This is a genomic window from Sorangium sp. So ce1014 (assembly GCF_051521505.1).
Classification (GTDB): domain Bacteria; phylum Myxococcota_A; class Polyangia; order Polyangiales; family Polyangiaceae; genus Sorangium.
The window spans coordinates 5575856-5633526 of record NZ_CP150356.1 but is presented as its reverse complement, the minus strand read 5'-3'; the positions used below and the strand labels follow the sequence as shown (position 1 = coordinate 5633526).

Annotated in this window: 36 protein-coding genes (2 of these 36 running past the window's edge); 24 read left to right on the top strand and 12 right to left on the bottom strand. The window is 70.1% G+C overall.

Annotated features, from left to right (window positions below; all coding sequences use genetic code 11):
• The 4 genes in view from WME75_RS21485 to WME75_RS21470 are tightly spaced (at most 12 nt apart) and all read right to left on the bottom strand, a layout consistent with a single transcriptional unit that may run on beyond the window.
• Positions 1-3129: the 5' portion of a pentapeptide repeat-containing protein gene (locus WME75_RS21485; protein ID WP_437493863.1), read on the bottom strand. Its footprint begins 1476 nt before the window's first position; the window shows 3129 of its 4605 coding nt (coding positions 1-3129); the start codon lies at positions 3127-3129; its stop codon lies beyond the left edge, outside the window.
• A 12-nt stretch (positions 3130-3141) separates the two neighbouring features.
• Positions 3142-4095, bottom strand: a complete 954-nt coding sequence (locus tag WME75_RS21480) for a formylglycine-generating enzyme family protein (RefSeq protein WP_437493860.1) — start codon at positions 4093-4095, stop codon at positions 3142-3144.
• Positions 4096-4101: 6 nt separating this feature from the next.
• Positions 4102-4650 (bottom strand): hypothetical protein, encoded by a 549-nt coding sequence (locus WME75_RS21475; RefSeq protein WP_437493857.1) that lies wholly within the window; start codon positions 4648-4650, stop codon positions 4102-4104.
• Entirely contained in the window at positions 4647-6815 is a 2169-nt protein-coding gene (locus WME75_RS21470) for a hypothetical protein (protein WP_437493855.1), read from the bottom strand. Before WME75_RS21470 ends, WME75_RS21475 begins: the two co-directional genes overlap by 4 nt.
• Before the next feature lie 791 nt (positions 6816-7606).
• On the opposite strand from WME75_RS21470, the gene WME75_RS21465 reads away from it, so the two are divergent.
• On the top strand, positions 7607-7813 hold the full coding sequence (locus tag WME75_RS21465; RefSeq protein ID WP_437493853.1) for a hypothetical protein: 207 nt from the start codon (positions 7607-7609) through the stop codon (positions 7811-7813).
• A 181-nt stretch (positions 7814-7994) separates the two neighbouring features.
• Positions 7995-8861: an alpha/beta fold hydrolase gene (locus WME75_RS21460; protein WP_437493850.1), complete on the top strand. Its 867-nt coding sequence runs from the start codon at positions 7995-7997 to the stop codon at positions 8859-8861.
• Positions 8862-8885: 24 nt separating this feature from the next.
• Here WME75_RS21460 and WME75_RS21455 read toward each other — a convergent pair whose 3' ends face one another.
• Positions 8886-9755, bottom strand: coding sequence for a fibrinogen-like YCDxxxxGGGW domain-containing protein (locus WME75_RS21455; RefSeq protein ID WP_437493848.1), 870 nt, complete (start codon positions 9753-9755; stop codon positions 8886-8888).
• 592 nt (positions 9756-10347) lie between these two features.
• Between WME75_RS21455 and WME75_RS21450 the strand changes: the two genes are divergently transcribed.
• The 9 genes from WME75_RS21450 (at position 10348) to WME75_RS21410 (ending at position 26713) form a co-directional block, all read left to right on the top strand.
• Positions 10348-11628 carry a CmpA/NrtA family ABC transporter substrate-binding protein gene (locus tag WME75_RS21450; protein WP_437493845.1) on the top strand — a complete coding sequence of 427 codons (1281 nt, stop codon included), beginning with the start codon at positions 10348-10350 and terminating at the stop codon, positions 11626-11628.
• Positions 11629-11683: 55 nt separating this feature from the next.
• Positions 11684-12481 (top strand): nitrate ABC transporter permease, encoded by a 798-nt coding sequence (ntrB, locus tag WME75_RS21445; protein ID WP_437493843.1) that lies wholly within the window; start codon positions 11684-11686, stop codon positions 12479-12481.
• Between the two features lie 5 nt (positions 12482-12486).
• Complete coding sequence (locus WME75_RS21440; protein ID WP_437493840.1) at positions 12487-13317, top strand: ABC transporter ATP-binding protein; 831 nt, start codon at positions 12487-12489, stop codon at positions 13315-13317.
• Complete coding sequence (locus WME75_RS21435) at positions 13314-14195, top strand: ABC transporter ATP-binding protein (RefSeq protein ID WP_437493837.1); 882 nt, start codon at positions 13314-13316, stop codon at positions 14193-14195. Before WME75_RS21440 ends, WME75_RS21435 begins: the two co-directional genes overlap by 4 nt.
• Positions 14196-14631: 436 nt before the next feature.
• Positions 14632-19692 (top strand): AAA family ATPase, encoded by a 5061-nt coding sequence (locus tag WME75_RS21430; protein ID WP_437493834.1) that lies wholly within the window; start codon positions 14632-14634, stop codon positions 19690-19692.
• Between the two features lie 176 nt (positions 19693-19868).
• Positions 19869-20909, top strand: coding sequence for a sugar-binding protein (locus WME75_RS21425; RefSeq protein WP_437493831.1), 1041 nt, complete (start codon positions 19869-19871; stop codon positions 20907-20909).
• A 52-nt stretch (positions 20910-20961) separates the two neighbouring features.
• Positions 20962-22485 carry a sugar ABC transporter ATP-binding protein gene (locus WME75_RS21420; protein ID WP_437493828.1) on the top strand — a complete coding sequence of 508 codons (1524 nt, stop codon included), beginning with the start codon at positions 20962-20964 and terminating at the stop codon, positions 22483-22485.
• A gap of 37 nt (positions 22486-22522) precedes the next feature.
• On the top strand, positions 22523-23677 hold the full coding sequence (locus WME75_RS21415; protein WP_437493825.1) for an ABC transporter permease: 1155 nt from the start codon (positions 22523-22525) through the stop codon (positions 23675-23677).
• A 369-nt stretch (positions 23678-24046) separates the two neighbouring features.
• The gene (locus tag WME75_RS21410; protein WP_437493822.1) at positions 24047-26713 is read left to right on the top strand and encodes a glycoside hydrolase family 15 protein; all 2667 of its coding nucleotides are present in this window, start codon (positions 24047-24049) and stop codon (positions 26711-26713) included.
• A gap of 94 nt (positions 26714-26807) precedes the next feature.
• Here the strand turns inward: WME75_RS21410 and WME75_RS21405 are convergent, their stop codons facing one another.
• From WME75_RS21405 to WME75_RS21390, 4 genes are all read right to left on the bottom strand, one after another.
• Positions 26808-27893, bottom strand: a complete 1086-nt coding sequence (locus tag WME75_RS21405; RefSeq protein WP_437493819.1) for an NAD(P)H-dependent flavin oxidoreductase — start codon at positions 27891-27893, stop codon at positions 26808-26810.
• 52 nt (positions 27894-27945) lie between these two features.
• Complete coding sequence (locus tag WME75_RS21400; protein ID WP_437493816.1) at positions 27946-29103, bottom strand: ATP-binding protein; 1158 nt, start codon at positions 29101-29103, stop codon at positions 27946-27948.
• Positions 29100-30374, bottom strand: coding sequence for a sensor histidine kinase (locus WME75_RS21395; protein WP_437493813.1), 1275 nt, complete (start codon positions 30372-30374; stop codon positions 29100-29102). Before WME75_RS21395 ends, WME75_RS21400 begins: the two co-directional genes overlap by 4 nt.
• 65 nt (positions 30375-30439) lie before the next feature.
• Positions 30440-31177, bottom strand: coding sequence for a cobalamin B12-binding domain-containing protein (locus WME75_RS21390; RefSeq protein ID WP_437493810.1), 738 nt, complete (start codon positions 31175-31177; stop codon positions 30440-30442).
• Between the two features lie 207 nt (positions 31178-31384).
• Between WME75_RS21390 and pucL the strand changes: the two genes are divergently transcribed.
• From pucL to WME75_RS21330, 12 genes are all read left to right on the top strand, one after another.
• Positions 31385-32230 carry a factor-independent urate hydroxylase gene (gene pucL, locus WME75_RS21385; RefSeq protein WP_437493808.1) on the top strand — a complete coding sequence of 282 codons (846 nt, stop codon included), beginning with the start codon at positions 31385-31387 and terminating at the stop codon, positions 32228-32230.
• Positions 32231-32620: 390 nt separating this feature from the next.
• A complete protein-coding gene (locus WME75_RS21380) occupies positions 32621-34330 on the top strand; it encodes a DUF1592 domain-containing protein (protein WP_437493805.1) in 1710 nt (569 codons plus the stop codon).
• 1 nt (position 34331) lies between these two features.
• Positions 34332-35705 carry a DUF1552 domain-containing protein gene (locus WME75_RS21375; RefSeq protein ID WP_437493802.1) on the top strand — a complete coding sequence of 458 codons (1374 nt, stop codon included), beginning with the start codon at positions 34332-34334 and terminating at the stop codon, positions 35703-35705.
• Between the two features lie 393 nt (positions 35706-36098).
• On the top strand, positions 36099-37256 hold the full coding sequence (locus WME75_RS21370) for a GNAT family N-acetyltransferase (RefSeq protein ID WP_437493799.1): 1158 nt from the start codon (positions 36099-36101) through the stop codon (positions 37254-37256).
• A gap of 778 nt (positions 37257-38034) precedes the next feature.
• Positions 38035-38178, top strand: a complete 144-nt coding sequence (locus WME75_RS21365; protein ID WP_437493796.1) for a hypothetical protein — start codon at positions 38035-38037, stop codon at positions 38176-38178.
• Between the two features lie 288 nt (positions 38179-38466).
• Positions 38467-39384, top strand: a complete 918-nt coding sequence (locus WME75_RS21360; protein ID WP_437493793.1) for an iron-containing redox enzyme family protein — start codon at positions 38467-38469, stop codon at positions 39382-39384.
• Between the two features lie 16 nt (positions 39385-39400).
• Positions 39401-40393, top strand: a complete 993-nt coding sequence (locus WME75_RS21355; RefSeq protein ID WP_437493790.1) for an iron-containing redox enzyme family protein — start codon at positions 39401-39403, stop codon at positions 40391-40393.
• A 118-nt stretch (positions 40394-40511) separates the two neighbouring features.
• A complete protein-coding gene (locus WME75_RS21350) occupies positions 40512-42044 on the top strand; it encodes a hypothetical protein (protein WP_437493787.1) in 1533 nt (510 codons plus the stop codon).
• 173 nt (positions 42045-42217) lie between these two features.
• Positions 42218-43396 carry an HlyD family secretion protein gene (locus tag WME75_RS21345; protein ID WP_437493784.1) on the top strand — a complete coding sequence of 393 codons (1179 nt, stop codon included), beginning with the start codon at positions 42218-42220 and terminating at the stop codon, positions 43394-43396.
• A 6-nt stretch (positions 43397-43402) separates the two neighbouring features.
• On the top strand, positions 43403-46087 hold the full coding sequence (locus WME75_RS21340; protein ID WP_437493781.1) for an ATP-binding cassette domain-containing protein: 2685 nt from the start codon (positions 43403-43405) through the stop codon (positions 46085-46087).
• Entirely contained in the window at positions 46084-48213 is a 2130-nt protein-coding gene (locus WME75_RS21335) for an ATP-binding cassette domain-containing protein (RefSeq protein WP_437493778.1), read from the top strand. The genes WME75_RS21340 and WME75_RS21335 overlap by 4 nt, the downstream gene beginning before the upstream one ends.
• Before the next feature lie 309 nt (positions 48214-48522).
• The gene (locus WME75_RS21330; RefSeq protein ID WP_437493776.1) at positions 48523-50190 is read left to right on the top strand and encodes an RICIN domain-containing protein; all 1668 of its coding nucleotides are present in this window, start codon (positions 48523-48525) and stop codon (positions 50188-50190) included.
• A gap of 26 nt (positions 50191-50216) precedes the next feature.
• On the opposite strand, the gene WME75_RS21325 is transcribed toward WME75_RS21330, so the two are convergent.
• The 3 genes from WME75_RS21325 to WME75_RS21315 all read right to left on the bottom strand — a co-directional run bounded on the left by WME75_RS21325 (position 50217) and on the right by WME75_RS21315 (position 54540).
• A complete protein-coding gene (locus WME75_RS21325; protein WP_437493774.1) occupies positions 50217-50855 on the bottom strand; it encodes a hypothetical protein in 639 nt (212 codons plus the stop codon).
• 6 nt (positions 50856-50861) lie between these two features.
• Entirely contained in the window at positions 50862-52265 is a 1404-nt protein-coding gene (locus tag WME75_RS21320; RefSeq protein ID WP_437493771.1) for a selenium-binding protein SBP56-related protein, read from the bottom strand.
• A gap of 286 nt (positions 52266-52551) precedes the next feature.
• Positions 52552-54540, bottom strand: a complete 1989-nt coding sequence (locus tag WME75_RS21315; protein WP_437493768.1) for a hypothetical protein — start codon at positions 54538-54540, stop codon at positions 52552-52554.
• Positions 54541-54997: 457 nt separating this feature from the next.
• Between WME75_RS21315 and WME75_RS21310 the strand changes: the two genes are divergently transcribed.
• Positions 54998-57671 carry the 5' portion of a patatin-like phospholipase family protein gene (locus tag WME75_RS21310; RefSeq protein WP_437493765.1) on the top strand. The gene runs 752 nt beyond the window's last position, so only the first 2674 of its 3426 coding nucleotides appear in the window; its start codon is at positions 54998-55000; its stop codon lies beyond the right edge, outside the window.

Here is a 57671-nt window from a genome sequence, read left to right as displayed (position 1 = left end):
CGACTGGACGTCCCAGAGTCGCACCGTGTGATCGGTGGCGCTGGAGGCCATTATCCGGCCGTCCGGGTTGAGTGCCACGCCAGTGATCCAAGAATCATGGCCACGCAGCTCCTGGAGCAGTACGCCCGAGCGGACGTCCCAGAGCCGCAAGATACGGTCCATGGAGGCGGATGCCAGAAACATGCCATTGGGGCCGAACGCCACGCTCCGCACCGTTCCCTCGTGATGCCGGAGAACATGTAATACCCGTCCTGAGCTCACGTCCCAGAGCCGAACTGTCTGATCTCTAGCCCCGGAGGCGAGGGTCGTGCCGTCCGGGCTGAACGCGACGGCGCGAAGCTCATCGTCGTGACCTAGTAAGGCCCTTATCTGCTTACCCGACCCCGCCTCCCAGAGTCGCAACGATCTGTCCACGTGGCCGGATGCTATCAGGCCACCATCGGGGCTGAATGCTACCGCCATGCACTGTGCAGAAGGACTCTCGGTGCAAGCCTCGATGCTGGATGGGATGGGCGGCGCCAGCATGGCAAGCTCGCGTTGACCTATCGCGTCCCCGTCCACGGTCGCTCCTACCAGGCGGGTGAGCCAAAGCTTCGCTCCAGCGAGCCGCGCGCGCCGGAGGTCCGCGCCGAGCAGCTGTGCTCTCGTGAGATCCGCATGCTCGAAGCTGGCTCCAACAGCGCTGGCACGTGAGAGGTCCGCGCCGATCAGCCGAGCACCCTGCAGCGAGGCGCCGTCGAGGCGGGCTTCCACCAGCCTTGCTTGACTGAGATCGGCTCCCGTCAAATCTGCTTGCATGAGATTGCGGCCTGACAAGTCCTGCCCGCGCAGATCCTGCCCGGCCAAATTGACTGCGCGGTGCGCCTCCACGCCCAGGCGTTGCAGCACGAGCAGCGCGTTCTTGATGGCGGCCTCCCCTCCGCCGCTGGACTCCAGCGTCGCGCGCGCCCATGCAATGGCCCTGTCCCGCGTGGCCAGCGCCGTGAAAAATTCCACCATGAGCGGCGACATCTCGGCCATACCGAGCAGCGCTGAGACCCCGCTCGGCTCCGCCTCGCGTGCAGCCTCCCATGCCACCAGCCACTCGAGCACGGATTGATGGAGGAAGGAGAAATTGTCCGCCTCGTCCCGCCGGAGCAGCGTACCCGAGCCCACCTGGTGAGTGATCACGCCGCTCTCGAGCGCCTGTGCGTTTCCCGACTTGTCGGAAGCCGCCAGAGCCTTGATGGGCTCATGAATGCTCTCCGGTAGCTCGCTCAGCCGGATCGTGCGTTCCGCTCGCCGCCACAGCATCACGGCGAGATCCGCCGCTGCCCTCCACCGCTGCGGCAGGGATAGCCCGGGCGGCGCGCCCCTGTCGTGCGCTCGATCGAACTCGTACCCGAGCCAGCGGTCCAGCAAGAGCCGGTAGAGCCCTGCCGCGGTAATCTGTCCAGTCCGGTTCCGGGCTTCAATGAGCTTCGACTCGTCGATCTCCGCGATGAAGCTGAGCATCCGTGGGATCTCCGAGAGACCCATCAAGTCACGCACCTCCTCGAGCAGCCGCAGCCGCCCGCTGGCGACCTCGTCGCTCTCGAATCTCTGGACGAGGAAGCGACGGATCTGCGCTTGGTTGAAGCGCTCGAGTCGCGCTAGCCGGAATCCCTTGCTCAGCGCCTTCTCACCCAGCGCAGTCCTGATCTGGCGATCGGAGAGGAAGTGCTGACTCCGGCTGGTGATGACAACCTTCGCGTTATCGGTCGCCGCCTCGAGCAGCGTGTCGAGGTGCTCCGAGGCTCGATCGTAGCTGACCCGGAGCGCCAGCTCGTCGAAGCCATCAAAGAGCAGCGCGATCCGCCCGGCGCCCAGCATGTACCTGAAGGCGCGCAGATCGAGCCGGTCCATGCCCGCGAGGGTCAGGTGCTGTGCCATCAGCGCGTCGAGCGCGCGCGCCTTCTCGAGCGCGCGTAGCTCGACAAGCATCGGCTTGAGAGGCCCGCCCCGTTCGGTCAATCGACGCGCCAGCTCATGCAACAGAAAAGTCTTGCCGGCGCCGAACTCGCCGAGCACGAGCACGAGGCGGCCGTGGTCCGAGTCCAACCACTCCTCAAGGGCAGCGAGCGCGTCCTCCTGCTCGCGCTCCTCGAGGCCGATATTGTAGCGGAGCCGCTGCGGTACGAACAGCCTCGGGGGGTAGATGGGATCGACGGCTAGCCGGGCGCTCTGACGCTGGAGGTAGCTGCTGAGGTCGATCAGCTCCTCGTAGTCATGGAGGCTGACGAGGCGGACGCCCCCGGCACGGGCCCGTCGCACCAACGCAGGCGGCGCCTGCTCGCCGTCGTAGACCAGCAGGGAGTAAATCCCTGAGCCCGGAGGACCGTAGCGGGCGTGCACCTGACTCCGGAAGGCCTCGACGATGCTCTCGGTGACCTCGTAGGGGATAGCCCCCAGCGCGAAGGTCGCTCTCTGGCCGAGGCGCGTGACCGAGCAAACCTCGATGTACTGATGAAACGGCGGAGGTGCAGGTTCGGGCACGAGGTGTGCCTCGTGACCCTGCTGCGCCTCACGGAGTTGCAGGACTCGCGCCACGCGTTCGACGAGGGGATTCCAGGGCTCGGCACCCGAATCGCGCTGCGCGTCGTCGCGGTCGGGCGCGGTCTCGGCGGATCGCGAGGAGGCTCCGGCCGCGGTCGTGCGCAGCGCGGCGTGTTGCAGCGTCTCTGCCACCTCGCGGACGCCGCGGGCGACGTCGGTCCACGCCAGATGCCGGTTCAACGAGGTGCTCAACCACTGCCCGTTCTCGGGAAGCGGTCTCAGCTGACCGAACGGCGAATCGCGCCACTCGCAAGGGTGCAACAACACCGGGAGCACCTCTGTGTCGCCGGCCTCGCGCCGCTCCATGGCCCGCTCGCCCGCGTGCCAGCAGCTGTCGTCGCCCAGATAGTCGATGCTCACCAGCAGCAGGATCAGACGAGCCGATTCGAGCTCCTCGGAGAGCCTGGCCTCCACATGCTCGCCGGCGCGGAGGCGTTGCCGGTGGGAGACACGGATCAACCCCTTGCGCTCGAGTGGCGCGAGATGCTTGTCGAGCTCGGCGAGGAGATCCAGGTCTGCGCGGGCGTCCGAGCAGGAGACAAAGACCGGAATCACGTCTGTCGCCACCTACTTGGCCGCCGGCGCCGCCGGCTCGACGACGCAGCGGATGCCGAGGAACCCGCAGCGGTAGGTCACCTCGAACCCTCCCGGCCGCGCCGTCCTGACGAGCGGCGGGATGCCGTCACGCCAGCTGCCGCCGCGGGCGACGCGCATCTTGCCGCCACCGTCGTTGGCGCTCGTCGTCCACTCGAAGACATTGCCGGCCAGGTCCTGGATGCCCTGCGGGCTTTCGCCGGCGGGGAAGCTCCCCACGTCGCACGCGGTCTTGCGCACGGTGCCGCCGCCGGACCAGCAGAGCTGATCCTTCGGGGCCTCGCCGCCCCACGGGTACGGCCGCGCCTCCTCGCCGCCGCGGGCCGCCCACTCCCACTCGCCGTCGCGCGGCAGCCGCTTGCCCTGCGCCGCGCAGTAGGCCTCGGCCTGCGGGAAGTCGACGCAGACCATCGGCTGCTTCTCCTTGCCGGGCACGCCGTAGGTCGACGCCTCCTTGGCGCAATTTGCGAATGAATTCGTGCATTTGCCTGCATTGACGCACGCGGCGTAGGCCTCGGCGGTGACCTCGGTCCTGTCCATGCAGAGGTCCGGCACGGTGGCTTTCACCTTGAGCGGGCCCATCACGAAGCTGCCGCCCGGGACCCGGACCGTGCCGTCGGGGCAGCCGTCCGAGGGGGGCGCCGGCGCGGCCGAGGCGGAGGCCTGCCCGCTGCCGGCCGGCGCGGCGGCCGGGTCGGCGCCGGCCGGCGCCGGGGCCGCGGTGGACCCGGGCAGGGGCGGCGCCGGGGCGGTCGCCGCGCCTCCGGAGGGGCTCACCGGCGCGGCCTGCGCAGCGGGCGACGGCGCGGGGGGCGGGGCGCCCTCGGGGGCAGCCGGGGAGGCGCCGCACGCGGCGACGAGGACGCCGCACGCGGCGGCAGGGAAGAGCAGCGCGGAGAGGGGCAGGGGCGTTGTGTGGGATCGCATGGTGTCTCAGGAGGCGGTCACGGTCGGCGCCGGCTCGTCGTCCAGCCATTGCTCCTGGACGACGATCGCCGGCAACAAGGTGAACGGCCCGTCGTAGCCCGGGCCGAAGGTCAGGATCTGGATCACGCGCCGGTCGCCGCGGCGGATCGGGAACATCACCTCGCCGCCGCGGGGGAGCTCGCTGCCGCCGCGGGGCGGATCGATCCAGAAGGCCACGCCCTCGGTCTTCCCGCCGAGCAGCGAGATGGCCGAGACGGTGAGCTCAGGGCAGCGGATGCGCAGCCACTCCCTCCTCCGGTAGCCGCGGCAGCCCGCGGCCGCGGGGCCGGTGCGGGAGAGGCGGACGCGAGGCGCGGTCTTCCACTCGGCGGCCGTGGGCTGCTTCGACGGCTCGGCAGGAAAGGGCTCGACGTCGAGGGGCCGCTCCTCGCCGGCGTCGGGCGCTGCGGCCGCGCGCGCGCCGCCCTGCTGCGCGCCGGATGCGCCGGCAGCCGCGGCCAGGACGCCGGCACTGCCGGCGGCCATCCAGGCGACCCACGCGAAGCGCAGCCTCATAACGTCTCCAGGAACGCCACGAGCGCCGCCCGATCCTCGGGCGACAGGTGGCTGGTCTTGCCCATCCGGTCGGCGTTCTGCTCGATGAGCTCCGCGAGCGTGCCGGCGCGCCCGTCGTGCAGGTAGGGCGGCCGCCCGCCCACGAAGCGCAGCGACGGCGTCTTGTACTCGGGGCGCGGATCCTCGTCGTAACCCGGCAGGGGCGGTCGCTTCGGCATCGGGTACACCATGCGATCCGTGTAGTCGCTCTCGGGCACGTGGCAGCGCGAGCACTTCGCCTCGTCGCTGCGGAAGATCTCCCGGCCGCGCTTCACCCGCTCGTCGGGCGCCCCCTCGGCGCGCGGCGGCGCGACAAGGCCCCGGCGGAGGAACATCGCGAGAACCGTGGCCCGGGCCGCGACGCCGGCCGGCGTGTGGTCGATCGGCAGCCCGCCCCAGCGGTGCAGCCCCATGCCCGTCTGGAGCCTCGAGACGAGATCCTCGCTCTCTCCGTGCCACCCGTACGGCCCGGCCGCGCCGACGTTGCCGGCGAGCATCGGGGTGCGCCGCGGAACCCCCTTCCTCTTGGCGACTTCGGGGATGTTCTCCGGCCGGCCGACGAAGTTCGCGTGCTCGCCGTCGGCCGTGCTGAAGGTGGCCTCGCGCCAGACGTACCCGTCGTCGCGCCCGTCGGGGTGGCACCCCGCGCAGCCGAGATTGCCGCTCACCGTGCCGTCGAGCGCGTTGTAGAAGAGCCGACGGCCCTTCGCGACCTCGGGGCCCAGCGGATCGTCGGCGAGGTGCACGAGCGCCGCCGGCCCCTCCGGGGGCGGCGCGGCTGTCGGCGCAGCGCCGGCCGACGCCGCGGCGGAGCCCGCCGGAGTCGCGGCCGAGCCCGCCGCCGGATCGTGCAGCCGGAGCGCCGCCACGTCGCCGGTCGAGCGGCAGAACACCCACGCCGTCGCCTCGTCCGCGGACAGCGCGAGGCCGGTCGGCGCGCCGCACGTGCCCGCCACGCGGATGTGCGGGTCGTAGCGGCCGCCGACAGGGTAGCTCTTCACGATCGCGAGCGTCGGATCCACCGCGGTCGCGTCCACCTCGAGCACGAGGTCGTCGCCCTCGCCGGCCACGAGCAGCGTGCGCGCGCGCTTGCGGTACGCCACGGCGCGCGGCTGGGTGACGGGCGTGATGCTCGCGCCCGGCAGGGTGATGACGCTCTCCGGCGTGATCACCTGCTCGGCGAACGCCGACCGGAGCACCGGCAGGTTGCCGTGGTGCGGCGGGGCGAGCGGCTCGTCCCGGCCGGTGATCAGCACGTCCACGGTCGCGGCGCCGAACCACGCGGCGTGGCCCATGGCGCCGAGCGCGTGCCGCGCGGCGAACAGGCGCCGCCCGTCCTCGGAGAGCGCCAGCGCGTAGCCGAGCGAGGCGGCGAGCCGCTCGCCCGACGGGGCGCGCAGCGGCGACGCGGGCAGGGCGACGCGCCGGACCCTCGGCGCCCCGCCGAGATCGTCGATCCGCGTGAGATCCGCGCCGACGAGGTGGCTCACGTACGCGGCGCTGCCGTCGGGCAGCACGGCGACGCCCCGCGGCTCGCGCGCCACGTCGACGGTCCACCTCATCCTGGCTGCCTCGAGGTCCACGGCCGAGACCTTGTGGGTCCACGCCGAGGTCACGATCGCGGTCTTCTCGTCGGGCGTGACCGCGATGCCCCACGCGTCGGCGGGCAGCGGGACGCGGCCGACCTCCACGAGGCCGGCCGCCGCGTCCGGCCGGAAGATGAGCAGGAGCCCCGGGTCGCGGACCGTGGCGAGCACGCGCCCCTCGGGCCCGCCGAGCGCGAGCACCTGCGCGGGCCGTCCCGGCGCGGGCACACCTGCGCCGGGACGCGCGGGGTCGAGCGGGAGCGGCACGACGCGCACGACGCCGTGGTCCTCGTCGGCCACGTAGAGCGCGTCCTCGCGCGCCGCGCGGGCGAGGGCGCCGCCCTCCCGGACCGGCGCGCGCAGCGGCGCGGCGCCCGGCGGCGCCGGGGGATCGACCGGAGCGCCCGCGCTGCCGATCGAGGCGCCCGCGCTGCCGGCCGGGGCCGCGCCCGCGTCCGTGCCGGGAGCGGGACCCCGGGAGCATGCGCCCGCAGCGAGCGCGAGGACTGCGGCGAGAGTGCGTGTCGCGGGGTGGAGCAAGGCAGCGCCGGATCTTCGCGCGCTCTCCGGTCGCGGGTCAACAACGGGCGGGCGGCGGGGCCGCGGGCGCCGGAGAGCCCGAGCGCCGCGCCCGACGAGCTCCACGCGACGTTTGAGCCGCGAGCTCGACGCCGCCGGAAGTGGCCTTCGCGGATCCGTATCGCATGGCCAAGCAGCTCGTGGACGCGCTGTCGAGTCTCGACCTCTCCTCGACGCGTCATCTCCCTCGACGCGTCGGAGGTCGCCTCTCTCGAGGCCGCCGTGCTCGCGAGCCAGGTCGCCGGCACGCGCTGCTCGGCAGACCCCATCGCGCGGCTTCCTCGATGCTGAAGCGGAGGGGCCAAAGCGGCCGGCTGCACCGAGATGGGCAGTCGCGGCACCCGAACCGTTGATTCGGGGGAGTTGATCCGGGGGAGAGGAGAGCTTCGTCGCCCTGGGGCGGCGGACCCTACAACGTCGGGGACCGCCTCTCACCGCCGTCGTGCCGGACGGCCCCGGCCCGCCAGGGAGGCAGGCTGAGCCGCCCAGGCACGGCAACCCACGCAGACAAACAAAAAGGCAGCGCCGCCGGGGCCTCAGGGGGGGCGAAGGCCGCGCCGGCGGCGCTGCGGTCCTATAAAGCACTGAATATGCCATCGGGAATTTCCCCTGAATTGCGTCGATGCGTCACGGACGGGCCCTCTCGCGTTTCGATTTTGCAACGCGGCCATCTCATGGGTGCACGATTGTTAGATCTCTTTCTTTACTAGAAAAGTTCGTCCAGGACGCAATATCGTCCCCCATTTCCACCATTGCAGTTGTCCGCCGATCTCGTCCTCCACGTGCGGACCGACTGCAGCGAGAGGGCGATCGAGATCAGCTGCCTGGACGTCGGTAACTCCGGAGACACCGAGTCGATCCCCCTGGGTGCGACTGCGGGGACTCCGATCGACCTCTTCGTCGACAGCTACAACAACGTCTCTGCCGGCTCGTTCGAGCCGAGCATCACCCCGGATTGACCTGCTGACCCGAGACGTCCCCCCGGCGGGCCGGCGCCGGAAGGCCCCCATGACACTCCCCACAGGAGCCGTCGCGGGCGTGGGCTCGAGACCTCGACGTCGAGCGAGTTCATGGTGTTGCTCCCAACATCACCCCGCGGCGTTTGATCCGGGCCCTCGAACGAACTATCGCCCCATGCCCATGACGACAGCACCTCAGGCGGGCCACGGCGGCCCGGACGGCGCGCAGACGCCTCGGTTCATCGAGGTGAACGGGGCCCGCCTCGCCTGTGCGGAGGAGGGGCAGGGCACCCCGGTGGTGTTCCTGCACGGAGCGGCCTCGGACCACCGGATGTGGGACCGGCATCGCGCCATCGTGGGCCAGCATCACCGGGCCATCGCCTACAGCCAGCGCTATTTCGGGACTGGCGCGTGGGAGTCGAGCTGGCCTCCGCTCGGCGTGCAGACGCACGCGGACGACCTTGTCGCGCTCCTTCGCGCCCTCGACGCCGGCCCCGCGCACCTTGTCGCGTGGTCTTACGCCGGCCATGTGGCCCTGGGCGCGGCGCTGAGTCATCCAGCGCTGATCAGGAGCGCTTTCGTCTACGAGCCGGGCGTGCCCTCGTACGTCACCGATCCCGCCGAGCTGAGCGCGCTGGGGGACGACATGAACGCCATGTTCGGCCCCGTCTTCGGGGCAGTCCAGCGCGGTGACAGCCAGGAAGCCGTGAGGCTCCTGCTGGACGGCTCGGGCGAGCGCGAGGGCTATTTCGCCGCTCAGCCCGCGGAGCGGCAGGCCGTCTACCTGGATAACGCGCGGACCATGCCGCTCCTCCTGTCGCAGCCCCGGCCCCCGGCCATCACGTGCGGCGACCTGGCCAGCCTGAAGGTGCCGGTCACCATTGCGTACGGCGAGCTCTCCCGGCCGCTGTTCAGCGTGGTCGCCCGCGCGGCGGCCCGCTGCATCCCCGGGCAGCACCTGGTGGTCCGCGGGGCCACCCACATGTGGCCCGAGGAGGACGCCGCGGCGTTCTGCGCCGCGGTCCTGGGCTTCATCAAGGAACGCTGATGGCCTGAGCCCGCGGGGCCGCGCTCACCAGCGCGTCCAGCGGGAGATCCGCTTCACGCGCGTGTAGCCGCTGCCGTCGTTCGAGAGCCCGTACGACGTCGCGGCCGCGGTGTTCACGTGCGGCCCCCAGCCCTCGTCCTCGATCGGCTCGTCGGCATCCGCGCCGAGGTTGTAGACGAAGCAGTGCCCGTAGTGCTGCGTGACGCCCGCGTAGACGCTCGAGCAGTTGCCGTCGCTCTTCGTGTCCATGTCGAAGTCCGGCGATGACCACCCGGTGGCGAACTGCCACGAAAAGAGCTCCTCCTCCCCGGCCACGCGGATCGGCGTGAGGAGGTGCATGTCCGCGGTGTCGATGCCCTCGGCCGTCGCGCGCAGGACCTCGGCGACGGTCCCGGCGATGTCCTCGACCTCGTCGCGGTATTCCCGGCCGGCGACGTACAGGGAAGGCTGGTAATGGTTGGCGTCGAGCGACGGCTCCCCCTTGGCGCCGAGCCGGTCGGCATACAGGATCTTCCAGAACGGCAGCGTCGCGCCGTCCGCCGCGCCGACGCTGTTGTAGACGAGCGCCCACCGGTCGCCGTCCTCGGTCGGCTCACCGCAGTGGGCCTGGAGCGCCTCCAGCGGACCGGAGCCGTCGGGATCGAGCGTGTAGACGCCGCCCGGGGCGCTGGCCGGGACGGCGCCGCACCGAGCGTAGACGCACCCGTCGCTCACCTCGTCCTCGCACCCCGCGGGGGCGCCGCCTCCGGCCCCGCCGCCTCCGCCGGCGCCCTCTCCCCCCGCGCCACCGCCCTCCTGAAGATGAAACGGCTTGTCGAGCCCGGCCACGACCGTACACCCGCAGGTCACGAGGCACGCCGCCGCCCACACCCATCTCGCGGACCCGCTCGTCATCTCCCTTCCTCTCCCTACCGAATCATCCCGTCACGCCCTGCGTGGCGATGAGCCACGCGGCGCGGACGCTACCGTCTCACCTGCAGCCTGGCAAGCAACGCACGCCGACCTGCCGGCCGCCGGAGAAGGCGATCCATCCGTCGAGCGAGGGCGTTCGGGCCCGGCCCCGGAACGCTGCCGCCCGGCAACCGACGTGGCGACGTGGCGACGTGGCGACGTGGCGACGTGGAGACGTGGAGACGTGGAGGCGCGCACGACTTCGAATGCAGAAAAAACATTCCATAGAAACTTGATTGAAACACGCACCCATGCATCGTCCTTGGCGGATCATGGGCCCATGTAGGGCTGATGCCATCCAGGGCAAACCCCCGCCGCGCGATCGATCTCCTCCCGCCGATCCGCTGCGGAGCTGGCCTGGCACACCGTCGAACGAACAGGCGACTTCACGGACGGCGCCCCCGGAGCGCAACCCGTCCGTTCTGCCCCGACCGGCGGGCGCGTACCTCTCCACGCGCCCGCGGCTCCGCGGTCATTCACAGCAAAGGACGATGGAATGAAGAGACGAGAACCTTCGCGTGAGGCACCGAGCGCCATGCCCCTCGAACGCCGGCGCTTTCTCGGCGGCGCCCTCGGGCTCGGGGGAGCCGCGCTCCTCCCCGCCTGCGACTCACGCTCCGGCGAGCCGGGGCCGCCGGCGGCGAACGCCGCGCCCCTCGTGGCGACCGCCGACAGGCCGGAGGTGTCCGAGCTGCGCTTCGGCATCATCGCGCTGACCGACTGCTCGCCGCTCGTGATCGCTCATGAGAAGGGGTTCTTCAAGAAGTACGGCATCACCTCGACCATCGTGAAGGGCGCGAGCTGGGCGGCGATCCGCGACTCGCTGTCGAACGGAGACCTCCAGGCGACGCACATGCTCTTCGGCATGCCGCTCGCCTCGACGATGGGGCTCCTCGGGTCGCCGAAGAAGCCCATGGTCATCCCGTGGCAGCTCAACCGCAACGGCCAGGCGATCACGCTGAGAAGCGACCTGAAGGGCAAGGTGGCCGGGGATCCCAAGGCGCTCCGGCCGTTCGTCGAGGAGGCGAAGGAGAAGGGCTCGCCCATGACCTTCGCGATGACGTTCCCGCCTGGAACGCACGCCATGTGGACCCGTTACTTCCTCGGCGCAGGCGGCATCCACCCGGACAGGGACGTCGCGCTCGTGACCATCCCGCCCGCGCAGATGATCGCCAACATGAAGGTGGGACAGATGGACGGGTTCTGCGTCGGCGAGCCGTGGAACGCCAGGGCCATCGCCGATCAGATCGGCTACACGGCCATCACCACGCAGGAGCTCTGGAAGGACCACCCCGAGAAGGTGTGCGCGTTCACCGCGGAGTTCGCCGACAAGAACCCGAGGACGGTGAAGGCGGTGCTCAAGGCGCTCCACGAGGCGAGCGTCTGGCTCGACAAGCTCGACAACCGCCCCGAGCAGGCCGACATCGTGTCGAGGCCCACGTACATCAACTGTCCGCCGGAGCTCATCCTGGGCCGGCTCCAGGGGCATTACGACTACGGCGACGGTCGCAAGAAAGAGGACAAGGATTACATGATCTTCAGCGACCGGGGCTGCAATTACCCGCAGGCGAAATACGCGCTCTGGTGGCTCAGCCAGTTCCGCCGCTGGGGCATGGTGGAGGGGAAGCCGGACTACGAGGGGGTCGTCAAGCAGGTCATGCGCCCCGACCTTTACGAGGAGGCGATGAAGGAGCTCGGGGTCCAGCACGGCGGCCCGAGCGACGAGCCCGAGACGCTGTTCGACGGCGTGACGTTCGACCCGAAGGACCCGGAGAAGTACGCGACGTCCTTCCCGGTCAACGCCCTGAAGGGATGATCCCCCACATCGCCGGGAGCCGACGGAAAGCGCGGCGGCGGCGGAGGAGTGCTGCATGAGCGAGGCGAAAGCGATGTCTCCGAGGATTCGAGTCGACAAGGTGATCCTGCCCCTCGTCGGGGTGGCGTGCGTGATCGGGCTGTGGGCCACCGCGAGCAGCCTGTGGACCCAGGCGCTGCCCTCTCCGCTCAAGACGTGGGAGGTGAGCAAGCCTTACATCTTCGAGCCGTTCGAGAAGCGGGGAGAGCTCGACCAGGGCATCCTCCGCTTCACGTGGTACTCGCTCCAGCGGGTCGCGAAGGGCTACACCCTGGCGATCCTGCTCGGGATCCCCATCGGCTTCTTCCTCGGCGCCTCGAAGCTGTTCAGGACGAGCTTCGATCCGATCATCCAGATCCTCCGCCCGGTCTCCCCGCTCGCGTGGCTCCCGCTCGGGCTCGTGCTCTTCCAGAAGCCGGATCCGGCCGGCGTCTTCACCATCGCCATGTGCTCGATGTGGCCGACGGTCCTGAACACAGCGCTCGGGGTGCGGTCGATCCCGCAGGATTACATGAACGTCGCCCGGGTGCTCCGGCTCTCGCGCATGAAGACGCTGCTCAAGGTGCAGCTCCCCGCCGCGCTGCCGTACATGTTCACGGGCTTCCGGCTCAGCCTCGGCATCGCCTGGCTGGTCATCGTCGCCGTGGAGATGCTGACCGGCTCGCCCGGGGTCGGCGGCTTCCTCTGGCAGGAGTACAACAGCCTCATCTACGAGCACATCATCCTGTGCATCATCACCATCGGGCTCGTGGGCTTCCTGCTGGACGCGCTCATGAGCCTCGTCGAGCGCAGGCTCAAGCTGGCGGGAGGGTGACGGCCATGGCGCTCCTCGAGCTGCGCAACGTCGGGAAGAGCTACGGCGCCGGGGCCACCCGCACCGAGGTGCTCAGGGACATCGACCTGGAGATCGAGAAGGGCGAGTTCGTCGCCGTGGTCGGCTACTCGGGGGCCGGGAAGACGACCCTCATGTCGCTCATCGCCGGGCTCCTGCAGCCGGATACCGGGGTTGTGACGCTGAACGGGGAGGCGGTCGAGGGGCCGGGGCCCGACCGCGGCGTCATCTTCCAGAACTACTCGCTCCTGCCCTGGCTCTCCGTCTACGAGAACATCTATCTCGCCGTGGACCAGATCTTCTCGTCCTGGCCCGCGGAGAAGAAGCGGGAGCACACCGAGCGATATATCGCCATGGTGAAGCTCACCCCGGCCCGCGACAAGAAGCCGGCGCAGCTCTCCGGCGGCATGCGCCAGCGGGTCGCTGTGGCGCGGGCGCTCGCCATGGAACCGGAGATCCTCCTGATGGACGAGCCGCTCGGCGCGCTCGACGCGCTCACGCGCGCGACGCTGCAGGACGAGATCGCGCGGATCTGGCGGGCCACCCGGAAGACCGTGCTCCTCATCACCAACGACGTCGACGAGGGCATCCTCCTCGCCGACCGGATCGTCCCGCTCAGCAAGGGCCCGGGCGCCACGCTGGGTCCCGGGGTGATCGTCGACCTCGAGCGCCCGCGGGATCGCAAGGCGCTCAACCACGATCCGCGCTTCAAGGAGATCCGCGGCGCGGTCATCCACTACCTGCTCGGCCCGGGGGCCGGGCCGAAGGCGGACAAGGGCGTGTCCGGCGCAGCGCGGGAGGCGGAGGCGGTCGCATGAAGAAATATCTCGAGATCTGGAATGTCACAAAGACGTTTCCCACCCCGAAGGGGCCTGCGATCGTCGTCCGGAACTTCGACCTGAACCTGAAGAAGGGAGAGTTCCTGTCGCTCATCGGCCACTCCGGCTGCGGCAAGTCCACGGTGCTGTCGATGGTCGCGGGCCTGAGCGAGATCACGAGCGGCGGCATCGTCCTCGCGGGCAGGCAGATCCACGGCCCCGGCCCGGACCGCGGGGTCGTGTTCCAGTCGCCCTGCCTGCTGCACTGGATGACGGCGCTCGAGAACGTCCTGCTCGGGGTGGAGCAGGTCCACCGGCTGAAGAGCAAGAAGGACTGCATCGAGATCGCGACGCACTACCTCGATCTGGTCGGGCTCGAGGAGTCGATGCACAAGAAGCCGCGCGAGCTGTCCTCCGGGATGCAGCAGCGCGTCGGGCTGGCGCGCGCCTTCGCCCTGTCGCCCAAGATGCTCTTGCTCGACGAGCCCTTTGGCATGCTCGACTCGCTCACCCGGTTCGAGCTCCAGGAGGTGCTCATGAACCTGTGGGCAGAGGACCAGAAGACGGCGCTGATGGTCACGCACGACGTGGACGAGGCCCTGTTCCTGTCGGACCGCATCGCGATGATGACGAACGGCCCGGGGGCCCGCGTGGGCGAGATCCTGGAGGTGCCGTTCCCGCACCCGAGGGACCGTCAGGCGGTGCTGGAGGACCCGATGTACTATCCCCTCCGAGAGCGGCTGATCACGTTCCTCGAAGCCCAGGCGCACAAGGACAAGCCCGCCGTGGACACCGCGCTCGAGCCCGCCCCGGAGACCGCCGTGAAGACGGGACGCTTCTGGACCGCGCTCTGGAAGGGGAGCAGGACGTCGGCGTAGCGCCGCAAGGTGGATCGCTCGCCTCCTGTCCCCCGCGAGATAGCCCACAACGCTTGGCGCGCTGCTCCTGTCCTCCGCGAGATAGCCCACAGCGCATGGCGCGCTGCTCTTATCCCCCGCGAGATAGCCCACAACGTATAGCGCGCCGCGACAGGGATGCGGCAGCGCGCGGGTCCCGCGGCGCGCCCGTCGCCTGGCATGACCGCCGGGCTCGGTTCGAGCGAGAGAGCTGGGACACAAGGACTGCAAAATCTTAATCAGATGCGAATGGACGCCCACAGTTCGCTGGGGATCCGCGGACAAGCGGCCTAGACAGAATCCGCCCACGGTGCGATTCTGCGAGACCACCGTCCGTCCTGTCTGCTCGGCGTGAGCGGCAGTGTCGGCCGGAGGTCCAGCGCCGTGGCGAGGTGAGATGCTCTCCGCAACCTGTACTGTGAGCCAGCAAATTTACAGCGACTCGAGCATCGAGGTGTTCGAAGGCACCTGGGGCGCCGAGCGCAAGCCTGCTGTCTTCAAGGTCCTGAAGAGCGAGTTCCCGAGCTCGCGCGAGCTCGCGGCGCTCCGGCACGAGTACAACGTCCTGTGCGAGCTCGACGTCGAGGGCGTCGTCAAGGCGTACGGGATCGAGAAGCACAAGAACGGCCTCGCCCTCGTGCTCGAGATGCCGAGCAGGACGACGCTCCACGACCTCCTGCGCGCCGGCCGGCTGGAGCTCAAGGCGGCCCTGACGATCGCCCGCTCGGCGGCCCGGGTCCTCGACGAGATCCACCGCCACAAGGTGATTCACAAGGACGTCAAGCCGCACAACCTCCTTGTCGATCCGGACACCCTCGAGGTCCACTTCGTCGGCTTCGGCATCGCCACGCTGCTCCCGCACGAGACGCAGCAGGCGGTGAGCCCCGAGGCGCTCGAGGGGACGCTCGCGTACATGTCGCCCGAGCAGACCGGCCGGATGAACCGCGTGATCGACCGCCGCACCGACCTCTACTCGTTCGGCGTGACCCTCTACCAGATGCTCACCGGCGTCCTGCCGTTCAGCGAGAGCAGTCCGATGGATCTCATCCACGGCCACATCGCGCGGACGCCCGTGCCCCCGCCCGAGCGGGTCCCGGGCATGCCCGAGGCGGTGTCGCGGATCGTGATGAAGCTCCTCGCCAAGAACGCGGAGGACCGGTACCAGAGCGCCTTCGGCCTGTTCGCCGACATCGACGCGTGCCTCCGCCAGCTCTCGACCTCCGGCGCGGTGGCGCCCTTCGCGCTCGGCCAGCGCGACATCCCGGACACGCTGCGCATCCCGCAGAAGCTCTACGGCCGCGCCGAGGAGGAGCGCGCGCTGCTCGCCGCCTTCGAGCGCGCCGCAGGCGGGGAGGGCGAGCTCCTCCTCGTGTCGGGGTACTCGGGCATGGGCAAGTCGGCCCTCGTGAACGAGATGCACAGGGCCATCGCCCAGCGAGGGGGCTATTTCACCGCGGGCAAGTTTGACCACCTGAACCGCGGCGCGCCGTACACCTCCCTCGCGCGGGCGTTCCGCGAGCTCATCCGGCACATCCTCACCGAGCGGCCGGAGCAGCTCGCGCGCTGGAGCACCGAGCTCGGCCGCGCGCTCGGCACGAGCGGGCAGCTCCTCGTCGACCTGATCCCGGAGCTCGAGTGGATCGTCGGCCGGCAGCCCCCGGTCCAGCAGCTCGCGCCGGCGGAGTCGCAGGGCCGCTTCCACGCGACCTTCAAGGCGTTCGTCCGCGTCTTCGCGACCGCCGAGCACCCCCTCGTCCTCTTCCTGGACGACCTGCAGTGGGCTGACCCCGCCTCGCTCAAGCTGCTCCAGGTCCTCGCCGCGGATCCGGAGCGCGGCCACCTGCTCGTGATCGGCGCCTTCCGCGACAACGAGGTGTACGCGGCTCACCCGCTCCGCGTCGCGCTCGGCGAGATCGAGAAGGCGGGCGCGCCGCTCCGCGAGCTCAGGCTCGAGCCGCTCGCCCTCGCCGACGTGGCCGAGCTGCTCTCGGACGCGCTCTCCGCGTCCCGCGCCGAGGTCGAGCCGCTCGCCCGCGTGGTGTTCGACCGGACCCAGAGCAACCCGTTCTTCGTGCGGCAGTTCCTTGTCTCGCTCCACGCCGAGGGCCTGCTCCGCTTCCACGCGGGCGCCTGGACGTGGGAGCTCGACGGCATCCGGCGGCGCACGGTCACCGACAACGTCGTCGAGTTCATGGCGCGCAAGATCGAGGCGCTCGATCCCGAGCTCGTGCGCGTCCTCCGGCTCGCGGCGTGCATCGGGCACGAGTTCGACCTGCGCACGCTCGCGATCATCAGCGAGCGGCCGCCGCACGAGACCGTGTCCGCGCTGTGGAGGATCCTGCAAGAGGGCCTGATCGCGCCCGTCGACGCCGACTACCGCCTCGCGCACGCGATCGACGGCGAGGCGCCGACCGGCGTCGACTGGCGGGTCAACTACCGCTTCTTGCACGATCGCGTCCAGCAGGCGGCCTATTCGCTCATCGGCGAGGACCACAGGAGAGAGGTCCACCTCAGGATCGGGCGGCTCATGCTCGCGAGCAGCGAGGGCGCCGCGCGGGAGGAGGCGCTCTTCGACATCGTCAACCACGTCAACATCGCGGCGCCGATCGTGACCTCCCCCGCGGAGCAGGCCACGGCCGCCGAGCTGAACCTCGCCGCCGGCAGGAGGGCCAAGGCGGCCACCGCCTACGAGGCCGCCGCCGGCTATTTCCGCGCGGGCATGGGGTTTCTGCCCCGCGGCGGCCTCGACGACCACTACGAGCTCGCCCTCGCGCTCCACAGGGAGCGCGCCGAGGTCGAGTCGCTGTGCGGCGCGTTCGAGGAGGCCGAGCGGCTCTGCGCCGCGGCGCTCGCCCGCGCCCGGACGGCGATGGACAAGGTCTCGATCCAGCTCGTCCAGGCGAACCAGTACCTGCTCCAGTGGCGCAACCACGAGGCGACCCTGGTCCAGAAGGCCGGCCTCCGGCTCCTCGGGTGCCCGATCCCCGAGGACAGGGACGAGGTCGCCGCGCTGCTCGAGCGGGAGCTCGAGGCGGTGCCGGTCCTCCTCGGAGGGCGGAGCATCGAGGAGCTCGCCCACGCCCCGAGGACGACGCGCCCCGAGGACCCGGTGACGCTGGAGCTCCTCGTCAACCTGTTCTTCGGGGCCTACAACTCGAGCGATCAGACGCTCGCGAACCTCGCCATCGTGAAGATGGTGACGCTCTCGCTGCAGCACGGGAACAGCGAGATGTCCGCCTTCGGATACGTCGCGTACGGCATGGTGGTGGGCCCGCTGCTCGGCGAGTACGAGACGGCCTATCGGTTCGGCCGGATGGCCATCGAGCTCGCGGACCAGCTCGACAACCTCGTCCTCCGGGCCAAGACCTACCACATCTTCTCCGCGGACGTGCACAGCTGGACGCAGCCCCTGCGGAGGGCAGATCCCTATTACGACCGCGTCTACGACCTCGGGCTCCAGGCCGGCGACTGGACGGCCATGGGCTACATGATCAGCCAGAGCGGCTCGGACCGGCTCACCTACGGGATGCCCCTCGCGGAGCTCGCGCAGCTGACCGACACGCACCTCGCGTTCCTGCGGCGCGCCCGGAGCCAGGACATCATCGATATCCTCCTCGCGGGCGTGATCCAGCCCCTGAAATGCCTGCAAGGGCTCACGAAGAGCCGGCTCAGCTTCGACGACGGCGCGTTCGACGAGGCGTCCTACACGGCGAGGCACGGCGGCTCGCCCTACCACATGGGGTGGCTCGTCCACGCCAAGATCCGGAATGCCTATCTGTTCGGCGACAGGGCGAGCTTCGCCGATCTGATGCCGAAGCTCGCCGTGATCGAGGGCGCCTTGCCCACGCACGCCAAGGTGCCCGAGGCGACGTTCTATGCGGCGCTCATGCGGATCGCCGCGTGCGAGGGCGCCGAGGGCGCCGAGCGGCGGGAGCACGAGGAGCAGCTCCAGCGGCTCCTCGCGCGGATGAAGCGGTGGGCCGACGCCGGGCCGGACAACGTCCTTCACAAATACCTGCTCCTGCTCGCCGAGCAGGCCCGCGTCGAGGGGCGGAGGGCCGAGGCCATGGACCTCTACGAGCGGGGGATCGAGGCGGCGCGGCAGGCCGACTACATCAACAACCAGGCGCTCGGGAACGAGCTTTACGGCAGGTTCTGGCTCGCCCAGGGCAGGGCCGAGTTCGCCGGCATCTTCCTGCGCAGGGCGCTTTATCTGTACGAGCGCTGGGGGGCGAGCGAGAAGGCCGAGGCGCTGCGCGAGGAGCTCGCGCCGGCCGTCCCGTCGGCCGAGGGCGGGCCTCTCGCGCTCTCGCAGACGAGCACCGCGCTGCAAGGGCTCGCCGCGGGGGAGCGCTTCGATCTCGCCACGGTCCTCGAGACAGCACAGGCCATCTCGAGCGAGATCGTGCTGGACAAGGTGCTCGATCAGGTGCTGCGCATCGTGATCAAGAGCGCCGGGGCGAGCCGGGGGTTCCTGATCCTGTCGCGCGGCGAGGTGCTGACGGTCGAGGCGATGATCTCGGTCGACCCCGACACGGTGAGCCTCGGGCTCTCGATGCCGCTGGAGGCGCGCCTCGATCTGGCCCGCTCGGTCGTGCACTACGTGGCGCGCTCGCGCGAGGCGCTCGTGATCGGGCGCGCGGCGGACGATCCGCGCCTCGCCGGCGATCCGCACGTGATCGCGCGCCGGCCGAGATCGATCCTCGGCTTGCCGCTCCTGCACCAGGGCCGGCTGAGCGGCGTGCTGTACCTGGAGAACCACCTCGCCGAGCACGCGTTCACCGCCGATCGCATCGGGCTCTTGCGGCTCCTCTCCTCGCAGGCCGCGGTGGCGGTCGAGAACGCGCTGCTCTACACCGACCTCACGGCCGTCAGCGCCGAGCTCCGGGAGGCGAACGAGCGGCTGGAGCGGGAGGTGCGGGAGCGCACGGAGGAGCTCTCGCAGGCGAACGAGCGCCTCTCGGCGCAGGGCGAGGAGCTCCGGGAGACCAACCTGCGCCTCTTGCACGAGCTCGTCGAGCGCGAGCGCGCCGAGGAGGCCCGCGCCCAGCTGCATGAGGAGGTGATCCGGTTCCAGCGGGCGAAGATCTCGGAGCTGTCGACCCCGCTCGTGCCCATCACCAACGACGTCATGGTCATGCCGCTCATCGGCACGCTCGACGAGGAGCGCGCGGAGGACGTGCTGCAAACCCTGCTCGACGGCGCGGCCAGGAGCAGCGCGCGCGTCGTCATCATCGATGTCACCGGGATCAAGGGGGTCGATCACCGCGTGGCGAACGCCCTGATCAACGCGGCGAACGCCCTCCGGCTGCTCGGGGCCCAGGCCGTGCTGACGGGCATCCGCGGCGAGGTCGCTCAGGCGCTCATCCGGCTCGACATCGATCTGTCGCGCATCGTGATCCGCGGGACACTGCAGAGCGGGATCGCCTACGCCGTCGGCCGAGCGGGCGCCGCGAGCTCTTCGGGGCCGCGCGTGTAGGGCCTCGCCGGATGTCTCTACGTCGAATCGTGTAGACAGCTCCGGAGCGGATGGCGCATCATGAGCTCGCCAGTCCGCCGGGGGGTGCCTGATTCATCGCGCGCCGTGCGGGGTACGAGGCGTACGGATCCGCCGAACAACAGGGCGGCTCCTCGCGGGTGGAGGGGGTGAGGCGTATGGTCCAGAGAATCGGTCGGTTCATCGTCGGGGTCTGCGTGGCGGCGGGGCTCGCGGCCCTGGGCTGCGACAACGGCGGCGCCGGCAGCGGCGCGCCGGGCGCGCCCGGCGCGCCGAAGCCGAAGCTCGCCTACATCACGAACGGGGTCGCCCCGTTCTGGACCATCGCCGAGAAGGGCGTCATCGACGGCGCGAAGGAGTACAACGCCGAGGTGAGCGTCGTGATGCCGAGCGACGTGAACGACCAGATGCAGCGGGTCGAGGATCTCTTGATCCGCGGCGTCGACGGCATCGCGATAAGCCCCATCGACGCGGAGAACCAGGTCCCGCTGCTCAACAAGGCGGCCGCGAAGACAAAGCTCATCACGCAGGACTCGGACGCTCCGAAGAGCGAGCGGATCGTGTACATCGGCATCGACAACTACGTCGCTGGTCGGATGGCGGGGCAGCTCGTGAAGGAGGCGATCCCCGGCGGCGGCAAGCTGGCGATCTTCGTCGGGCGGCTCGAGGGGGACAACGCCCGCAAGCGCCGCCAGGGCGTGCTCGACGAGCTGCTCGATCGCCCGGACAACAGCGCCGGGAACGACCCGCTGAACCAGGAGCTGAAGGGGGCGAAGTACACGATCATCGCGACCGTGACGGACCAGATCGACGCCGCCAAGGCGAAGAGCAACGCCGAAGACATGATGTCGGCGCACCCGGACCTCGTCGGCCTCATCGGTCTGAACGCGTACCACACGCCGGCCTTGCTGGAGGCGCTCAAGCAGGCAGGGAAGATGAGCTCGATCCAGATCGTCGGCTTCGACGAGCAGGACGCGACGCTGCGCGCGATCCAGGACGGCGAGGTCGTCGGCACGGTGGTGCAGAACCCGTACATGTACGGCAAGGAGTCGGTGCGCGTGCTCGCGGCGCTCGTGCGGGGCGACAGCTCCGTCGTGCCCCCGGGCGAGTTCATCTCGCTGCCGGCCCGGCAGATCCGCAAGGGCAACCTGGGCGAGTTCTGGGCGGATCTGAAGCAGAAGGCAGGCAAGGCCGAGTGAGCCCCCGGGCGGCCGCGCGGCGCGCCGCCCGGGCTGATGACCCCTGAAGCGAATGAACGCCTCCTCGCCCGACCTGGACGCGACACCGCTGCTCGAGGCGCGCGGCCTGACCAAGCGCTTCCCCGGCGTGCTCGCGCTCAGCGACGTTCACGTCGCGCTCGGCCGCGGCGAGGTGCTCGGCATCGTCGGCGAGAACGGCGCTGGCAAGAGCACCCTCATGAAGATCCTCGCCGGCGTCGAGGCGCCTGACGCCGGCGAGCTGCGCCTCGACGGGCGGCCGGTCGCGCTCGGCTCGGTGAGGGAGGCGCTCTCCCGCGGGATCGCGCTCATCCACCAGGAGCTCAACCTGGCGGAGAACCTCGATATCGCGGCCAACATCTTCCTCGGCCGGGAGCCGCGGCGGGGCGGCTTCATCGACGAGGGCAGGATGGAGCGGGAGGCGCGGGCGATCATGGCGCGGGTCGGCCTCGCGTGCTCGCCGCGCGCGCTCGTCGGCGGCCTGTCGCTCGGGCAGCGTCACCTCGTGGAGATCGCCAAGGCGCTCTCCGCGAACGCCCGGGTGCTCATCATGGATGAGCCGACGTCGTGCCTGTGCCCGCACGAGGCCGAGGCCCTGTTCCAGGTGGTGCGGGAGCTCCGCGCGGGCGGCATCGGCGTCGTGTACATCTCTCACCGCCTCGGCGAGGTGACGGCGCTGTGCGATCGCGTGCTCGTGCTGCGCGACGGCGAGAACGCGGGCGAGCTGCCGCGCGGCGAGATGCGCCACGATCGCATCGTGCGGCTGATGGTGGGCCGGGATCTCTCCCAGTTCTATCCGCACGTCCCGCACCCGCCGGGCGCGCCCGTGCTCGAGGTCTCCGGCCTCCGGACGCCGCGGCACCCCGAGCACGCGCTCTCGTTCACGGTGCGCGCCGGCGAGATCGTCGGCGTGGCGGGGCTCCTCGGCGCCGGGCGCACGTCGCTGCTCCGGACGCTGTTCGGCGTCACGCCGGCGGCCGGCGGCGCCGTGCGCGTGGCCGGGCGGGCGATCACCCCGCGCACGCCGCGCGACGCCATCGCCGCCGGGATCGGCCTGGTCCCGGAGGATCGCCAGCAACAGGGCATCATCCTGGAGATGGCGATCCGGTCGAACGTGAGCCTGCCGAGCCTCCGGCGGGCGCAGCGCTACGGTCTCCTCGACCGCGCGGACGAGCGCCGGATGTCGGCCGAGATGATCCGGGAGCTCGACGTGCGGACGCCGAGCGACGTGCAGCCGGCGCAGCACCTCTCCGGCGGCAACCAGCAGAAGGTGGTCATCGGAAAGTGGCTGTCGATGTCGCCGCGCGTGCTCCTCCTGGACGAGCCGACCCGCGGCATTGACGTCGGCGCAAAGCACGAGATATACCAGCTGATGGAGCGATTGGCCGCGAGCGGCATGGCCACCCTGTTCGTCTCCAGCGACATGGAAGAGGTGATGGGCATGTCCGATCGAGCGCTTGTGATGCACGAGGGGCGCATCGCCGGCGAGCTCGGCCGCGCCGGGCTGAGCGAGGAGGCGATCCTGCAGCTCGCGACCGGCAGCGACGCCGCGGCGTGACCCGGAGCCATCGAGGCGGGGCCGAGGCCAGAGGAGCATGCCTGTGACGACGACACGTGATCTCCGGGCGCGCGGCTCCGCGCCGCCCGCGCCGCCCGCGCCGCCCGCGTCGCTCGTGCCGAGCACACGGCGGAAGGTGCTCGGCGTCTTCTGGCTGCTCCTCGCCGTGTCGCTCGGCACCGCGCTCATGAACGGCAGGTTCCTCCTGGCGGAGAACCTCGAGAACCTGATCCGGCGGACGGCGCTGTTCGGCATCCTCAGCATCGGCGCGGGCTTCGTGATCATCACGGGCGGCATCGACCTGTCGATCGGCTCGGTCGTGGCGCTCGCCGGCTGCATGCTGCCGTGGCTCCTCTCGGTCCAGCACTGGCCGCCTTCGCTGGCGGTGCCCGTGCTGCTCGGCATCTCCCTCTGCATCGGGCTCGCGCACGGGCTGCTCATCACGAAGCTGCGGCTCCAGCCGTTCGTCGTGACGCTCTGCGGGCTCCTGCTCTACAGGGGCACCGCGCGCGGGATCTCGGGCGACCAGACGCAGGGGTTCGGCATGGGGTTCGAGTCGCTGCGCTACCTGTCGGTCGGCAGCCCGTTCTCCATCCCCGTGCCGTTCCTCTCGTGGATCTCGGAGGGGCGCTTCAGCCCGTACGCGGTGCACCCGTTCACGGGCGCGAGGACGCGCCTCGCGGCGATCACGTGGATCGACATCCCGATGCCGTTCCTCCTGTTCCTCGCGATCGCGATCGCGGGGTCGATCTTCCTGAACCGCACAATTTACGGCCGCTATCTGATGGCGCTCGGCCGCAACGAGCAGGCGGCGCGCTACAGCGGGGTCGACACCGACAGGATGACGATCCTCGCCTATGTGCTGTGCTCGGTGCTCGCCTGCTTCGGAGGCATGCTGTTCGCGCTGGAGGTCAACTCGGCCCAGCCGGTTGATTTCGGCAATTTCTACGAGCTCTACGCGATCGCCGCCGCCGTGCTGGGCGGCTTCAGCCTGCGTGGAGGCGAGGGCGCGGTGCTGGGGGTGATCCTCGGCACCGCGCTGATGCAGGTGCTGCGCAACGCCATCAACATGCTGGGCGTCCCGACGCAGATCGAGTTCGCGGTGATCGGCGCCGTCATCCTGATCGGCGTCATCGCGGACGAGCTGGTCAGGCGCTATGCGGCGGGGCGGCGCAAGGTGCTTGGCTCATGAGGTCATGAGCTCGCGGCGGCGCTTCCAGGTGGCCGCCGCCGAGATGGGCCGAGGCCCAGCCAACGCCCCGGCGGCGCGACGCCCGCGGCCGCGGTCGCAGGACGCGCCTCGCGGCGTCGACACGGTGCGTAAGGCGCAACGTCGCTGTCCTCGCCAGGAGCCCGGCATGGCGGCGCGCGAGAGCGCGCAGATCGCGTGCTACGCTGAAAGATCGCCGGCGTTCCACGCGGAGCAGGAGCGAGCAACGGCCCGGGGGGGGCGGGCCGCGAACCGCCTGCGCCACGTGGAAACATGAATTAAGTCGCTGGCTTACGATAGCCGTGGAGAGGCCTTCACGCGGCGAATCCCGCGTGGAAAGGGGATGGCGTGATGCGGAAGCGAATTTCTTGTGGAGCTATAATTGTTCATCTGACGCTGGGGCTCGCCGGCTGTGTGGCCGGCGCCGAGGAGCCCTCGCTCGGGGCGTCGGCCGTCCCGATCGGACGCGGCGTCGCGGCCCTGGCGGGCGCAGGGGCCGCCTCGGTGTGGGGGCCGGCCGACAAGTCGTTCCTGGGCACCTCGACGACCGCGACATCGCGGGTCTACTTCACCGGACACCGCGGCATCGTGTCCGAGGTGTTCTATCCGGTGCTCGACACCGTCAACACCGTCGACTTGCAGTTCCTGGTGGGGGATACGGCGAAGACCTTCGTCGATGAGGAGAAGCACCAGAGCTACACCGTCACCCAGCCGGACAAGCGCTCCATGCGGTGGCAGGCGGTCACCAGCAACAGCGGCCACAACTGGCGGATCACCAAGACCATTTTCGCCGATCCCGGCCGCAGCTCGCTGATCCAGCGCGTCCAGTTCGACGCGCTGAACGGCAGGAACGTCACCCAGTTCAACCTCTACCTGCTCCACAACCCGGCGATGGACAACTCCGGGGCCGGCGACAGCTCGAAGACCGCGACGGCGGGCGGGCGCACGATGCTCGTCGCCTCGGAGAACAGCCGCGTCTCGGCGCTGGCCATCTCGCGATCATGGAAGACGCTGACCTCGGGCGGCCCGCCGATGGTGTCGAGCGGCTTCGTCGGCGAGACGGACGGCTTTACCGACCTGCTCGGCGGCGCCGCCGACAGGACCATGAGCTGGCGCAACGACCTGGCGAGCGGCGGCAACGTGGCGCAGATGGGCTGGGTCGACCTCGGCGCGAGCGCCGTCACGAGCCTCTCGTTCGACGTGGTGCTCGGCTTCGGCGCCACCGAGACCGAGGCGACGACCACCGCGAACGCGACGCTCGGCAGCAACCTGACCACCCTGCGAACCACCTACGACAGCGGGTGGAACAGCTACACCGGCGGGCTCAACAACCAGGGCGGCACCGCCGACGACCAGTATTACCTCGCGGCGATGTCGCTCAAATCGATCCAGGACAAATCGAACGGCGCCATGATCGCCGGGATGGGCACGCCGTGGGGCGAGACCAACGGCGACGCCAACAACGGCGGGTATCACCTGGTCTGGCCGCGCGATCTGTTCAAGTTCGCCAGCGCGCTCGTGACCGCCGGAGACACGGCGGCCGGGACCTCGGTGGTCAACTACCTGTTCAACACGCTCCAGCAGTCGAGCGACTGCGGCGTCGCCGAGTACAACGCGCCGAGCTGCCCGCAGGGCTACAGCCGCGTCGGCCGCTTCCCGCAGAACGCCTGGGTCAGCGGCTGGCAGTACTGGCAGGGCACGCAGATGGATGAGCAAGCGATGCCGATCATCCTCGCCTGGCGCCTGGGCCCGTCGGTGTCCAACCCGCTGTGGCCGAAGATCAAGAAGACGGCCGACTACATCGTCAACACCGGCCCGTGGACGCAGCAGGAGCGCTGGGAGGAGAACGCCGGGTACTCGCCGTCGACGATCGCCGCGGAGATCGCCGGCCTCGTCTGCGCCGCCACGATCGCGCGCGCGAACGGCGACACGACGAGCGCGGCCCGCTACATGGCCGCCGCCGACGCCTGGCAGCAGGGCGTCGACCGCTGGACGTTCACGAACACCGGCTATCACGGCGACGGCAAGTACTACCTCCGCATCAACCCGTCGGCGCGGGGCAACACCGGCACAGGACCGCAGGTGTATAACCCGGTGTCCGGGCCGGACGCGGCGATCTCCTTCACGATCGGCAACGGCGGTGGCACGCACGACCAGCGCTACATCGTCGACGGCGGGTTCCTCGAGCTCGTGCGGATGGGGGTGAAGCGCCCGGACGATCCGTCGATCCTCGCGACGTTGCCGGAGTACGACCTCATCCTGAAGCGCAACATCGCCGGCAAGGGCGACGCCTGGTTCCGCTACAACTACGATGGATACGGCGAGAAGAACGACGGCAGCAACTTCGACGGCGTCGGCGGCCGGGGCCGGCTGTGGCCCATCTTCACCGCCGAGCGCGGCATGTTCAAGATCGCCGGCACGGGCGTCGGCAGCGATGGCACCCCGTTCCTGACCGCGGTGAAGGCGTTCTCGACGCCGCAGGGCTTCATCCCGGAGCAGGTGTGGAGCGAGACGACGAACGTCACCGGCTGGATCGTCGAGAAGCCGGGGAGCGCCACGGCGGGCACCCCGACCAGGTCGATGAGCCCCCTGAACTGGGCGATGGGCGAGTACATCAGCCTGCTGGCGTCGATCCGCGCGGGCAAGGTCGTCGATATCCCGTCGGTGGTCTGCAGCCGCTACAACGCCTGCGTCGTGTCGCCCGCGTCGGGCCAGGCGGGCGTCGTGTTCAACGCGACCGCGACCACCGTGGTCGGCCAGCACGTGTACGTCACCGGCAACACCGCGGCGCTGGGCAGCTGGAATACAGATCTCGGCATCCCGGTCGATCCGCGCAGCTACCCGGTGTGGACGAACGGCGCCAACCTGCCGGCCAGCAGCGCCTTGCAATACAAGTACTACCGCAAGAACGCCAATGGCACCGTGACCTGGGAGAACCGGCCCGGCGGCAGCAATCGAACGATGAGCACCCCCGCGTCCGGCGGGACGCTCACGCTCAATGACACGGTGAGCTGGTAAAACAAGCGCGGCGCGGGCGAGGGGAGGGGGGTGAGCGCCGCGGCGGCCGAGTGGCTAGCTGGCCGAGTGGCTAGCTGGCCGCCCGGCTCGCCCCTCAAGGCTGCATGAGCCCGCGAATCACCTGCTCGGTCTGCTCGGCGAGCGCCGCAAGGAGCTCGGCCGCCGGCCGCGGCCTGGCGAGGGCGGCGCTCTGGCCGGCCCAGAGCGACAGGTAGTCCTCGCGCCCCGCCGCCGCCGCGGCCCGGCGGATCGGCTGGGTGAGCCAGTTCTGGACCGGATACTCGGGCACCTCGGGCTCGTGCGGCGTCAGGGCCTCGACGAACGCGTTGGGGATGCCCCGCGCGGTGCGGCCGGAGAACACCCGCGTGAGCACGGTCGTGCGCGCGTGCGGCGAGGCCAGCGCGCTGCGGTGGCCGGCGCTCGCCCCCGACTCCTCGCACGCGAGGAAGGCCGTCCCGATCTGCACGCCGCTGGCGCCGAGCGCGAGCGCCGCCGCGACGCCGCGGCCGTCGGCGATGCCCCCCGCGGCGACCACCGGGGCCCGCACCGCGTCCACGACCTGCGGGACGAGCGACAGCGTGCCGACCAGCGACTCCCGCACGGGCCGCAGGAACGCGCCGCGGTGCCCGCCCGCGTCGCTGCCCGAGGCGACGATGAGGTCGACGCCGGCCTGATCGAGCGCGATCGCCTCGTCGACCGTGGTGGCGGTGCCGATGACGGCGATGCCCCGCGCCTTCGCCCCCTCGATGACCGGGCCGGGCGGAACCCCCATGACGAAGCTCAGGACCTGCGGCCTCGCCTCGAGCGCGGCCTCGACCTGCTCCTCGAAGCGCGGGGCGAACGCGCTGGGCACCTCGGGGTCGGGCAGGCCGAGCTGTCGCAGCATGGGGCGCAGCCGCGCCACGTGCCGCTCGAGCTCCGCCGGATCGAGGGTGGTGGGCTCTCCGGGCTGAGGCACCCAGAGGTTCACCGCGAAGGGGTGCGGCGTGAGCCGCCGGAGCTCGGGGACGAGGTCGGCGATCTGCGATGGCGTCAGGGCGTGCGCCCCGAACGAGCCGAGCCCGCCGGCGTTCGAGACGGCGGCCGCGAGGGCGGTGGTCGACAGGCCGCCCCCGAAGGGGCCCTGGATGATCGGGAGACGTAAGCCGAGCTGTCGGGTGAGGCGCGTATCGGTCCACATGACAGAGCAGGGTAGTCGACGGGAAATCGCGCTCGAAGAAAGCTGCGTCGATTCAGCTGCTCCTCTCTGCATCAAAATCGAGCGGGAGCGTGAAGGTCACCCGCGTTCCCCGGCCGAGCTCGCTCTCCACGCGGATCGTGCCGCCGTGGCGCTCGACGAGGCTCTTGCAGATCGAGAGGCCGAGCCCCGTGCTCTTCTCCCCGCCGGTCGTCCGGGTGCTCGTCCTCTGGAACTTGCGGAACACGCCGCCGATCTCCTCCGGGCGAATGCCGAGGCCCTGATCCTCGATCATCACCTCGACCGCTCGACCTAGCCTCCGCGCGCGCACCGTCACCGTCGTGCCCCGGTGAGAGAACTTGAAGGCGTTGCTGAGCAGGTTGCTCAAGACCTGCTCGATCCGCTCGACGTCGCAGCGGACGAGCGGGAGACCGGCGGGCACATCGACCGCCATCGTGATCCCCTTGCGGCGGGCGCCGTGCTCGTTCAGGGAGGCCGCCGCCGCGATGATGCCGCGCAGGTCGGCGTCCTGCAGGCGAAGCGCGATGTTCCCGTGCTCGAGCGTCGTGATGTCGAGCAGATCCTCGAGCAGCTGCAGCGCGAACTCGGCGTTGGCCTGGATCTTCAGGAGGTGGCGCTGCGCGTCCTCGCGCGCGGCGAAGGCGCCCCCGAGCTGCATCGCCGAGAACCACTGGATCGCCGCGATCGGATTGCGCAGATCGTGCGCGGCGACGCCCACGAGCTCATGACTCCGCTGGCTCAGCTCGGCGAGGTGCTGGTTCTCCCGGCGGAGCGCCTCGGCGCTCGCCTCCAGGCCGGCGAGGAGCCGCCTCTGGTCGCTGAGGCGCTCGTGGAGCGCGAACGCGTCGCGCACGGCGCCGGCGAGCGCCGGCGGATCCCACGGCTTGGGGATGAACCGGTACACGCCGCCGGCGTTGATGGCCTGGACCGCGGCGCTCGTGTCCGCATAGGCCGTCATGAGGAGCCGGACGGTATCCGGAAACTCGGCCTTGATCGCCGCATAGAGCTCCGTGCCGGTCCTGCCCGGCATCCGCTGATCGCTGAGGACGACGGGGATGGGCCGCTCGCGCAGGAGCGCATGGCCCTCTTCGGCGCTCTCCGCGGTGAGGACCTCATAGTCGCGCCGGAGCTCGCGGCGGAGCGCCTTCAGGGTCTCGCGCTCGTCGTCGACGATGAGCAGCGCGCGCGTCACCGCTCGAGCTCCTTCGGCAGCGTGATCGTGAAGGTGCTGCCGGCCCCGGGGGTCGAGCGGACCGAGATCGTGCCCCCGTGCTGATCCACGACGATCTTGTGCGAGATGGTGAGGCCGAGCCCCGTGCCCTGCCCGACGGGCTTCGTCGTGAAGAACGGATCGAAGATCCTGCCGCGGACGTCATCGGTCATCCCGGCGCCGTTGTCCTCGAAGTCCAGGGCGACCTGGGGCCCGTCGTCTCGCGCGCGGATCACGACGCGACCGTTCCCCCGCCCGCGGCACTCGACCGCCTGGACCGCGTTGATGAGGAGGTTCAGGAACACCTGGCTGAGCTCCGCCGGCTTGCAGCGCACCTTCGGCAGGTCGGCCCACTCCACCAGCACCTCTACACCGCCGCTCTTCAGCGCGGGGCCCGCGATCGCGAGGGTGGTCTCCAGGCTCTCCCTCAGGTCGGACTGCTCCACCTCGGCCTTGTCGAGCCGCGTGAAGGTCCTGAGATCCGCGACGATCTTCTGCACGCGCGCGAGGCCGCCCAGGGTGCCTTTCACGAGATCGCCCGCGTCCTCGCGCAGAAACGCGAGGTCGGTGTCGCCCCGGAGCGCCTCGGCGACGCCCGTCACGTCGCCTGGGCCCCCGCGGAGCGCGGCCTCCTCGAGCGCCTCGTAGGCGGCGCACAGCCGCCCGAGCGCCTCTCCGAGGGTGTGCACGTTGCTGCGGACGAAGGCGAGCGGGTTGTTGATCTCGTGGGCCACGCCGGCGGCGAGCTTGCCGAGGGCGTTCATCTTCTCCGAGTGGACGAGCATCGACTGCGTGGCGCGCAGCCGCGCGAGCGACCTCTTGAGCGCCTTTTGCTCGGAGACGAGCCGCCGCTGGAGGCTCGAGATCCTCGAGTTCAGCGCGGACACCTCGACGACGACGCGCTCGAGCTCGACGACGTCGAACTCGCCGAGGATCAGCAGCTCATCGCCGAGCCGCCACACCTCCCCCCGGAGGCTGTGCGCGATCGAGCGGAGGTCCCCGAAGTGCAGGATACCGCGGTGGATCGGCCCCCCGCGGCCGTGCCCTGCCGCGGCGAGCTGCGGGAAGCTCGGGCTGACGAGGCGGGCCGGCTCACCCGCGGGTCCGAGCAGCCGGCGCATGCCGCGGTTCGCGAACCGCAGCGCGCCGTCCGGCGAAAAGACGCCGACCGCCAGCGCGGTCGAGTCCATGAGGAAAGCGCCGGCGAGCTCTGCGGCCTGGCCGCCGAGCTGCCCTCTCGCCGGCGGGGCCACGAGCGGCCTTTCTTCGTTATCTCCTGTGCTTCGCGGCTCGCGCGGTACCATCCGGGATCCGACCCTCACCGTGGCGCGGCGAGGAGCTGCTCCGCCACGCGGACGGCCTGCTCAGCGGTCGGCGCCGAGCCGTCGGCGCCGAGCTGCCTCCAGAGGTCGTGGTCCACGCCGAACGGCTGGCCGCCGACCAGAACGACGACGTCCCTGCACCGCTCGTCGGCGCGCGCGGCGGCGACGAGATCGCCGACGCTCGCGAGGTGATCGTCGAGCGTGGCCGAGACCGCGAGGACGTCGGCCGCGCGGTGGACGGCCTCGTCGATCGCGTCCTGGGCCGGCGTGCTGGCCCCGAGATAGAAGGTGTCCCACCCCGCCATCTCGAAGAAATCGGCGACGAAGCGCGCGCCGATCTCGTGGCGGTTGCCGTCCACCGCGGTGGCCACGAGCCGGCGGCCGGCGCGATCGGCGTTGCCAATGAGCGGATAGAGCTGGCTCAGGACCATCTGGGTGACCGCCGTGCAGTAGTGCTCCTCGGCGGTGCTGAGCTGACGGAGCTGCCAGAGCCGGCCGACCTCGTACTGGCACGGATGCAGGACGTGAACATAGATGTCCTTGACCGGCGTGCTCGCCTCGATCGCCTCCCGGATGACCTCGAGGGCCCGCCGCTGGTCCCCCTGGAGGAGCGCGTCGAGGTAGCCGCACGCGACGACCCCGAGCGGGGCCTCGGGCCGGATGAAGCTGGGGGGCTCGACGTGCGCCGAGGTGAGCCGCTCGGCCGCCGCCCTGTTGCGCTCTGCGATCACCATAGGTGCCTATCTTGCAGCGCGGGATCGCCGGCGCACGTCCCATATCGCACGAGCTCGCCCGGGGCGCTCGAGCGCGCGGGCGCCGCCGGCACGCCGGGCCCCGCCGGCGCCGGGCTGCCCGCCGGGCTTGAGCCGGCGTGCTGCTTCAAGGTACGGTCTCCCGCATCGCAACGAAGCGTCGTTGCCAGGCGCGGGAGCTGAAGAACGATGTCGATCTCCTTGGTGCAGAACAGCTACGGCAAATCGAGGGTGCGGCTCGTCAAGGTTCGCCGCGTGGACGGGCGGCACGAGCTCACCGACATCGACGTCGACATCCAGCTCGAGGGCGATTTCGACGACGCCTATACGCGGGGCGACAACAGCAAGGTGCTGCCCACGGATACGATGAAGAACACCGTGTACGCCCTCGCCAAGGGCCACCCGGTCGAGCCGATCGAGGACTTCGGCGTCGTGCTGGCCGAGCACTTCCTCGGAACGGCCCCTACCCGGCGGGCGAGGGTCTCGATCGCCGAGAACGTCTGGTCGCGCATCGACGCGGGCGGCGCGCCGCACCGGCACGCCTTCTTCCGCGCCGGGGCAGAGCGGCGGACCGCGGAGATCACGGCGGCTCCCGGCGGGGTCGAGATCGCGTCGGGCATCGCGGATCTGCTCGTCCTCAAGACCACCGGCTCGGCGTTCTCGGGCTTCCCGCGCGACAAGTACACGACGCTCAAGGAGACGGAGGACCGCATCCTCTCCACCCTCATCCTGGCGCGATGGCGCGCGGCGGCCCGCGACCAGGCCCCCACGGCGACGTGGGAGCGCGTCCGCCGCGCGCTGCTCGAGACGTTCGCCGAGCAACACAGCGTCTCGGTGCAGCACACCATCCATGCGCTCGGCGAGGCGGTGTTCGCGGCCTGCCCTGCCGTCGACGAGCTGAGCCTCTCGCTGCCGAACAAGCACTGCCTGCTGGTCGATCTCTCGCCCTTCGGGTTCGTCAACGACAACGAGATCTTCGTCCCGGTGGACGAGCCGCACGGGCTCATTCACGCCACGATGAAGCGCGGCGGATGAGCGTGGGCCTCCGGTCCAGCGTGGCGCAGACGGATTTCTGACGCGCTCGTGATCAAGACGCCCCGGCGCGGGCATGTAACAAGATCGCTGTCCGGCGTTCGGTCCTGGTGGCTCTCCGAGACACGATGGATTCGGCGCGGGTACAATTTTCGCGACGTCTGGTACGAGGCGATCGGCGATCTGCTGTCGTGACGCGGCCAGTCAATGGAGCCGCGTCAAGGCAGGAGTGATTCACCATTGTGTTAGCGGTGAAGTCCTCGATTTGATGATTCCACGATAAGCGATGTCCGCCCATGGGCGCTGGCCTCCGATGCGATCGCCGATGGGAACAGCGCTTGACGCGTGACGAGGCTTCACCGTACGTTGCGCACGACGGTAGGAGGTCACGGTATGGCTGACTTAGGATATCGTCGCTGGCGAGGTGGTCGCGTGACCCTCGCGACGCTCGCGCTGACGCTCGCGGCCGGGTGTGACGGGACCATCGGAGGGGCAGGCGCCGGGACGGACGGCCCGGGGTCGGGGTCCGGACAAGGAGAGCCGCAGGCGTGCGGGGGCACGGAGCGGCTCCTCGCGCCGCAGCGGCGCCTGACGCGATTCGAATACAACAACACGGTTCGAGATCTGCTCGGAACGTCGCTCACCCCTGCCGCGCAATTCCCACCGGACGAGATCGCCGGCGGATTCAACAACAACGCGGCGGTGCTCACCGTGTCGTCGCTGCACGCCGAGAAATACCTCCTGGCGGCCGAGGCGCTCGCGGCCGAGGCCGTGGCGGGCGACCTGTCGGCGCTCTTGCCGTGCGATCCGGCTGCCGTCGACGGTCAGGTCGAGGCGGAGGAGGCGTGCGCGCGCGAGTTCGTCGAGGACTTCGGCCGCCGCGCGTACCGCCGGCCGCTCGCGCCGCAGGACGTCGAGCGGCTGATGCGCGCGTACGCGGCGGGGCGGACGGGCGGGTCGCTGCGCGAGGGGATCGAGGTGGTCATCCGGGCCGCGCTGCAGTCGCCGAAGTTCCTGTTCCGTCTGGAGCTGCGCCACGAGCTCGACGACGCCGGGCCGAAGGTGCGTCTCGATCCCTACGAGATGGCCTCCCGCCTCTCCTACCTCGTCTGGGCGTCGGGCCCCGACGACGCGCTGCTCGATGCCGCCGAGGCCGGCCTGCTCCAGACCCGCGAACAGCTCGCCGAGCGAGTCCGCGAGATGCTGGAGAGCCCGCGGGCGCGCCTGGCGATCGCGGAATTTTACAAGCAATGGCTCAACCTCGGGAAGCTCGAGATCATCGTCAAGGAGGAGGGCGCCTTCCCCGGCTTCGACGACGAGCTCGTCGCGGGGATGAGCGCCGAGACGCCCGCGTTCATCGAGCACGTCCTGTGGTCGGGGGACCGCAAGCTGTCGAGCCTGCTGACGTTGCCTGTCGGCTTTGCCACCGAGTCGGTCGCCGAGCTGTACGGCGTGTCGGTCCCGCCCGGCTCGACAACGCCCCAGCGCGTCGATCTCCCGCCCGACCAGCGCGCGGGGGTGCTCACGCAGCCCGCGTTCCTGGCCGTCCATGCGCACCCGGATCAGACGTCTCCGGTCCTGCGCGGCAAGGCGATCCGGTCGAAGTTCATGTGTACCGAGCCGAAGCCGCCCCCGGACGACGTCGACCTCACGCCGCCCACGGGCGAGCAAGGCGTCACGGCGCGCGAGCGGTTCAACCAGCACGCCTCCGGCGCGTGCGCCGGCTGCCATCAGCTGATGGATCCGATCGGCTTCGCGTTCGAGAACTTCGATTCCGTCGGCGCCTACCGCACCGAGGAGGGCGGGCAGGTCATCGACGTCTCCGGCGAGATCTTCCAGTCCGAGGACATGGATGGCCCGTTCGTCGGCGTCCGCGAGCTGGCGGAGAAGCTCGCCGGGAGCGAGCAGGTCCGCGCGTGCCTCGCGACGCAGTGGTTCCGCTACACGGCAGGTCGCTTCGAGACGGTCGGCGACGAGTGCTCGCTCGGCCAGCTGCGCGCCGAGTTCCACGGCTCCGAGGGCGATCTCGTGGAGCTCATCGTGCAGACGACGCAGACCGAGGCGTTCATGTTCCGCAGCGCGATCGCGGCAGAGGAGGAGTGACATGAGACAGCGAATGATCTCTCGACGGCGGATGCTCCAGGGCGCGCTGGCGGCGACGGCGACGATCCCGCTGCTCAACTCGGAGCTGGCCCGCGGGCAGGAGACCACCGCGCCCAAGCGCTTCGTGGTGTTCTACACGCCGAACGGCACGCTCGAGTCGCAATGGATGCCCACGGGCCCCGGGGCCAACTACACGCTGAGCCCGCTGCTGCAGCCGCTCTCGCCGTTCAAGGCGAAGCTGATCCCGCTGCGCGGGATCAACATGAACGTCGTGGTGAACTCCAACGTCGGCTCCGAGCACGCGCGGGGCATCGGCGGCCTGCTCACGGGGCGGGCGCTGCTCAAGGGCAATTTCCGGAGCTTCAACTCCAACAACGCCGGCTGGTCGTCGGGGATCTCGCTCGATCAGCACATCGCGAACAAGCTGAAGCCCTCGACGCTGTTTCGCACCCTGGAGCTCGGCGTCCAGGTCCGCGACGCCGAGGTGCGCGGCCGGCTCTGCTACAGCGGGCCCGACCAGCCGATCCCCCCTCGCGAGGATCCCTACGATACCTTCGAGCAGCTCTTCGGGGCGTCGGTGCCGGGGCAGGGCCAGGGCAGCTCCGATGCGCTGGATCGGCTCCGCGCGCAGCGTCGGACCGTGTTCGACCTCCTCCGCGAGGACATCGCGGAGGTGCGACCTCGCATCGGCAGGGAAGATCGCGTCAAGCTCGACGCGCACATGCAATCGATCCAGGACATCGAGGCGCGCCTGGCCGGCGGCGGCTCCTCGACCGGCACCGGCGGTCCGACCACGACCTGCCAGCCCCCGGCGCTGGGCGAGCGGATCGACCTCTCGGACGACGCGAACATGCCCGCCATCGGCAAGCTCCAGATGGACATGGCGGCCGCGGCGCTCGCGTGCGACCTCACCCGGATCGTCACGCTCCAGTGGTCGTACGCCGAGAGCGAGCACCTCTACCCGTGGCTCGGGCTCAGCGGGAACCACCATGCCATCTCGCACCAGTGGGACACCCCGGGCAAAGCGCAGTACTCGAAGATCCACACGTGGTTCGCGGAGCAGCTCGCCTACCTGCTCGGCAAGCTCGACTCGTACGCGGAGGGGGATCGCACGCTCCTCGACAACACCGTCGTCCTGTGGGTCACCGAGATCAGCGAGTCGACGCAGCACGCGCTCACGAACATGCCGTTCCTGCTCGCCGGCAGCGCGGGCGGGGCCTTCCGCACCGGCCGCTTCGTCGACTACCTGGCGAACGGCGGCGCGGCCCGCCAGCACAACGACCTGCTGCTGACGATCGCGAACGCGATGGGGACCGACGACACGACCTTCGGCGACCCCGCGTTCAGCAGCGGGCCGCTCCCCGATCTCACGTAAGTCTCACGTAAGCGCGCCTCCCCGAACGGAACACAGCCGGCGGGGGACGCAGGGCTTGCGCGCGTCCCTCCTCTGGTTGTACTCTGCGCCACATGGGAGGGGCGTCCCTGGTGGCATCCAAGCGACATCGTATTCATCCAGCCACAACGGAAACGCGAGACAAGGCCTGGGATGGGCACTTGTGCCTCGGGCGCTCAGCGGTCGAGCGTGCCCGGCACGCGCCGGCGGCGCGGTCCACGGTCCGGGCTCGGGCGCTGGGGGAGATGTCCGTGCGCCCGCATGGAGGTGCGCAGCTGAGCTGTTGACGCACGCAGTGGTACGTCGGCGTGATGTTGCCCGAGCTGCGCCGGCCAGGCCCGCGGCATCGAAAGCGACGGAGGAGGACAAGACAGGATGCAACAGCCGACCATCGGAATCCTCGCCGGCATGGGGCCGCGATCGACGGCCCCGTTCATCGATCTCGTGATCACGGAATGCCAGGAGCAGTACGGGGCGAAGGACGACATCGACTTCCCGAAGATGATGATCTGCTCGCTGCCGGCACCTTTCTATCCGGATCGCGCCACGGATCATGCGGCGATGGAGGCCACCCTCCGCGCGGGGCTCGAGGGCATGGCCAGGACCGGCGTCGATTTCATCGCGATCCCCTGCAACACGGCGCACATCTACTACCCGAAGCTCTCGGCCTGCATCGACGTCCCGCTGCTGAACATGGTCGAGCTCGCGCTCGACGCCGGCCCGGAGCCCGCGCGCTCCATCGCGCTGATCGCGGCACGCCCGACCGTCGAGTCCGGCATCTATCAAGACGGCATTCGCCGGCGCGGCGGCCAGCCGATCGAGATCGACTGGCAGCGAGAGGTGGACGCCCTGATCGGCGCGACAAGGACCTCCAGGGATCCCGCCCTGTTCCGCGCGCGCTGGGACAGCCTGCTCCTGCGGGCGAAGTCGGCCGGGGCCGACGCCGTCCTCCTCGCCTGCATGGACCTCAGCGCCATCAAGGCTCACATCGAGACGGATCTGCGCCTGATCGACGCGGGGCAATGCCTGGCTCGCGAGATCGTCGCTCAGTGGTTGTCTCGCCGCCGCGCCGCCCCGCTCGAAGCAGAGGGGCGCGAGCATCGCCGCGGGCGTTACAGAGTGTCCTCGAATCCACGAGAGCTCGACGTCGCGGCCATCCACGCCTATCTCAGCCGATCCTACTGGGCCGCCGGCATCACGAGAGAGCTTGTGGCGCAGTCGCTTCAGGGGTCGATGTGCTTCGGGCTCTTCGAAGAGGATCGTCAGGTGGGCTTTGCACGGGTGGTCACGGATCGCGCGACCTTCGCGTATCTCTGCGACGTGTATGTGCTCGAGGAGCACCAGGGGCAGGGGCTCGGCAAGTGGCTGGTCGGCATCGTGGCAGAGCATCCCACCCTCAAGAAGGTCCGCCGGTTCGTGCTCGCCACAAAGGACGCGCACGGTCTTTACGCCAGGTTCGGCTTCACGCCGTTGCCGGCGCCCGAGAGGTTCATGGAGATCTTTCGGCCAGAGGTGTACCGGCCGGCGAGGTGAGCAGAGGGGGGGAGGAAGAGCTCCTCCGGGGTGGGTTGGAGCGGCCGGCGCTCGCGCGCAGCCGCCAGATGGCTCACGGGGTGAACTCTCCTTGATCCGGGTCGATCCCTGGGGAGGGGACCCCGCGGAGGATCAACGACGCGAGGGGCTGATCTCCCTTCATGCACCGCGCGTCGTTCGTGCCTGTGCTGCCCCTCGTCACGCCGATCGGCGGCGCGGTTGGCTCAGCCGCGGGCACCGGTGTTGCTTGGCAGCGACCGCCGTTGCTTGCCCGCGATCGGATGCAAATGCTGCTGACGGAGGCGTGTGCGCTGAGGTGCGGCGCTTGAGCTCGCCCGCCAGATGAGCGAGCTCAAGCGCGCGGGAACAGGCCATGTGAAGAATGGTCGCCTTTAACAGTAATTAACAGTCATCGATGGCTCATCGATGGCTTATCGATGGCTTATCGATGGCTTGTCGATGTTCCTTGCACCGCCCGTGCCGCGCTCTGCCGTAGAGACGACGCGGCGGCTCCCGCCTCACGCAGCACGCGCTCTTATTCCCACAGATTTTTGCCCGGCAGATCTCGCAAGATTCCGAGCCCGCGTGAAGTCCCATCGAAAATGACACAGGCTCTGAAGGTTCGCTGGACGGTTCCAATGAGTCCGGATGGCAGGATTCGAGCGTCATGATTTCCATTTTAGATTTTGACGTGTCGATGCTCGTGTAGTACCGATTACCCCAGTTGCGTTCCTATGGTGGGAGCGCATTGCTGCGTTATGCAGCCGTGGAGGAATACATGTCGAATAAGATCGAGACCAAGGTCGAGAGCAACGTTGAGAAGACCGAGGCCAAGCCGGTCGCCACGACCGAGAGCCGCGCCATGCGCATCCGCCTGAAGACGGGCGTCATGGCGGGTCCGGTCGTCGCCGTGCATCTGTGATGCCGACCGGCAGGTAGTGTTGTCCCGGAGAGGCACGTCCGTGCTTCTCCGGGACAGTTACCGGACGTGTGTGCCAGGCGTGTTGGTCTGGGTCTGTCGATCCAGCGCTGTGAGGTCTCCGGTCGAGAAGAAAGAGCGTGTCCGCTTCCCGACGCGCTCTTTCGTTTCGGTCGGAGCCCTAACAGCTCGAACCTTGAGCCGAGGGAGAGCAGTTACGTGTTGGAATCAACCAGTTTTCAGCCGCGTTTAGTCTGCGAGGTCTCCGTCACGAACGACGCGATCTCGCTCATGCGGGACGGGGTGGAGTTCGCCCTGGAGCCCGAGGGATCGTCCGCCGAGGAGCTTCGAGGCTTCCTCAAGGCGCTGGACGGCAGCCGGACCGTGAGCGAGCTCCAGCGTGGGCTGGACACGGCCCAGCAAAAGCGGTTCGGGACCTTGCTGCAGGATCTCGAGCGCTTCCAGCTGCTGGACGACGTGGGCAAGGTGAAGATGCGCACGGGCTCCCAGGCGCTGCTCGAGCTCGAGGATCTCGCCAATGCGCTGATGGAGAAGAGCATCAACCGCAACGTCTTCTGGGTCAGCCTGCTGGGCGATCCGGAGCGCTGCCCGAAGAGCGCGTTCTACGGCCTCGCCATCGAGAATTACCACTTCCTTTTCCGCGAGAGCCTCTTCGACGCTCCGGTGCTGCCTTACGTCGGGAGCGCCAAGGTTCGCCAGCTGATCAACGAGTTCTACTGCAGCGAGTACGGGCACGACGAGATCATCATCAAGGCGATCTTCGCCCTCGGCATCAGCCGCGAGGACGTGGAGGACATGATGCCGCTGGCCGAGACGCTGGCGCTCTGCAATGCCCTCTCGTACTGGGCGTCCAGCGATCCCATCTTCTTCTTCGCGACGCTGGGCGTGCTCGAGGGCAAGGATCCCGAGGAGGATCTCTTCATCGAGGCCTGCGAGAAGGCCTCGCTCTCTCCCAAGTTCATCAAGCCGATGCGGGATCACTCGGACATCAACCGCAAGGGGGAGCACGGGAACCTGACGCGCCTCATCTTCGCCGAGATCCCCTACGTGGACGATCTGACGATGGCACGGCTGCGGCGCCAGATGCGCCTCTTCGTCGAGATGTACGACGACTTCTACACCGCCATCTGGAACTTCTACTCCCCGAGGACCGGCGCGGAGCTCGTGCGCAGGATGTCGACCATCTGACTTCGAGGCGATCATCATGACCGTGACGACGAATTTCTTTCAACAGCCGCGCCTGCGCGAGGCTGTCACCATGCAGGCAAACGGCGAGAGCTGCGTCCTGCGTTACCGGGACGAGGAGTACGAGATCGAACTCGCGCCCGAGACGCGGGACGACTCGGTGCGCATGCTGGAGATGCTCCTGCGTGGCGGGAAATCCATGGACGAGCTCTCGAACGAGCTGCCGTCGCTCTCCCACGAGGTGGGCCGGGTCTGCCGGGATCTCGACCGCTTCGGCCTGCTCACGGAGACGTTCCACAACCCGCTGGAGGCCAAGCGAGGCGCGCAGTTCTACCGAGAGCTGCAGCGCTTCATCGCGCGCGTGCGGCAAAAGTTCAGCACCCGGTCCTTTTACCAGGGCCTCGTGGACGGCACCCTGGGGCGCGAGCCGCTCATCGGGTACGCGCTCGAGTACTACCATATCGTGCGCATGTGCCCGGGGCTGCTCGCCCCGGCGCTGGCGTACCACGAGTCGAGGACGACGCTGCGCATCCTGCAGGATTTCTTCGCCTCGGAGCTCAACCACGATCGGCTGATCGAGCGCTCCTTGGCCGCCGTCGGCGTCGAGCGCAAGGACCTCGACCGGCTGGTGCCGCTCCCGATGACGTTCACGATCTGCTCCTCCCTCGGGGTGTACGCGCGCCAGCATCCGCCGTCGTTCAAGGCGGCCCTGTTCCTGTTCGAGGAGGTGAGCGACGAGTTCCACGCCGCCTACAAGAAGCGGTGCGTCGAGGTCGGCCTGCCCGAGGCGTTCTACAAGCCCATCCTCGATCACGCGTCGATCAACGACGACGGCGATCACGGTCAGATCAGCGAGGCTCTGTTCGCCGAGATCCCGTGCATCTCCGAGGAGGAACAGAAGGCGGTGATGCGTCACATCGGCATCCTTGTCGAGTCGATCGTCCTCATGGATGGCCAGATCGTCGACTATTACGGGAAGCCGGGGAGCGTTATCCCTCGCATCTGGGATTGAGCCGGCCAGCGGAGGGGCCCGCGGTGGCGGCCCCGGCGCTCCTCGCGCCTCTCGCGGGAGCGAGCTCTGAACGGCTGTGGGTGCACTTGCTGCATTTCTGTGGCTAGGAGTCAGTGATATGGAAGCCTGGAATATTACAAAGTATGAATCTCCTTATCTCGCGATCTCCGGCGTGCGTCTCGACGACGCCACCGGGGAGGTGCTCGTCACCGCCGACGTCAACGAGTACGTGATCGAGCACGGGGAGGGCACGGCCGCGCGCGACGTCGTGAGCCGGCTCGACGCCCTTCGAGAGCCCGGCTCGAAGGTGTGGAAGGAGGTGCTGTCCGCCTCCCCGGACTCCGACTGGCGTGATCTGCTCCAGACGATGGATTACCTGGGCTTGCTGTGCGACGCCGCGCCGGAGGTGAAGGGCCGCCGCGACGCCGAGATCGCGAAGCTGCGCGGCTGGATCTCCACCTGCGTCGAGCAGGTCGTGACGGACGTGGGGCCCGGGGGGCGCCAGGCGCTCCTCTCTCACGCGCGGACTCTCCGCCAGCATTTCCTCGGCCTGACGCTGGAGTTCTCGCGGACCCTGCCGCTGGAGCGCCCGCTGCCCGTGACCGACACGAGGCCGCTCAGCTCTCCCGAGATCCTGGCGCTCGACAACTTCTATCAGCAGATCGCCATGGTGCAGGCGCTCTACCAGCGAGTTCAGGCGCCGCTCTCGCTCGTGTGCTGCACGCAGGCGCTCTTGTCGCTCGAGGCTCGGCTCGCGAGCGCGCAGGCAGGGGAGGTCGTCCTCGATGAGCTGATCAGCGAGCTGGCCGGCGGGTCGTACTCGAGCCCGGACGCGCAACGTCACCTCAACGGCCTGGCGGAGTGCCTCGTCAGCGGCACGGATCCCTCCAGGGCCAAGCGCTTCTGCGTCGCGACCTACGAGCCGAAGGAGTGCCTGACGGGCATCGGGTTCATGCTGGAGGTCGAGCGCGTGGCGCGCGGCGTCACGAGCCGCGTCGGGATCCCCGCGTACCTGAAGGAGCTCAGCGCGCCGGACGCCGATGTCATCCTGGTGCACGGGCGCTACCTGCAGGACTACCACGTGACGACCCGTTTCCCCGAGATCGTCGCGTCGATCCTGCCCAAGCGGCTCAATGCGGCGCTGCGCACGAAGGCCTTCCGGTACTACGCAGAAGAGGTCGGGCACGACGTGCTCGAGTACCAGAGCTGCCGCGAGCTGGGCCTGTCCGAGGCTGAGATCCAGAGCGCCCAGCCGCTGCCTCTGCATTTCGCGTACGTGGATGTGTTCACGCAGCTCGGCGTGCTGGATCCCGTCGCGTACGCGGTGTCCATCTTCATCACCGAAGGTGTGCTCGGCGTCGATTCTCCGCTGGACGAGCCTTACAAGAAGCTCATCGGGGAGTTCATGGCGCTCGACAAGCACATCTTGCTCAACGAGAAGTACCATCACACAAGCATCCCGCGGCTGTTCATGTCGGAGGTGAAGGCGGTCTCTCCCGCGATCCAGCGCCTCGCGATGAGCTACATGCTGCTCGTGCTCGAGCTCAACTACCGTGCCTGGGATGATCTGCTGGACCATTACCTGCGAGGCGACCAGCGGTTCTTGCGCGTGCTGCCGAAGGTCACCATCAAGGGCAGAGAGGCGGCCTGAGCCCAGCGGGGACGCGTCTCGCGCCCGCCTGTGATATCGTCGAGGCCGAGCGTCCACGCAGGTGTCGGGCGGGGACGGCTCCGCGCCAGCCGCGCCGTGAGATCACGGGCCCGGCGGCGGATCTTCCCCGCTGAAGGCGCGCCCCCCCAGTCGCTCTCGTACAGAACAGCGGTATGTCTGCACCTTTTCACCGTTCCCTTCGCGCCCTGGGCGCCGACGGAGCTCGCCGCCCGATCCAGGTGCTTGTCGTCGCCGTGCTGCTGTGCGGGCTGTGGAGCGCGTGGTTCTTCCTCTTTCGCGTCTCGGTCTATGCGGTGAGCTCCGAGGCGCGCGTCGAGGTTGAGGTGGCCACGCACCCGGTCGAGCCGGCCGTCGAAGGGCGGGTTGTGTCGTCGAGCCTCGTGCTCGACCGGTGGGTCGAGGCGGGGGAGGTGCTCGTCGTGCTCGATACAAGGGCGCTGGAGATCGAGCTGTCTGCAAAGCGGGCTCGCGTCGAGAGCGTCACGGCGCAGCTCGGGCCGCTGGATCGCGAGGTCGAGACAAGGACGCGGGCGCTCGGCGAGCACGAGCGGGTCGCGCGGGCGCAGGTCGCGGAGGCGCGCGCCCAGCACCGGGGCGCCATGGTGCTCGCCGAGTATACCCAGTCCGAGGCGCAGCGGTCCGCGGCGCTCCGGGAGCAGGCGCTCGTCTCGGCGGCCGATCTCGCCAGGATGATCTCCGAGGGGCGGCTGAAGCGCGCCAGCGCCGATGCGCTGGAGGTGGCGGTCGGTCGCGTCGACGCGGAGAGCCGCCTGAAGCGGAGCGAGATCGAGGCGGAGATCGCGAAGCTTTCGGGGGAGATCGAGCTCTTGCAAGGGCAGAAGGCGCAGGAGCTCGTGGCGATCGAGGCGCTGCAGCACGAGATCGAGCTGCGGAGCATCCGCGCCCCGGTCAGCGGCAAGCTGGGTGAGGTCGCGGCGCTCCGGGCCGGCTCGGTGGTGGCGAAGGGGGCCCGGCTCGGCGCCGTCGTTCCCCCCGGGCAGCTGCAGGTCACCGCCGATTTCTCGCCGGAGGTGGTGCTCGGGCGCGTTCGCCCCGGCCAGGCGGCCCGGCTGCGTCTGGCCGGGTTCCCGTGGGCCGAATATGGCACGCTGCCGCTCTCGGTCGAGAGCGTCGGCAGCGAGGTTCGCGACGGGAAGGTGCGGGTGGAGCTGAGCATCGCGGGCAGCGGGCCGCCGGCGATCCCGATGCAGCACGGGCTCCCGGGCGCCGTGGAGGTGGAGGTCGAGCGGGTGCTGCCGGCGGAGCTCGTGCTCCGCGCCGCAGGCCGGATGCTCGAGCGTGGCTGGGCGGGCGACGGGGCGAGCCGCTGATCCGTGATGACGCGTCGGCGCTTCATCGCCCCGGAGGTCGTGCAGACGTCGGCCATGGATTGCGGGCCGGCGTCGCTCAAGTGCCTGCTCGAAGGGTTCGGGGTGCACGTCAGCTACGGCCGGCTGCGCGAGGCATGCCAGACGGACGTCGACGGGACATCCATCGACACGATCGAGGAGGTCGCGATCGAGCTCGGCCTGGAGGCCGAGCAGGTGATGATGCCGATCGATCACCTCCTGCTCCCCGAGGCACAGGCGATCCCGGCGCTCCTCGTCGTGCGCGTGCCGAGCGGGGCCCCGCACTTCGTCGTGCTCTGGAGGCGCTTCGGGCCGTTCGTGCAGCTCATGGATCCGGCGTCGGGCCGCCGCTGGATCACGCGCCGCGGGCTCCTCGAGGACGTGTACCTTCACACATCGTCGATCCCGGCCTCGGACTGGGCTTCGTTCTCGGGGTCACCGGCGTTCCTGCGGGTGCTCCGCGAGCGGTGCACCCGCGTCGGGATCGAGGACGGCGGGGCCCGGCTTGTCGGCGAGGCGCTCGCGGAGGCCGGGTGGATGGGCACGGCGAGGCTCGACGCCGCGGTGAGGATGGTCGACTCGATCACCGCGTCCGGCGGCCTGGGCTACGGCCCCAGGGCGGCTCGGCTGCTCGAGCACCTCGTGCGCGAGGCGGGAGCAGCCGCGGCCGAAGGCGACGAGACCTCGGTCATCCCCGAGATGTTCTGGTGCGTCCGCCCCGCGCCGGAGGCGCCCGACGGCGTCGAGCACCTCGCGCTGCGCGGGGCGGTGCTCGTCGCGGTGCGCGGCGTGCGGAGGGCAGCGGCGGGCGACGGCGCCCCCGTCCCGGCGCCGCGTTCTCCGGAGCTCAGAGCGGCGCTGCGGGAGCCCGACGCGCGCCCTGGCAGGGAGCTCTTGCGCCTCGTCCGCGAGACTGGCCTGCTCCCGACCTCGATGCTCGCCGCCGGCATCGGCGTCACGGCGGTGGGGGTGGCGGCGATGGCGCTCTTCTTCAAGAGCCTGCTCGACGTGGGCGCGAGGCTCGTGCTCTTCGAGCAACGCCTGGGTGCGCTGGGCGCCCTGCTCCTCTTCCTGGGCGTCCTGCTGCTCCTCGAGGTGCCCATCGCGCTCGGCACCGGCTGGCTCGGGCGCCACATCGAGGCGCGCCTGCGCGTCGCCTTCGTGCAGAAGATCCCCCGGCTCGGGGACCGCTACCTCCAGAGCCGTCCGACGTCCGACATGGCCGAGCGCTGCCACAACAGCCACAGGCTCCGCCAGATCCCCGAGCTCGCCGGCAGGTTCTTGCGCCATACGCTGGAGATCGTCCTCTGCGCCGTCGGCATCGCCTGGCTCGACCCCGAGAGCGCCCCGGTCGCTTTCGCCGCGGCCGCCGCGTCGATCCTGGTCCCCCTGGTCGTCCAGACGCCGCTCATGGAGCGCGACCTGCGCGTGCGCAACCACGCCGGAGCGCTCACCCGCTTCTATCTCGACGCGCTGCTCGGGTTGACGGCCGTCCGCACGCACGGCGGAGAGCGGCTGGTCCGCAGGGAGCACGAGGGCTTGCTCGTCGAGTGGGCGAGGGCCGCCAAGGGGCTGCTGCGCGCCGTCGTGGCGACGGATCTCCTCAGCACGCTGATCGCCCTCGGCTTCGCCGTGTGGATGTTCGTCGGCTGCCTGCACCGCATGCAGGGCACGTCGGGCACGCTCCTCCTCCTGTTCTGGGCGTTGAACATCCCGGCGATCGGGCAGGAGATCGCCCTTTTGGCCAGGCAGCTCCCGCCGCTCCGCAACGTCGCGCTGCGGTTGCTCGAGCCGCTTGGAGCGCTGGAGGAGCCTCGCGAGCCGAGCGGCGATGGGCGGGCCGAGCCCCCGCTCGACGAGGACGCGCCCGTGGCGCTGCGCTTCGAGGGGGTCGAGGTCGTCGCCGCCGGACACCGGATCTTGAGGGGCGTCGATCTCGCGATCTCGCCGGGCGAGCACGTGGCGGTCGTGGGCGCGTCGGGGGCGGGCAAGTCGACGCTCGTGGGCCTGCTCCTCGGCTGGCACCGCCCCAGCGCGGGCCGGGTGCTTGTCGACGAGGAGCCGCTCGGCGCCGCCCGGCTCGAGGCGCTGCGGCGGCGGACGGCGTGGGTCGATCCCTCGGTCCAGCTCTGGAACACCTCGTTCCTTGACAACCTCGCTTACGGCGCCGGCGGCCTCGATGGCGTCGGGCGCGTGATCGAGGAGGTCGAGCTCTCGCGCGTGCTCGAGGCGATGCCGAACGGCCTGCAGACGTCGCTCGGGGAGGGCGGCGCGCTCGTCTCCGGAGGGGAAGGGCAGCGCGTGCGGCTCGGCCGCGCGCTCCTGCGCGCGCGCCCGCGGCTCGCCCTGCTCGACGAGCCGTTCCGCGGGCTCGACCGCGAGCTTCGCCGCGCGCTGCTCGCGCGGAGCCGCGCGGCCTGGGCAGGTACGACGATGCTCTGCATCACCCACGATCTCGCGGAGACGCACGCCTTCGATCGCGTCGTCGTGGTCGACGACGGGCGCGTCGTCGAGGACGGCGCTCCCGCCGAGCTCGCGGCGCGCGCCGGCTCGCGGTACCGCGCCCTGCTCGACGCCGAGGAGCAGGTCCGGAAGGAGATCTGGACGAGCGCCGCATGGCGCCGGCTGCGGATGGCGGGTGGCCGCGTCGTGGAGCAAGAGCGCCCCTCGTGAGCTCCCTCCCGCCGCAGGTGTGCTGGCCTCTGCTCCGTCTGGGAGAGGCGCTGGAGGTCCTGGCGCGCGCGGCCGGGCTCCCCGTGCGCGCCACGGGGGTCCCCGCGCCGCCTGCCGATCTCGTTCAGCCCGGGGGCCTCGCGCTCACGCGATGGATGGAAGGCGCGGCGAGCTGGCTCGGACTCGAGGCCGAGTTCGTCGAGGCCCGCTACAAGGACGTGGACGATCTCGTTCGCCACGCGGGGCCGGCCATCCTGCGGCTCTTCGGCCCCGAGCCGCGTTTTCTCGTCCTCGTCGGGGTCCGCCGGGGCAGGGTGTGCCTCCGCACCACGGAGGACGAGCCGATCGAGATCGCGTTCGAGGCGGTGCGGTCGGCCTTCTGCGAGATCGTCGAGACGCCGCTCCTGCCCGCGGTCGAGCTCGCGCTCGAGTCCGCCGCCGTCCCGCAGCGAAGGCGCGATCGTGCGCGCCACGCGATCCTCCGCGAGCAGCTCGGCGGCACCGTGATCCGGGGGTGCTTCCTGCTCCGCCGCTCGCCGGACACCGGGCTGCGAGGGCTGCTCGCCCAGGCGCGGTGGGGGCCAAAGCTGGCCGTGCTCCTCCTCGCGCGCGCCGTCGAGTATGCCCTCTTCCTGCTCTCCTGGTGGGTCGTGGGGCGCAGCGTGCTGGCCGGGCACATCGAGCTGTCATGGCTGATCGCGTGGGCGTTGCTGCTCCTCAGCACCTTGCCGTTCAGGGTCCTGTCGGGCTGGCTCGCGGGGCTCGTGGGGGTCGAGCTGGGCAACGTGATCAAGCAACGGCTCCTGTCCGGGTCGCTGCTGCTCGATCCGGGCGAGATACGGCACGAGGGCGCGGGGCAGCTGCTCGGCCGGGTGATCGAGGCCGACGCCCTCGAGGCGCTCACCGTGGGGGGCGGGCTGATCTGGGTCGTGGCCGTGGTCGAGCTGCTCATGGCGGCGTTCGTGCTCGGCTCCGGGCCGAGCGGGCTGGCGCAGCTCCTCGGGCTCACCGCCTGGGCAGGGCTGACCGCGATCGTCGCGGCGATCTACCTGCAGCAGCGCCGGCGATGGACGCGCGCGCGGCTGGAGATGACCCACGCGCTCATCGAGAAGATCGTGGGGCACAGGACGCGGGTGGCGCAGGAGGACCCGGAGCGCTGGTACGAGGCCGACGATCTGGCGCTCGAGCGCTACCTCGCGTCGTCCAGGCGACTCGATCGCGTGTACGCCTTGCTGGCGGTCATGGTGCCGCGCGGGTGGCTGGTCGTGGGCGTCGCCACGCTCGGGCCTGCGTTCGTCGCGGGGACGGCGGCGCCTTCGGCCCTCGCGGTGGCGCTCGGGGGGATCCTGCTCGGCTTCCGCGCCTTCCGCACGCTCGTCACGGGGCTCGCGGATCTGCTCGGCGCCGCCGTGGCGTGGGAGCAGGCGGCCCCGCTCCAGCGCGCGTCGGCCCGCGCCGAGGTGACGACGACGGCGGCGCTCGCGACCGTCTCGCGCCGGAGCGCCGCGCCGAGCGAGATCCTGCTCGACGCGCAGTCCGTCTCGTTCCGGCACGCCGGGCGACACGCGCCTGCGCTGCGCGACTGCAGCCTGAAGGTCCACGCCGGGGAGCGGCTCCTGCTCGAGGGCGCCTCGGGGAGCGGCAAGTCCACCTTCGGCGCGATCGTCGCGGGGTTGCGCGTCCCGAGCCAGGGGCTCTTGTTGATTCGCGGGCTCGACAGGTCCACGCTCGGCCTCGCGGGCTGGCGACGTCACGTCGCGTCCGCGCCTCAGTTCCACGAGAATCACATCCTCTCGGCGCCATTCGCCTTCAATTTGCTGCTCGGCCGGCAGTGGCCACCCCGGATCGTGGACCTCGAGGAGGCCGAGGATCTCTGCCGTGAGCTCGGCCTGGGGGGGCTGCTCGACCGGATGCCGGGGGGCATGATGCAGATGGTGGGTGAGACAGGCTGGCAGCTCTCGCACGGAGAAAAGAGCCGACTCTATGTCGCGCGGACCCTCCTCCAGGGGGCGGACCTCATCATCCTCGATGAGAGCTTCGCGGCGCTGGATCCCGAGACGCTCCGGCTGGCGCTGGAGTGCGTGATGGCGCGCGCGCAGATGCTGCTGCTCATCGCGCACCCGTGAGCGCTCTCGCGCCACGCCGCGAAGCCCCGATGACCCCGCTGCGCGCGCAGCGCGTGATCCCAGCGAGGCGGGAACACCGCGCCAGCCGGCCTCCTGGCTGACAAACTTATTCTGGCTGTAAAACGACCATGACGGTGCAGGTCGCTATCCGTTCATGTGGATACGCTCAAGGGCAGGCGGCCGAGGCCGAGATCGCCCAGGCTGGCAGTTCGCACGGGAGCGAATTATTCCAGTGCTGCCATGGCGCGCGGGAAGGCCTTGACAAGCCCGGTTGAAGGCCCGGAGATGGTGCTCTTTCTGGAGGGCGTCATGCGTCTCGATTCCTTGTCTCCGATGGTGTGCCTGCTTGTCGCGGGGCTCGGCCTCGCGTCCTGCGATGCCGGCCCGGCAGCGCGTCCTGGGAGCTCGCGCTCCGGGGACGGCGGGTCCTCGGGGGTCGGCGCCTCGGGCGGCGGTGCGCCCGGCGACGGCGGTGCGCCCGGCGACGGCGTGTCCTCGGGGGTCGGCGCCTCGGGCGGCGGGGTGCCCGGCGGCGGCGGTGCGCCCGGCGAGGGCGGCGCCGCCGGCGAGGGCGGGGGCCCGGAGCTGCCTCCGGCGGTGGGGCCTCTGGTCAACGGGATCCAGTGGGCCGACACCTCGGGCAATCCCATCCAGGCGCACGGGGGAGGGGTGATCAAGGTGGGTTCCTACTACTACTGGTTCGGCGAGAACCGGAACCCGGACGGGACGTTCTATGCTGTGTCCGCTTATCGATCGGCCGATCTGCGGCGCTGGGAGTTCAGGAACCATGTGCTGACCATGGACTCGGACGAGGACCTCGACCCGGCCAACATCGAGCGCCCGAAGGTGGTCTACAACGCGTCCACGGGCCAGTACGTGATGTGGATGCACTGGGAGAACGGGGTGCACTACGGCGAGGCCCGGGCCGCGGTCGCGAGCTCGAGCACCGTGGACGGCGACTACACGTATCACGGCAGCTTCCGGCCGATGGCGGGCACCGGGGTGACCGACCACGACAAGCCCGGGTACATGTCCCGGGACTGCGGGCTCTTCGTCGATGACGACGGCAAGGGCTATTTCATCTCCGCCTCGAACGAGAACTACGATCTCAACCTCTACGCGCTGAGCCCCGACTACCTGTCCGTCGAGGAGCTGGCCGCCGTGCTCTTCCCCGGTGGACACCGCGAGGCGCCGGCGCTGTTCAAGCGGAACGGGACCTATTTCCTGCTGACCTCCGGCGCCACGGGCTGGTCGCCCAACCAGGCCAAGTACGCGACCTCCCGCTCGCTCGACAGGGGCTGGTCGGCGATGACCAACGTCGGCGACGGCACGACCTACCACTCCCAGTCGACCTACGTGGTCCCGGTCCAGGGCAGCTCGGGGACGGCCTACCTGTACATGGGGGATCGCTGGGCGGGGGCCTGGAGCGGGCGGGTCAACGACTCGACCTATGTCTGGCAGCCGATCTCGTTCCCCTCGGACACGACCATGAGCATGAGCTGGAACAACACGCTCACGATCGACACGGCGGCGGGCCGCGTCACCGGGGCGACGAACAACTTCAAGCTCGTGAACAGGAAGAGCGGCAAGGTGATGGAGGTCGCGGGCGCGTCGTCCGAGGACGGGGCGGCGGTGGTCCAGAGCGCGGACAGCGGAGGAGACAACCAGAAGTGGAGCCTCAATTACAACAGCTCCGGTCACTTCCGGCTGACCAACGTCAAGAGCGGCAAGGTGCTGGACGTCCCTGACGAGTCGACGAGCGACGGGATCGCGCTCAAGCAATGGACGAACCATGACGGCGACAACCAGGTGTGGCTGTTCATCGATCTGGGCGGCGGCGATTTCCAGATCCGGAACAAGAACAGCGGCAAGATGATCGGGGTCGTCCAGGGCTCGACCGAGGACGCCGCCGCGATCGAGCAGCGGGGGAGCGGCGGCGGCGAGGAGCAGCGATGGCAGCTCGTCGTGGCGAACTGACGGGCGGGTGAGCGGCGGAGCGGCCCTCAGAGCAGGGCCGCGAGGATGCCGGCCCCGATGAGCGCGACAGCCCAGGCGCGGTCGAGGTTGAACCAGGCCGTGCGGAGGATCGCGACGCCGAGCTTGTGGTAGACGACGAGCGCGACCGCGGCGGCCGCCGCCATCATGGCGGCGGTGTGCACGAGGACGGCGGCGACGTAGCCTGCGGGGCTCGTCAGCGACAGGCCAGCTGCGTTGTGACACCCGCCGCCAGGGCACGGAGCCGGGTTGTCGGCGCCGAGCAGGAAGACCGGAAGCAGCATGAGCCCGGCGCCGTGCGCGGTGGCCATCAGGAAGGACCACCAGGTCAGATCGCGGAAGCCCACGCGCATCCCGACCCACCTCGGGTGGCGCGGCCTCACGAGCTTGAGCACGCCGAACGCGACGAGCGCGGCCGCCGTGATCCAGCGGAGCGCCGCGGCGGGGACGCTCGCGAGCCCGAGCCCGAGCAGCGCGACCGTGAGGCCGATCGACGCGGCGTGGCCGATCGCGATGGGGACGAGCGCCCGCCGGACCGCGCGGCTGCTCTTCTCCTGCAGGCCGAGGGCGACCGCGAACAGCCAGCCCATGCCCGGGTTGATGCCGTGATAAGCGCCGAGGAGCGCCAGCGTGAGCCAGGGTGTCATGGCGAGCTAGGGATAGCAGAACGAGTCCGAGGACGCGTCGCCCCCCTCGAGCCTTATCTGGTGAGGGCGCAAGGGGCCGAAATCGACGAAGAACTCGGGGTCGAGCGCGAGGCCGCCGCCGGGCGCCGCGTCGACCTTGGCCATCCAGCCGCCGACGCCTTCGGGATAGAACTGCTCGTCCCAGGAGGCGTAGAGCGAGTTCGTGAAGTAGATGCGCCGCCCGTCGCGGCTCACCTCGACCATCTGCGGCCCGCCGCGCAGCGGCCCGGAGCGGCGGTGCGCCGTCCTGCGCACGACGCCCCCGAGGTGCACCGAGCCGGTCAGCTTCGGGTGGAACGGGTCCGACACGTCGTACTGGCGGAGCTCGCCTGTGCCCCAGCAAGACACGTAGAGGAACCGGTCGTCGAGAGAGAGATTGATGTCGGTGATGAGGGGCGGGACCGCCTTGAAGCCCTTGAGCAGCGGGGGCAGGAGGTCGGGCTCCGCCGGCTCGGCCGGCACCTCGATCACCTTGCGGATCGCCCACCGCTCGCCGTCGCGATGCCAGAGCCAGACCGAGGCGGAGAGGTCCTTGACGCTCACGACGACGCCGACGAAGCCGTAGGCCTTTGTCGGGTCGTGGGCGGGGCGGAGCTCCAGCGCCATCTGGTGCTCGTCGCCGAGCTCCAGCGCCTGGAGGTGCTTGCGCTTGCGGAGGTCCCAGACGTGAACTCTGTTGCCATACTTCTTGCCGAGCAGGAGCTCCGGATTCACGCCGTCCTCGATCATCTTCGGCGTCCCCCACTCGCTCGTGAGGAGCGTATCGTGGCCGAGGTGCCACCAGAAGTCGTAGTGGAGGAACTGCGGCCCGCGGTCGATCTCCCAGCGGCCGAGCACATCGAAGCTCTCGCAGTCGAGCACGAAGATGCCCCCCGGCCCTTCGCCCTCGGGGTTGCCGAGCGCGCTCACGTAGATGCCGTCGGGGCCGCAGTGGAGCGTGTGCGGGCGCGAGTAGCCGGCTCGCTTGGCGATCTCCTCGGCCCGGACGGTGTGGACGAGCTCGGGGCGGCGCGGGTCCCGCTTGACGTCGAAGACGAAGATGTTCGACGAGCGGAGCGCCGGGAGCAGGAGAAAGCGGCGCTCGACGTGGGGGTGCGGCGCGTACGGGCACAGGGCGGCGCTGCACGCGTTCCAGCCCGAGTGGTGGAGCTCGTCGCCGTAGGTCGGCACCTCGTTGACCGAGACGAGGGTGCCATACGCCGGCGATCTCGGATCGAGGTCGACGACCGTGAGCGCGTCGTGGCGATGGTCGCCCGGGCGCTTCAGCGCGGCGCCCGCGTCGAACGCGGTCACGTAGGCCAGCCGCTCGGGCGGCGCTTCCATCGCCAGGCGCGGCGACGGGTAGAACGTGGGATCCGGACGAAATCGCATGCGCTGGGATCTCCTTGATTTCCGGGGGGTCGCGTGTTCTTCCAGGCACCGCCGCCGCCGGTCCCGGCGAGGCGGGCGCGCGATGCGCGCGACATGAGACCATGAACGGCGATCCGCTGCCGAGCCGATGCGCTTCATCGCCCGGTGGCTCCGCGCGTCGAGCCGGACCAGGCCAGCGCGTGGACGGGCATCCGTTATATCAGACGTCGCGGACGGGGGCTACTCTGTCGGCGGGGTTCCGGAGGTCCCGGGACCCCTCGTCAGCGGCGGGGTGCCGCGGGGCGCGCTACGGCCGCGCGCGGCCCCGGCGCGCGAGCGCGAGGCCCGCGAGCGCCGCGGCGAGCGCGGCGACGCCGCCGGTGGAGCCCGCCGGGCCCGAGGTGCTGCACCCCGCCCCGGCCGGCGCGATGTCGGCGCCCGTGTCCTCGTCGACGTCGCCCAGCAGGGAGCCGTCGTCCAGCGCCGGCAGCGCGTCGGGCTCGTGCAGATCCCGAGCCCACACCGTCGAATCGAGCGCCGCGTCCTCGGCGAACGACGTGGACGGCTCCTCGGGCTCGCCGAGGCCCTCCGCCGGCGCGAACGCCCCGATCCCCGGCGTCGCGAGCCGCGCGACGGCGACTTCCGTGCTCGAGACCTGGAACAGCGTGTTGCCGATCGCCACGTGCCAGCTCCCGTCGACCCAGCGACCGTGCCCGAGGGCCGTGCTGATGGGCTCGGGCGCTCCACCCGACCGGCCGAGATAGCGCGTGTCCTCGTTCAGGAACAGGACCTCTCCGGTGTCGCTGATACCGTCGTGGCCGACCCGGAGCTTCGCTTGATCGAACCGGCTCGACCTCGGAAAATCGCTGAGCGGGTGCTGCTCGCCGTCGGGGGTCCGCAGCCATACCTGATTGACATCGCCATCGCTCTTCAGGAAGGCGGCGTAGCCGGCGTGCGCCAGCAGCCCGGCCGAGGTGTTGGTGAGCGAGTCGCCCAGGAACACCTCCTCTCCATCCGCCGTGTAAAGGTAGCTGGAGCTCGTCAACCCGTCCCACCACCGGCCGACGACGTTCGTCCCGTCGGTGATTGGCCGCTGCAGGTTGCCCGCGTGATCCCCGAGGAGCGCGTTGCCCGGCCCGACGATGGACGCTCTCTCGTAGGTGCCGAAGAAGATGTCGCCCGAAGCCGAAACGTCGGCCTGGAACGGCGATCGGCTCCCCGGGACGTGCCAGAGGGACCGGTTCGTGCCCGTCGACAGCGAGTGCGCGAAGGCCCGGTCGTCACCGTACGCCGTCCACACGACGGTGTCGCCGTTCACGGCGTCGAGGCGCGGCGCGTTGTTCACGCTCGAGATGGTGCGCCGCACGCCGTCGACCCATGCGAGGATGACGCCGGTCGTCGACTGGTGCACCGACCCCGACGGCGTGAGCGCCCCGTAGACCGCGCTGATCGGGGTGTTCGTGTGCGTGAGGGTCTCGACCCACGTCACCTCCTGCGTGTTCCGATCGAAGATCCCGAGCCGCCGATAATGATCCACGAAGAGAAAGCGCGTGGCATCGAAATCGAGGATGCTGCCAGGTGCGCGCTGGACGGCGGTGAGCCTCGGGCTCCGGTCGACGTAAATGGGGCCGATCGTCTTGGTGATTGTGGGCCCTACGTAGTCGCTGGCCTCGATCGTGATCGTGTACGTTCTGCCCGAGGGGATCGCGCCGGAATAGCCGTACGCCCCCTCCTTGATGTAGAGCCGCCCCGGCACAGGCTGCGGGTAGGGCCAATCTCTCTCGGCGAAGAGCGCGTAGCCGCCTCCTGCGTCGCTGTGGAACGTCGCCGCGAGGCTCCTGCACTCGTACGGCGGCGTCGGGATGCACTTCGCGTCGAAGCGCTTGCCCGCCGTGAGGGTCTCGTGCGGCAGCACGTTCCAGGCGATGATCGGCGGCGCGTACTGGTGCACGGTGCCCTGGTCGCTCGCGGCCTCGCCGAGCGTGCTGTACGCGTTGACCGTCACGACATAAGGGCCGTAGGGGAGGTCGCCACCGAGCTCGCCGAGATCGAACGCCCCCTCGAAGTAGCCGTCTCCCGTCGGCGCGAGCTCGATGGTGAGCCCCTCGAACTCCGCCTCGACGTAGTAGATGTCCTCTGGCGACGACGCGGCGACGCGCACCGGGACCGTGCCACCGTCGATGATCGCGTTGTTCGGCTGAAGGATGTCGACGGTGACCGCCGCATCCGCGGCCTGAGCTACAAGGGATAGAGCAAAAGCAATGGCTGTGCCAGTGTGTCTTCGGTAAGTTCGCATAGGTCCTCCGTATTCTGGTGCTTCGGTGCGCCCGCTGTTTCTAGCATTCACCCGATCGGCGTCGGGGAAGTGCTCCACGGCAGAGCGTCCGGGCCGAGCGCCTCCGACGCAAGCCGACCCCCGGGGGAAATTCGACCCGACGCCCGCGAACGGCTCGCCCGGGCTCTTGCGCGCCGCGTTGCGCTGCAGGATGACGCAGGCGAGCGAGCCCTGATCCATGTCTGCCAGCGCGCCCGCGCTCCTCGCGGCGAGGTCCTCGGTGACGATCCCGGCCCGGTCGGGGGGGACGTCGCGAGCGAGATCGCGTGATCTTCGATTCGACCTCGAGCGCGCACGTCCCGCGGAGGAGTCGAGGTGATCGTGATTCGTCTGGCTGCCTCCTTCCCGTCGATTCTGTCGCGATTTCAACCGGTCCGGTGTTCTAGGTGAATGACCCCGGCTCGGATACGATGGACTGATGAACTCGCGTAGAGAGACGGACAGCTCGTTCATCTTCCCTTCCAGCGAGCCGCTTCCGATCCACGACGAGCACGCCGGGATCGCGCTGGGCAGGAGCGGCCTGCGCGGCGTCTACATGGCCGGCGTCGTCCATGCGTTCGTCGTTTGCGGTTACTACCCGGGCACGGTCGTGGGCACGAGCGCTGGCTGCCTCGCCGGCACCGTGCTCGCGATCGCCGGCGAGGCGAGGTCTCAGGCGGAGCGGCTCGCGCTCGTCTCGGAGCACCTCGACGCGTGGATGAGGAACCCGGGCGAGCACATCCTCACCTGCCTCTCCGAGGGCCCGTTCGGCCGCCTCGCTGGCGATCTCGTGGACATCGACCTTTCGCTCGGGGAGGTCGTCGAGCGCCTCGGCGCGGCGCTCTCCGGCAAGCCGAGCGCCTGGGTGTCGCTCGTGTGCGCGCTGCCGCCCCACCTCCGATCCTGCATCCTGCGCGCCGCGCTCGAGACCAGCGGCGACGCCGCCGGGGCGCTCTGGCGCGACGGCCAGCTGCTCGCGCTCCTGCGCGGTCAGATCGGCGCGGACCGCGTGACAGAGGATCTCTCGCTGCGCTTCGCCCAGAAGCTCCTCACGGCGTACGGCATGCGCCGCTCGCTCGTCGAGGCGAGCGTGGTGGACACCCACTTCGGCGAGGCCATCGCGCGGCATGCGCCGTCGGGCTGGGAGACCCGCTTCGACCAGCTCGAGAACACCGCTCTCCTCTTCCAGGTCGCGAACCTCTCCTCCCACCGGAGGGGCGACGGCACCCCGCGCCTCGAGCTCATCGGCAAGCGGCCCGGCCGGCGCCGCGATTTCTCGGGAGCCAACCTCTTCGCAGCGCTGCGCGCGAGCTGCGCGTTCGCGCCGGTCTTCCCCGGCGTGCACATGAAGGAGCTCTTCGGCGCGATGCCTCCCCACCTGCGCCCCGAGGACCTGCTCATGGACGCCGCGCAGGTGGAGCGGGATCCGCTCTCGCCCGCCGTCACCCACTGGGCCGGGCTGAAGCGCTCTCCGAAGCAGCCTTACCGTCTCTTCGCCGTGTACAGCGATCCGACGGGCGAGGTCGCCCCGCCCGAGGAGACCTCGTTCTTCATGCCCGCGCTCCACAACCTCCTGCTCCGGAGCCGCGTGGACCAGCAGTACATCTCGCGCGTGGTCGAGATGATCACCGACCTGATCCAGACCCTCCAGGAGGCCGGCGCGCCCGTCCCGCAGCGCGCCTCCGGCGGCGCGTACGTGCCGGTCCGGATCACCGAGATCGCCCCGCGAGCGGCGCTGCCGTTCATCCCGGTCAGCGTGCCCAGGGAACAGGACCTCGCGGAGGCCAGCGCGACCGGGTGCCGGAGCGCGCTCGAGGTGCTCCTCGCCCCGAAGATCGGGGAGCTCTGCAAGGATCGCCCGTCGGCCCCGTGCCGCGAGGTGCTCGACGCAGCGCGCGCAGCGCACCACGGCGGCACGCGCGACGGCGCGCCGATCGCGGACTACTTCAAGCCGCTGGAGAAGGTCTGCGTCCACTGTCCGGGCCAGCTCTTCCCCCGCCCGCCGCGCAGCGACGCGCGCGGCGTCAACGACTTCGCCCCGTTCCATGAGGAGCGACGGCGAAGCGAGGGCGCGACGACGCCGCCGGCGCCGCTCACCGTCATCGTGCCCGCGGGCGGCGTGTTCCTCGGCGCCTTCCAGGTCGGCGCGATCGCGGCGCTGAAGGAGTACGGGATCGAGCCCGATCTCTACGCCGGCGCCTCCGTGGGGACGATCTTCTCCTACCTGCTCCAGGCCTGCCTGAAGGGCCAGGACGGCTCGAGTCAGCGCGATCGCAACACGCTGGCCGAGGTGATCCAGCTCCTCTACACCGTGCCTTCCTGGATCGACGCGGTGGGCGACCCGCCCGCGCCGCCGCCCGCGCGGGGAGTCGCCTCGTGGCTCTCCTCGATCGCCGGCCAGCTCGGCCTCCGGAACGGCAGCGCCCAGGCGCCGCGCGGGCGGGTCGACCGGATCCGCGAGACGATCGCCGAGCGGTGGCGCTCCGAGGCGGTGCGGCCGCTGCGCGAGCTCACGCCCCGCGAGATCGTCGATGTCCTCGCCTCCCCGGGGCTCACGTCGGCCGCGGCGCGGGCGCGCTGGGAGAAGCTGCGGCTCGGCGCCGAGGCGCTCCTCTTCGCCCCCGCGCCGGGCGCGGGGGCCGGCTCGCGCGGCGCGTTCCCCGGCGGATCTCTGCGCGCGAGCGACCACGAGGCGCTCCGCGGGTTCTTCCTGAGCCTCGCCCGGCTCCGGCTGGACGAGGCGATGGCGCCGCTCGACGCGATCGCCGCGAGCCTCGGCTGCTTCGACCCCGATCACCCCGATCGCGGCGAGATCATCGGCTTCGAGAACCTCGAGCGCCACCTCCGCCGCATCGTGTTCGGCGACGGGGACCCCACGCTGCAGCTGCACTCGAGCCGCGAGCGCGTTCGCTACATCTTCAGCGTGACAAACCATACCCGCGGCGTCCCGGAGTCGTTCGGGTACGACGACGAGCTCGATCCGGAGCGGCCCTCGCCGAGGGCCGTGCAGGCGTGCCTCGCGGCCGCGTCGTTCCCGCTCGCGTTCCGCAGGCGGAGCCGCCGCGAGATCTTCGGCCGCGACAGCGTGGGCAGGGCCGACGACCTGTTCGCCG

Coding starts and splice junctions, on each gene's coding strand:
- WME75_RS21475 (WP_437493857.1), bottom strand. CDS start 4,650: ATGAGGCTGCGCTTCGCGTGGGTCGCCTGGATGGCCGCCGGCAGTGCC.
- WME75_RS21420 (WP_437493828.1), top strand. CDS start 20,962: ATGAACGCCTCCTCGCCCGACCTGGACGCGACACCGCTGCTCGAGGCG.
- pucL (WP_437493808.1), top strand. CDS start 31,385: ATGTCGATCTCCTTGGTGCAGAACAGCTACGGCAAATCGAGGGTGCGG.
- WME75_RS21325 (WP_437493774.1), bottom strand. CDS start 50,855: ATGACACCCTGGCTCACGCTGGCGCTCCTCGGCGCTTATCACGGCATC.
- WME75_RS21380 (WP_437493805.1), top strand. CDS start 32,621: ATGGCTGACTTAGGATATCGTCGCTGGCGAGGTGGTCGCGTGACCCTC.
- WME75_RS21330 (WP_437493776.1), top strand. CDS start 48,523: ATGCGTCTCGATTCCTTGTCTCCGATGGTGTGCCTGCTTGTCGCGGGG.
- WME75_RS21455 (WP_437493848.1), bottom strand. CDS start 9,755: ATGACGAGCGGGTCCGCGAGATGGGTGTGGGCGGCGGCGTGCCTCGTG.
- WME75_RS21345 (WP_437493784.1), top strand. CDS start 42,218: ATGTCTGCACCTTTTCACCGTTCCCTTCGCGCCCTGGGCGCCGACGGA.
- WME75_RS21410 (WP_437493822.1), top strand. CDS start 24,047: ATGCGGAAGCGAATTTCTTGTGGAGCTATAATTGTTCATCTGACGCTG.
- WME75_RS21425 (WP_437493831.1), top strand. CDS start 19,869: ATGGTCCAGAGAATCGGTCGGTTCATCGTCGGGGTCTGCGTGGCGGCG.
- WME75_RS21370 (WP_437493799.1), top strand. CDS start 36,099: ATGCAACAGCCGACCATCGGAATCCTCGCCGGCATGGGGCCGCGATCG.
- WME75_RS21415 (WP_437493825.1), top strand. CDS start 22,523: ATGCCTGTGACGACGACACGTGATCTCCGGGCGCGCGGCTCCGCGCCG.
- WME75_RS21320 (WP_437493771.1), bottom strand. CDS start 52,265: ATGCGATTTCGTCCGGATCCCACGTTCTACCCGTCGCCGCGCCTGGCG.
- WME75_RS21440 (WP_437493840.1), top strand. CDS start 12,487: ATGGCGCTCCTCGAGCTGCGCAACGTCGGGAAGAGCTACGGCGCCGGG.
- WME75_RS21350 (WP_437493787.1), top strand. CDS start 40,512: ATGGAAGCCTGGAATATTACAAAGTATGAATCTCCTTATCTCGCGATC.
- WME75_RS21450 (WP_437493845.1), top strand. CDS start 10,348: ATGCCCCTCGAACGCCGGCGCTTTCTCGGCGGCGCCCTCGGGCTCGGG.
- WME75_RS21375 (WP_437493802.1), top strand. CDS start 34,332: ATGAGACAGCGAATGATCTCTCGACGGCGGATGCTCCAGGGCGCGCTG.
- WME75_RS21315 (WP_437493768.1), bottom strand. CDS start 54,540: ATGCGAACTTACCGAAGACACACTGGCACAGCCATTGCTTTTGCTCTA.
- WME75_RS21340 (WP_437493781.1), top strand. CDS start 43,403: ATGACGCGTCGGCGCTTCATCGCCCCGGAGGTCGTGCAGACGTCGGCC.
- WME75_RS21390 (WP_437493810.1), bottom strand. CDS start 31,177: ATGGTGATCGCAGAGCGCAACAGGGCGGCGGCCGAGCGGCTCACCTCG.
- WME75_RS21360 (WP_437493793.1), top strand. CDS start 38,467: ATGCGGGACGGGGTGGAGTTCGCCCTGGAGCCCGAGGGATCGTCCGCC.
- WME75_RS21460 (WP_437493850.1), top strand. CDS start 7,995: ATGACGACAGCACCTCAGGCGGGCCACGGCGGCCCGGACGGCGCGCAG.
- WME75_RS21480 (WP_437493860.1), bottom strand. CDS start 4,095: ATGCGATCCCACACAACGCCCCTGCCCCTCTCCGCGCTGCTCTTCCCT.
- WME75_RS21405 (WP_437493819.1), bottom strand. CDS start 27,893: ATGTGGACCGATACGCGCCTCACCCGACAGCTCGGCTTACGTCTCCCG.
- WME75_RS21355 (WP_437493790.1), top strand. CDS start 39,401: ATGACCGTGACGACGAATTTCTTTCAACAGCCGCGCCTGCGCGAGGCT.
- WME75_RS21435 (WP_437493837.1), top strand. CDS start 13,314: ATGAAGAAATATCTCGAGATCTGGAATGTCACAAAGACGTTTCCCACC.
- ntrB (WP_437493843.1), top strand. CDS start 11,684: ATGAGCGAGGCGAAAGCGATGTCTCCGAGGATTCGAGTCGACAAGGTG.
- WME75_RS21365 (WP_437493796.1), top strand. CDS start 38,035: ATGTCGAATAAGATCGAGACCAAGGTCGAGAGCAACGTTGAGAAGACC.